Source organism: Streptomyces marokkonensis, from assembly GCF_039539045.1.
GTDB classification, from domain to species: domain Bacteria; phylum Actinomycetota; class Actinomycetes; order Streptomycetales; family Streptomycetaceae; genus Streptomyces; species Streptomyces marokkonensis.
In genome coordinates this window covers 1-53,061 of sequence record NZ_BAABCQ010000035.1, presented here as the reverse complement: position 1 = coordinate 53,061, position 53,061 = coordinate 1, and the positions used below count along the sequence as shown (strand labels likewise).

At 72.3% G+C, this 53,061-nt stretch carries 50 protein-coding genes; 21 read left to right on the top strand and 29 right to left on the bottom strand.

The window, feature by feature from the left end; genetic code table 11:
- Positions 1 to 195: 195 nt before the first annotated feature.
- Together ABEA26_RS11870 and ABEA26_RS11865 are read left to right on the top strand one after the other, a co-directional pair.
- A complete protein-coding gene (locus tag ABEA26_RS11870) occupies positions 196 to 786 on the top strand; it encodes a sigma-70 family RNA polymerase sigma factor (RefSeq protein WP_345591756.1) in 591 nt (196 codons plus the stop codon).
- A 44-nt stretch (positions 787 to 830) separates the two neighbouring features.
- Positions 831 to 2,069: a maleylpyruvate isomerase N-terminal domain-containing protein gene (locus tag ABEA26_RS11865; RefSeq protein ID WP_345591761.1), complete on the top strand. Its 1,239-nt coding sequence runs from the start codon at positions 831 to 833 to the stop codon at positions 2,067 to 2,069.
- A 139-nt stretch (positions 2,070 to 2,208) separates the two neighbouring features.
- On the opposite strand, the gene purU is transcribed toward ABEA26_RS11865, so the two are convergent.
- On the bottom strand, positions 2,209 to 3,102 hold the full coding sequence (purU, locus tag ABEA26_RS11860) for a formyltetrahydrofolate deformylase (protein ID WP_345591755.1): 894 nt from the start codon (positions 3,100 to 3,102) through the stop codon (positions 2,209 to 2,211).
- A 46-nt stretch (positions 3,103 to 3,148) separates the two neighbouring features.
- Positions 3,149 to 3,649: an SCO4402 family protein gene (locus tag ABEA26_RS11855; RefSeq protein ID WP_345591754.1), complete on the bottom strand. Its 501-nt coding sequence runs from the start codon at positions 3,647 to 3,649 to the stop codon at positions 3,149 to 3,151.
- A 117-nt stretch (positions 3,650 to 3,766) separates the two neighbouring features.
- Here ABEA26_RS11855 and ABEA26_RS11850 point away from each other — a divergent pair, with 117 nt between their 5' ends.
- Entirely contained in the window at positions 3,767 to 5,089 is a 1,323-nt protein-coding gene (locus ABEA26_RS11850) for an ABC transporter substrate-binding protein (protein ID WP_345591753.1), read from the top strand.
- A 41-nt stretch (positions 5,090 to 5,130) separates the two neighbouring features.
- Here the strand turns inward: ABEA26_RS11850 and ABEA26_RS11845 are convergent, their stop codons facing one another.
- Both ABEA26_RS11845 and ABEA26_RS11840 read right to left on the bottom strand, forming a co-directional pair.
- Complete coding sequence (locus ABEA26_RS11845) at positions 5,131 to 6,936, bottom strand: hypothetical protein (RefSeq protein WP_345591752.1); 1,806 nt, start codon at positions 6,934 to 6,936, stop codon at positions 5,131 to 5,133.
- Between the two features lie 201 nt (positions 6,937 to 7,137).
- Entirely contained in the window at positions 7,138 to 8,523 is a 1,386-nt protein-coding gene (locus ABEA26_RS11840; RefSeq protein WP_345591750.1) for an NsdA family TPR-like regulatory protein, read from the bottom strand.
- Between the two features lie 363 nt (positions 8,524 to 8,886).
- Between ABEA26_RS11840 and ABEA26_RS11835 the strand changes: the two genes are divergently transcribed.
- A complete protein-coding gene (locus ABEA26_RS11835) occupies positions 8,887 to 9,540 on the top strand; it encodes a bifunctional DNA primase/polymerase (protein ID WP_345591748.1) in 654 nt (217 codons plus the stop codon).
- Between the two features lie 43 nt (positions 9,541 to 9,583).
- Here the strand turns inward: ABEA26_RS11835 and ABEA26_RS11830 are convergent, their stop codons facing one another.
- Together ABEA26_RS11830 and ABEA26_RS11825 are read right to left on the bottom strand one after the other, a co-directional pair.
- Complete coding sequence (locus tag ABEA26_RS11830; protein WP_345591747.1) at positions 9,584 to 10,531, bottom strand: alpha/beta fold hydrolase; 948 nt, start codon at positions 10,529 to 10,531, stop codon at positions 9,584 to 9,586.
- Between the two features lie 629 nt (positions 10,532 to 11,160).
- Entirely contained in the window at positions 11,161 to 11,853 is a 693-nt protein-coding gene (locus tag ABEA26_RS11825; protein WP_345591745.1) for an iron-dependent transcriptional repressor DtxR, read from the bottom strand.
- A gap of 211 nt (positions 11,854 to 12,064) precedes the next feature.
- Between ABEA26_RS11825 and ABEA26_RS11820 the strand changes: the two genes are divergently transcribed.
- On the top strand, positions 12,065 to 12,820 hold the full coding sequence (locus ABEA26_RS11820) for an SIS domain-containing protein (RefSeq protein ID WP_345591743.1): 756 nt from the start codon (positions 12,065 to 12,067) through the stop codon (positions 12,818 to 12,820).
- Between the two features lie 17 nt (positions 12,821 to 12,837).
- On the opposite strand, the gene ABEA26_RS11815 is transcribed toward ABEA26_RS11820, so the two are convergent.
- Positions 12,838 to 14,301 carry a PAS domain-containing protein gene (locus ABEA26_RS11815; RefSeq protein ID WP_345591741.1) on the bottom strand — a complete coding sequence of 488 codons (1,464 nt, stop codon included), beginning with the start codon at positions 14,299 to 14,301 and terminating at the stop codon, positions 12,838 to 12,840.
- A 424-nt stretch (positions 14,302 to 14,725) separates the two neighbouring features.
- Entirely contained in the window at positions 14,726 to 15,826 is a 1,101-nt protein-coding gene (locus ABEA26_RS11810) for a citrate synthase 2 (RefSeq protein ID WP_345591739.1), read from the bottom strand.
- Positions 15,827 to 16,113: 287 nt separating this feature from the next.
- On the opposite strand from ABEA26_RS11810, the gene pdxH reads away from it, so the two are divergent.
- The gene (pdxH, locus tag ABEA26_RS11805) at positions 16,114 to 16,806 is read left to right on the top strand and encodes a pyridoxamine 5'-phosphate oxidase (RefSeq protein ID WP_345591737.1); all 693 of its coding nucleotides are present in this window, start codon (positions 16,114 to 16,116) and stop codon (positions 16,804 to 16,806) included.
- On the opposite strand, the gene ABEA26_RS11800 is transcribed toward pdxH, so the two are convergent.
- The 8 genes from ABEA26_RS11800 to ABEA26_RS11765 all read right to left on the bottom strand — a co-directional run bounded on the left by ABEA26_RS11800 (position 16,796) and on the right by ABEA26_RS11765 (position 26,648).
- Positions 16,796 to 17,503, bottom strand: a complete 708-nt coding sequence (locus ABEA26_RS11800; RefSeq protein WP_345591736.1) for a TetR/AcrR family transcriptional regulator — start codon at positions 17,501 to 17,503, stop codon at positions 16,796 to 16,798. The two genes, pdxH and ABEA26_RS11800, sit on opposite strands and share 11 nt — an antisense overlap.
- On the bottom strand, positions 17,491 to 18,237 hold the full coding sequence (locus ABEA26_RS11795; RefSeq protein ID WP_345591735.1) for an enoyl-CoA hydratase family protein: 747 nt from the start codon (positions 18,235 to 18,237) through the stop codon (positions 17,491 to 17,493). Before ABEA26_RS11795 ends, ABEA26_RS11800 begins: the two co-directional genes overlap by 13 nt.
- A 301-nt stretch (positions 18,238 to 18,538) precedes the next feature.
- Positions 18,539 to 19,723 (bottom strand): acyl-CoA dehydrogenase family protein, encoded by a 1,185-nt coding sequence (locus ABEA26_RS11790; RefSeq protein WP_345591734.1) that lies wholly within the window; start codon positions 19,721 to 19,723, stop codon positions 18,539 to 18,541.
- Between the two features lie 96 nt (positions 19,724 to 19,819).
- Entirely contained in the window at positions 19,820 to 21,670 is a 1,851-nt protein-coding gene (locus ABEA26_RS11785; RefSeq protein WP_345591759.1) for an acetyl/propionyl/methylcrotonyl-CoA carboxylase subunit alpha, read from the bottom strand.
- 114 nt (positions 21,671 to 21,784) lie between these two features.
- Positions 21,785 to 23,383: an acyl-CoA carboxylase subunit beta gene (locus ABEA26_RS11780; RefSeq protein ID WP_345591732.1), complete on the bottom strand. Its 1,599-nt coding sequence runs from the start codon at positions 23,381 to 23,383 to the stop codon at positions 21,785 to 21,787.
- Entirely contained in the window at positions 23,380 to 25,083 is a 1,704-nt protein-coding gene (locus ABEA26_RS11775; RefSeq protein WP_345591731.1) for an acyclic terpene utilization AtuA family protein, read from the bottom strand. Before ABEA26_RS11775 ends, ABEA26_RS11780 begins: the two co-directional genes overlap by 4 nt.
- Positions 25,080 to 25,874, bottom strand: a complete 795-nt coding sequence (locus tag ABEA26_RS11770; RefSeq protein ID WP_345591730.1) for a TIGR03084 family metal-binding protein — start codon at positions 25,872 to 25,874, stop codon at positions 25,080 to 25,082. Before ABEA26_RS11770 ends, ABEA26_RS11775 begins: the two co-directional genes overlap by 4 nt.
- 264 nt (positions 25,875 to 26,138) lie before the next feature.
- Positions 26,139 to 26,648, bottom strand: a complete 510-nt coding sequence (locus tag ABEA26_RS11765; protein ID WP_345591729.1) for a hypothetical protein — start codon at positions 26,646 to 26,648, stop codon at positions 26,139 to 26,141.
- 289 nt (positions 26,649 to 26,937) lie between these two features.
- On the opposite strand from ABEA26_RS11765, the gene ABEA26_RS11760 reads away from it, so the two are divergent.
- Entirely contained in the window at positions 26,938 to 30,408 is a 3,471-nt protein-coding gene (locus ABEA26_RS11760; RefSeq protein ID WP_345591727.1) for an ALF repeat-containing protein, read from the top strand.
- A gap of 10 nt (positions 30,409 to 30,418) precedes the next feature.
- Positions 30,419 to 30,751 (top strand): hypothetical protein, encoded by a 333-nt coding sequence (locus tag ABEA26_RS11755; RefSeq protein WP_345591725.1) that lies wholly within the window; start codon positions 30,419 to 30,421, stop codon positions 30,749 to 30,751.
- 105 nt (positions 30,752 to 30,856) lie between these two features.
- Here ABEA26_RS11755 and ABEA26_RS11750 read toward each other — a convergent pair whose 3' ends face one another.
- Together ABEA26_RS11750 and ABEA26_RS11745 are read right to left on the bottom strand one after the other, a co-directional pair.
- Positions 30,857 to 31,843: an EamA family transporter gene (locus tag ABEA26_RS11750; RefSeq protein WP_345591723.1), complete on the bottom strand. Its 987-nt coding sequence runs from the start codon at positions 31,841 to 31,843 to the stop codon at positions 30,857 to 30,859.
- A 298-nt stretch (positions 31,844 to 32,141) separates the two neighbouring features.
- Positions 32,142 to 32,648 (bottom strand): zinc-binding dehydrogenase, encoded by a 507-nt coding sequence (locus ABEA26_RS11745; protein WP_345591722.1) that lies wholly within the window; start codon positions 32,646 to 32,648, stop codon positions 32,142 to 32,144.
- Between ABEA26_RS11745 and ABEA26_RS11740 the strand changes: the two genes are divergently transcribed.
- The 3 genes from ABEA26_RS11740 to ABEA26_RS11730 all read left to right on the top strand — a co-directional run bounded on the left by ABEA26_RS11740 (position 32,611) and on the right by ABEA26_RS11730 (position 34,455).
- On the top strand, positions 32,611 to 33,174 hold the full coding sequence (locus ABEA26_RS11740) for a TetR/AcrR family transcriptional regulator (RefSeq protein ID WP_345591720.1): 564 nt from the start codon (positions 32,611 to 32,613) through the stop codon (positions 33,172 to 33,174). The two genes, ABEA26_RS11745 and ABEA26_RS11740, sit on opposite strands and share 38 nt — an antisense overlap.
- 99 nt (positions 33,175 to 33,273) lie before the next feature.
- Positions 33,274 to 33,726 carry an NUDIX hydrolase gene (locus tag ABEA26_RS11735; protein ID WP_345591718.1) on the top strand — a complete coding sequence of 151 codons (453 nt, stop codon included), beginning with the start codon at positions 33,274 to 33,276 and terminating at the stop codon, positions 33,724 to 33,726.
- Between the two features lie 153 nt (positions 33,727 to 33,879).
- A complete protein-coding gene (locus ABEA26_RS11730) occupies positions 33,880 to 34,455 on the top strand; it encodes a dihydrofolate reductase family protein (RefSeq protein ID WP_345591716.1) in 576 nt (191 codons plus the stop codon).
- 222 nt (positions 34,456 to 34,677) lie between these two features.
- Here the strand turns inward: ABEA26_RS11730 and ABEA26_RS11725 are convergent, their stop codons facing one another.
- From ABEA26_RS11725 to ABEA26_RS11715, 3 genes are all read right to left on the bottom strand, one after another.
- Positions 34,678 to 34,947, bottom strand: a complete 270-nt coding sequence (locus tag ABEA26_RS11725; RefSeq protein ID WP_345591714.1) for a GntR family transcriptional regulator — start codon at positions 34,945 to 34,947, stop codon at positions 34,678 to 34,680.
- Between the two features lie 165 nt (positions 34,948 to 35,112).
- Positions 35,113 to 35,928 (bottom strand): class I SAM-dependent methyltransferase, encoded by an 816-nt coding sequence (locus tag ABEA26_RS11720; protein ID WP_345591711.1) that lies wholly within the window; start codon positions 35,926 to 35,928, stop codon positions 35,113 to 35,115.
- 54 nt (positions 35,929 to 35,982) lie between these two features.
- The gene (locus ABEA26_RS11715) at positions 35,983 to 36,234 is read right to left on the bottom strand and encodes a GntR family transcriptional regulator (RefSeq protein ID WP_345591710.1); all 252 of its coding nucleotides are present in this window, start codon (positions 36,232 to 36,234) and stop codon (positions 35,983 to 35,985) included.
- A gap of 157 nt (positions 36,235 to 36,391) precedes the next feature.
- Here ABEA26_RS11715 and ABEA26_RS11710 point away from each other — a divergent pair, with 157 nt between their 5' ends.
- From ABEA26_RS11710 to ABEA26_RS11700, 3 genes are all read left to right on the top strand, one after another.
- Entirely contained in the window at positions 36,392 to 36,643 is a 252-nt protein-coding gene (locus ABEA26_RS11710; protein WP_345591708.1) for a hypothetical protein, read from the top strand.
- Complete coding sequence (locus ABEA26_RS11705; RefSeq protein WP_345591706.1) at positions 36,640 to 36,933, top strand: hypothetical protein; 294 nt, start codon at positions 36,640 to 36,642, stop codon at positions 36,931 to 36,933. Before ABEA26_RS11710 ends, ABEA26_RS11705 begins: the two co-directional genes overlap by 4 nt.
- A gap of 136 nt (positions 36,934 to 37,069) precedes the next feature.
- The gene (locus ABEA26_RS11700; protein ID WP_345591704.1) at positions 37,070 to 37,441 is read left to right on the top strand and encodes a VOC family protein; all 372 of its coding nucleotides are present in this window, start codon (positions 37,070 to 37,072) and stop codon (positions 37,439 to 37,441) included.
- Positions 37,442 to 37,491: 50 nt separating this feature from the next.
- On the opposite strand, the gene ABEA26_RS11695 is transcribed toward ABEA26_RS11700, so the two are convergent.
- On the bottom strand, positions 37,492 to 40,356 hold the full coding sequence (locus ABEA26_RS11695) for an FAD-linked oxidase C-terminal domain-containing protein (protein ID WP_345591703.1): 2,865 nt from the start codon (positions 40,354 to 40,356) through the stop codon (positions 37,492 to 37,494).
- Positions 40,357 to 40,467: 111 nt separating this feature from the next.
- Here ABEA26_RS11695 and serC point away from each other — a divergent pair, with 111 nt between their 5' ends.
- Positions 40,468 to 41,586 carry a phosphoserine transaminase gene (gene serC, locus ABEA26_RS11690; protein WP_345591702.1) on the top strand — a complete coding sequence of 373 codons (1,119 nt, stop codon included), beginning with the start codon at positions 40,468 to 40,470 and terminating at the stop codon, positions 41,584 to 41,586.
- A gap of 71 nt (positions 41,587 to 41,657) precedes the next feature.
- On the opposite strand, the gene ABEA26_RS11685 is transcribed toward serC, so the two are convergent.
- Complete coding sequence (locus ABEA26_RS11685; protein WP_345591701.1) at positions 41,658 to 42,596, bottom strand: RpnC/YadD family protein; 939 nt, start codon at positions 42,594 to 42,596, stop codon at positions 41,658 to 41,660.
- A 267-nt stretch (positions 42,597 to 42,863) separates the two neighbouring features.
- Between ABEA26_RS11685 and ABEA26_RS11680 the strand changes: the two genes are divergently transcribed.
- Complete coding sequence (locus ABEA26_RS11680) at positions 42,864 to 43,439, top strand: GNAT family N-acetyltransferase (RefSeq protein WP_345591700.1); 576 nt, start codon at positions 42,864 to 42,866, stop codon at positions 43,437 to 43,439.
- Positions 43,440 to 43,548: 109 nt separating this feature from the next.
- Here ABEA26_RS11680 and ABEA26_RS11675 read toward each other — a convergent pair whose 3' ends face one another.
- Both ABEA26_RS11675 and ABEA26_RS11670 read right to left on the bottom strand, forming a co-directional pair.
- Entirely contained in the window at positions 43,549 to 44,382 is an 834-nt protein-coding gene (locus ABEA26_RS11675; protein ID WP_345591699.1) for an ABC transporter permease, read from the bottom strand.
- On the bottom strand, positions 44,379 to 45,350 hold the full coding sequence (locus tag ABEA26_RS11670; RefSeq protein ID WP_345591698.1) for an ATP-binding cassette domain-containing protein: 972 nt from the start codon (positions 45,348 to 45,350) through the stop codon (positions 44,379 to 44,381). Before ABEA26_RS11670 ends, ABEA26_RS11675 begins: the two co-directional genes overlap by 4 nt.
- 89 nt (positions 45,351 to 45,439) lie before the next feature.
- Between ABEA26_RS11670 and ABEA26_RS11665 the strand changes: the two genes are divergently transcribed.
- Complete coding sequence (locus tag ABEA26_RS11665) at positions 45,440 to 46,234, top strand: TetR/AcrR family transcriptional regulator (protein ID WP_345591696.1); 795 nt, start codon at positions 45,440 to 45,442, stop codon at positions 46,232 to 46,234.
- On the opposite strand, the gene ABEA26_RS11660 is transcribed toward ABEA26_RS11665, so the two are convergent.
- Complete coding sequence (locus tag ABEA26_RS11660) at positions 46,202 to 47,185, bottom strand: WD40 repeat domain-containing protein (protein WP_345591694.1); 984 nt, start codon at positions 47,183 to 47,185, stop codon at positions 46,202 to 46,204. The two genes, ABEA26_RS11665 and ABEA26_RS11660, sit on opposite strands and share 33 nt — an antisense overlap.
- A gap of 98 nt (positions 47,186 to 47,283) precedes the next feature.
- On the opposite strand from ABEA26_RS11660, the gene ABEA26_RS11655 reads away from it, so the two are divergent.
- From ABEA26_RS11655 to ABEA26_RS11645, 3 genes are all read left to right on the top strand, one after another.
- Positions 47,284 to 47,964: an SGNH/GDSL hydrolase family protein gene (locus ABEA26_RS11655; RefSeq protein ID WP_345591692.1), complete on the top strand. Its 681-nt coding sequence runs from the start codon at positions 47,284 to 47,286 to the stop codon at positions 47,962 to 47,964.
- Positions 47,965 to 48,104: 140 nt separating this feature from the next.
- The gene (locus tag ABEA26_RS11650; protein WP_345591690.1) at positions 48,105 to 48,692 is read left to right on the top strand and encodes a Uma2 family endonuclease; all 588 of its coding nucleotides are present in this window, start codon (positions 48,105 to 48,107) and stop codon (positions 48,690 to 48,692) included.
- A gap of 51 nt (positions 48,693 to 48,743) precedes the next feature.
- Positions 48,744 to 49,736, top strand: a complete 993-nt coding sequence (locus ABEA26_RS11645) for an aldo/keto reductase (protein ID WP_345591688.1) — start codon at positions 48,744 to 48,746, stop codon at positions 49,734 to 49,736.
- Between the two features lie 132 nt (positions 49,737 to 49,868).
- Here the strand turns inward: ABEA26_RS11645 and thpR are convergent, their stop codons facing one another.
- Entirely contained in the window at positions 49,869 to 50,441 is a 573-nt protein-coding gene (gene thpR, locus ABEA26_RS11640; protein ID WP_345591686.1) for an RNA 2',3'-cyclic phosphodiesterase, read from the bottom strand.
- 116 nt (positions 50,442 to 50,557) lie between these two features.
- Between thpR and ABEA26_RS11635 the strand changes: the two genes are divergently transcribed.
- A complete protein-coding gene (locus ABEA26_RS11635; RefSeq protein WP_345591685.1) occupies positions 50,558 to 51,145 on the top strand; it encodes a Uma2 family endonuclease in 588 nt (195 codons plus the stop codon).
- Positions 51,146 to 51,222: 77 nt separating this feature from the next.
- On the opposite strand, the gene ABEA26_RS11630 is transcribed toward ABEA26_RS11635, so the two are convergent.
- Together ABEA26_RS11630 and ABEA26_RS11625 are read right to left on the bottom strand one after the other, a co-directional pair.
- On the bottom strand, positions 51,223 to 52,584 hold the full coding sequence (locus ABEA26_RS11630) for an MFS transporter (RefSeq protein WP_345591682.1): 1,362 nt from the start codon (positions 52,582 to 52,584) through the stop codon (positions 51,223 to 51,225).
- Between the two features lie 26 nt (positions 52,585 to 52,610).
- Positions 52,611 to 53,048 (bottom strand): MarR family winged helix-turn-helix transcriptional regulator, encoded by a 438-nt coding sequence (locus ABEA26_RS11625; RefSeq protein ID WP_345591757.1) that lies wholly within the window; start codon positions 53,046 to 53,048, stop codon positions 52,611 to 52,613.
- Between the last annotated feature and the right edge of the window lie 13 nt (positions 53,049 to 53,061).

Genomic DNA, 53,061 nt, shown 5'->3' with positions numbered 1-53,061 from the left:
GGGGAAGCGGATCGGGGGCGTTTACCACCTACGGGCCCTCCAGGGCGCGCATTGGCACAAAGGGGCGTGCGGTGTCGGACGTGCCGACTACATTCAGGGACACGGTGGCCGCACGCCGGAGACCGGCCCGGACGCGGCACGAACACGAAATGATCGGAAAACGATCAGAGCACCGGACAGGAGGTGAAGGGCCGCATGGCGAAGAGAGAAGTGCCACTGCGCTGGGACCGCAAGATGCAGCAGCGGCTCGCGCGGGGCGAGGCCGCCGCCCTGGGGGAGCTCTACGACCGGTTCGCCTCGCTCGTGCACGGCCTCGCGCACCGTGTGCTCGATGACGAGCGGGCCGCCGACCGCATCACGCGTGACGTCTTCGCACACGTCTGGGAGCACCCGGACGCCTACGATCCCCGACAGGGCCCGCTGCGTACGTGGGTGGCCACGCTGACCCACCGCCTGGCCGTGCAGCGGCTGCGCGCCACCGAGACGGCCGCCCTCGCCCGCGGCGGTCCCGGCACCACGGAGGAGCTGGAGAGCAAGGTGCGCCACGCCTCGGTCGCCGCCCGCGCCGACTACATCGTCCAGTCCATGCCGGTCCCGCTGCGCGCCGCCCTGGAGCTGGCCTACTTCCAGCGCCGCGACTACCGACAGACCGCCGCCGACCTCGGCGTCACGGAGGACGAGGCCCGCCGCCGCCTCCGCCTGGGCCTCCAGCTCCTGTCCACCGCCCGCGAAGCCACCTCCCGGGACACGCCCGGGGCCCCGCCGGGATACGGGGGTGCGGCGTGAAGGGGGCGCACGACGAGGACGGGCCACCGCACCGTAACGGCCCCATCGGCTCCGCCGGGGCCGGTGGACCCGGCGGAGCCGATGGGTCCGGGCGCGCGCCGCGCATACCGATCCCTCGTGCGTCCGTCGGGGACGGTGGGCGACCCCTGCCCGACGTGGCGCCGGGCGGGGCCGTCGCGTGGGAGCACCAGGTGCTGACGTCGCTGCTCGGGGCCTGGGCGCTCGCCGCCTGCTCGGCCCAGGAGGCCGCGGCCGTGGAGGAGCACCTCGGCGAGTGCGACGCCTGCGCCGACGAGGCGCTGCGGCTGCGGGAGGCCGTCGGGCTCCTCCAGCGACCCGAGAGCCTCGACCTGGACCCCGCCCTGCGCACCCGCGTCCTGGACGGCTGTCTGGAGCGGCGCCCGCCGCGCATCCCGGTACCCGAGTGGGCCAGGCCGTACGACGCCGAGGCCGCGCGGCTGGACGCACTGCTGCAGGACATCGGCGACGCCGAGTGGCACGCGCCGGTGCGGCTGCGCTGGTTCGAGGCCGACGACGCCGCCAGCCGCCGTACCACCGTCGCCGGGGTCATCGCGCACCTGCTGACGGTCGACGGACTCGTCGCGGTCGCCCTGGGCCTCGCCGACCCGCTGGGCGACATCACCGCGCCCGCCCCGGCGCCCGCGAGCCGTACCGAGGCGTACTGGCGGGCCTCGCACTACCCGCCCACCCGCGCGGTGCGGGCGCCCTGGCGCGAGCAGAGCCACAGCATCGTCCGGACAGTGTCCTTCACCGGCGACGCGGGCCGGATGCCGGTCTCGTACGGCGACTTCGAACTACCGCTGCACGACGCGATGCTGGACCGGGCGTTCGAGTGCTGGGTGCACGCGGAGGACATCGCCGACGCGGTGCACTACCCCTACCAGCCGCCCTCCGCGCGCCATCTGAACAGCATGATCGACCTTGCCGCCCGGATGCTGCCGGGCATCCTGGCGGCCCGCCGCCGGGTTGGTCCGGCCACGCCCGGCACCCGCCCGCACCTGGTCACGGCGGGCGAGCCGGGGCGCAGCCTGCGGCTGGAGATCGAGGGTTCGGGCGGCGGCGAGTGGCTCATCCCGCTCGACTCCCCGGGCGCGGTGGGCTCCGCCGAGCACGAGGTGGCCCATGTCGCCCTGGACGGCGTGGAGTTCTGCCGGCTGGCCGCAGGACATGTGCCTCCGGCGGAGGCGGCGGCCGGTCAGGCGGGTGACCGGGAGGCGATCCGGGACGTGCTGTTCGCGGCGGCGAGCCTGAGCCGGATGTAGACGGAGGGTCGGGTTGCGGGTTCGCGTGCGGCCCGCAGCCACCCGTAAACGAGAAACCGAAGGCCGGGGACCAGGACCGAAGGCCGGGGACCAGGGGCCGGGACCAGGGGCCGGGACCAGGGCCGGGAAGCCCGAGCCGCTAGGCGAAGACGACCGTCCGCCGCCCGTTCAGCAGGATCCTCCGCTCGGCGTGCCACTTCACGGCCCGCGCCAGCGCCTGGCACTCCACGTCCCGCCCCACGGCGACCAGCTGGTCCGGGGTGACGTCGTGGCCGACCCGCTCGACCTCCTGCTCGATGATCGGCCCCTCGTCGAGGTCGGCCGTCACGTAGTGGGCGGTCGCGCCGATCAGCTTCACACCGCGCGCGTGCGCCTGGTGGTACGGCTTCGCGCCCTTGAAACTCGGCAGGAAGGAGTGGTGGATGTTGATGATCCGGCCGCTGAGCTGCTTGCACAGGTCGTCCGAGAGGACCTGCATGTAGCGGGCCAGCACGACGAGCTCGACGTCCTCCTCGCGCACGATCTCCAGCACCCGCGCCTCGGCCTGGGCCTTGGTGTCCCTCGTCACCGGGATGTGGTGGAAGGGGATGCCGTACGACCCCACCAGCTCGGCGAAGTCCGTGTGGTTGGACACCACGGCCGCGATCTCCACCGGCAGCGCACCGATCCGGGCCCGGAAGAGCAGGTCGTTCAGGCAGTGCCCGAACTTGCTCACCATGAGCACGATGCGCATCTTCTCGTCGGCCCGGTTGATCTGCCAGTCCATGTGGAAGGCGTCACCGATCGCGGCGAAACTGGCTCGCAGCTTGTCCACCGTCACCGGAGCGTCGCCCGAGAAGTGGACGCGCATGAAGAACAGTCCCGTGTCGTGGTCGCCGAACTGCTGGCTGTCCTCGATGTTGCAGCCGGTCATGAACAGGTAGCTCGACACGGCGTGCACGATGCCCTGCTTGTCGGGGCAGGACAGGGTGAGGACGTACTGGTCGGCCGGGGCGGCGGCCCGGGGGACGGCCGCGGAGGACTGCTCGTTCATGCAGGACAGGGTCCCATATCCCTACGCGCTCCCGGCGGGCGTCCCGTCAGGCGGACCGGGTCAGCACCCGCAGCACCTCGAGCGTGCGCGGCTCCGCCTCCGGGTCGTCCCCGTCACCGGTGGCCAGCCGCACATGCGCCTCCCGCGCCGCCTGGACCGCCTCCGGCCAGTCCGGGTGGTTCAGGTACGCGTGCACCGGCGCGTCGGGTCCCACCTGGTGCATGATCCGCAGTACGCGCAGCACGGCACCGTCGACGAGCGCCGCCTCCTGGGCGTCGCGGAAGACCGTGCCCACGTATTTCTCGGCGGACCAGTGGTCCAGCCAGGTGTCCTCCACCAGCCGGTAGACCGCGTCGGTCACGTCGCCGTAGCCGTCCACGCCGGCCAGCCAGACGTCCTGCTGGAAGGCGGGAGCGGAGAGCATGTGCAGCGCGGAGCGCACCTGACTGCGCCAGCGCCACCACGGCATGTCGTTGAGTGGCATACCGCCCATGGTGGAGGAGCGACGGCCGCGACGAGAAGAGTTCTCCGAATCCTGCACGGTCATCGATCGTACGTTCCCCTCCACTCGCGCATCACCGGCCCCCGCAATTCACCTCCGTGTCACCACGCGTTGACCGCAGGTCACTTCCAGGTTAGCCGCGTGACGGAATCGTGCGGGTACATGACCGGCAGGCGACCCACCCGCAGCAGCTTCCTCCGCGGCCTCCGCGGCCGCTCACGGGCCCCCCGCACCGGCGCGCTGTCGACGGGGGCGCTGGTGGTGTGCGCGTCGCTCGCCGCCGGCTGCGGGGTCGTCCCCGGGACCACGGGGGGCTCCGGGGACGACCCGATCACCGTCATGACCTGGGCACCGCAGGACACGGCCGCGACCAACAGACCCGGAATGCCCGCCTTCGCGCAGGCCTACGCCCGCTGGATCAACACCCAGGGCGGCCTCGGCGGTCGCGAACTCAACGTCCTGACCTGCAACGACCACAACGACAGCGTGGCCGCCGCGAAGTGCGCCCGCCGCGCGGTCCAGGAGGACGTGGTCGCCGTCGTCGGCTCCTACAGCCAGCACGCCGACTCCTTCCTCCCCGTGCTGGAGGGCGCCGGCATCCCGTACATCGGCGGCTACGGCATCACCAACACGGAGTTCACCAGCCCGCTGTCCTACCCGGTCAACGGCGGTCAGCCCGCGCTGCTGGCCGGCCTCGGCAGCACCCTCGCCGACGCCTGCGGGCCCGTCACACTGATCCGCCCCGACACCATCGCGGGTGACCAGCTGCCGGTGCTGCTCGACTCGGGACTGGCCTCGGGCGGGCACGAGCGGGCGCACGACCAGCGCGCGGCGGAGGACGCCACCGAGTACGACGGCCAGTCCGAGCAGGCGCTGGAGCGGACGACCACCGACCCGGCGGCGCCGGGGTGCGTGGTGCCCGTCCTCGGGGACCGCACCGGCACCTTCATGGACTCCTTCCGGCGCGCCCGCGAGGACTACCCCGACGTGCGGACCGCGACGGTGCTCGGCAGCGTCGACCAGACCACGATCAACGCGACCGGCGGCGCGTCCGGGCCCTACGAGGGGGCGTACGTCACCGGCTGGTACCCGGCGGCGAGCGACCCGGCCTGGAACGGGATGAAGAAGGTGATCAAGAAGGAGGCGTTCGGCGACAACAGCGTCGACGCGGCGGACGCCGGGGTGCAGACCACCTGGATCGCCTACACCGTTCTCAAGGAGATCGTCGAGACGCTCGGCGACGGCGAGGTCAGCGCCCACACCGTCACCCGCGCCCTCGACGACGGACTGAAGGTCGGCACGGGCGGGCTCACGCCGCCGCTCCAGTGGAAGTTCCAGGGCAAGCTGGCCTCGGTCGGCTTCCCGCGCCTGGTCAACACCGAGGTCACCCTGCAGGTCGTACGACAGGGCCGCCTGGTCTCGGCCCGCGAGGGCGCCGACGCCCTGGACACCACGCGCACCCTGCGGAACACCGACCTGTCCTGAGCGACCCCCCGGCCCCGACAGGGGACCGCCCGCAGGCCGGATCACAGCTGGGTCGGCTGGCGTACCGTCAGACCGTACTGCTTGGCGATGGCGTTCCAGAGCTTGGCTGCCACGGCCTTCTCCTTGCTCGCCGTGCCACTCGCCTTGTTGCCGGCCTGGGTCTCGCTGGTGCCGCGTGCCTTCCCCTTCTTGCAGCCCTTCTTGCCGGCCGCCTGGTCGGCCCAGGCCGCGTAGTGGTTGTCGGCCGACGCCGAGGCCTGCCACGCCTTGGTGAGGGCGGCGGTCAGCTCCGTGTGCTGGGGCAGCTTGTCCACGGACAGCTGGGAGAGGCTGGTGACCAGCCCGGTGCGCTGCTTGGCGGCCTCACGCAGGTCCTTGGCAGCCTCCGGCAGCTTCTTGCAGGACTTCACGTCGGCCACGGCGTTCATCACCGTGGCCCGTCCGGTGCCGCTGTGGGCCAGCAGCTTGTCCAGCTCCACGGCCTGCTGCCGGACCGGGTCGACGGACGGCGAGGGCGAGGGCGAGGGCGGGGGCGACGCGGACTCGGAGGCCTGAGTCGTGGCGGACACCGTCTGGTTGCCGGCCTTGTCCTCCTCGCCACCGCCGCCGGCCATCATCGCGCCCGCGCCGACACCGACGACGGCTATGCCGACGCCCACGGCCGCGAGGAGCGGCAGACGCGAACCGGTCCGACCACCGCCGCGGCCACCCTGGCCGCCACCGCTGTCGTGCCCGCGCCGTCGACCGCCGCCACCGCCGCCGGGGTCCTGCGGGGCGTACCGGGAGGGGGCGCCGGGGGGCGGGGGCTGCGACTCGTCGAAACGGGGCATCTGCTGGGTGGCCGAGGCCGGACCGTCGGCGCCCGGCGCGCCGCGGAAGAGGTTGTCGAACTCGGCGGGCGGCTGCCGCCCCTCGTCACCGCCGGGCGCGGCACCGTACGGGACCGGGGCGGGGCCACCGGGCACGGGCGCGATGAACTGCGTGGCCTCGGCGTCGGGGTTGGGGGCGGGGGCGGCGGGAGCGGCCTGGTGACCGGCTGCGGACTGGGCGGGGTACTGCGGAGCCCGGCCGAGGAACTGTGTCGACTCGGCGTGTGCCTGGGCGGGTCTCTCAGGAGGCAGCGCGCCCGGACCCACGGGAGGTATGTACTGCGTCACACCCTCGTCCGCGGGTATCCCGACCGGCGGCAGGTACTGGGTGGCGCCCTCACCGACGGGCGGCAGAGCCGCGGACGGCTGGGACTCGGACACCTGGCCGTGCGGCCGGTACTGTCCGTGCCCGCCCTGCTGCCCGTACCCGCCCTGCAGCTCGAACCCGCCCCGCTGCGCGTGCTCCCCCTGCTGCTGCCCGTACGACGGCTGCGACCCGTACGTCTGACCCCCGGCCGGTGCGTCGTACGTCTGACCCCCGGCCGGTCCGCCGTATGTCCGGCCACCGGCCTGTCCGCCGTACGTCGGGGCCTGCGCGCCCTCCGGCGGCAGCGGGCCCGGGCCGGCCTGCGGCGGCAGGGCGCCGGGGGCCTGAGCCGGGCCGCTCTGCGCGGGCCAGGCGTGCTGAGGGGGCGCGGCGGGCGGCTGGGCGGTCTCCGGGGAGCCCCAGGGCTGGGCTTCGGGTTGCGTGGACCAGCCCTGGTCAGGGGACGGGCTCTGCTGCTGCCCCGGGCCCCACGGCTGGTCCCAGGCCTGGCCACCGGGCGGCGCCGAGGCCGGCACGGGCCGGCCGGACTGCGGGCCGACGGGTCCGCCTGCCGGGCCCGGCAGCAAGGGCTCGCCACCGTCCGAGGGCAGCACGATGCCTTCGTGCGCTTGCCGCGCCGAGGGCTCCTCGCCCTGTCCACTCTGCGTCACCGGGACTCCTACGAATGGGGGACCTTCGGAATCGTCGGCTCACGCTACCGGGTCCCCGGAGCCCACTGCCACGCAGCACCGGACGTCAACTCCTTCCCTGTGACCGCAGTAACAAAACCGGGCCGCGGCACGCTGTTGATGCCCTTTTCCGCTCACCACGCCGGAGTTCACCGCGCGTTCGAGCAACCGCGGCCCCTTCGTTCACGCGGCGGCCTGCAGCTCGAGCCGCGCCCCGAACTCCCTCACCACCGCCTCCTGCCCGTACGGTTCCAGCCTCGCCTGGAAGTCCTCCAGGTACTCGGCGCCCCGGTTCGAGCGCAGCGTTTCGAGGAGTTCCACGGCCTTCGTCGCGGTGTTGCAGGCCTGTTCGACCTCGCGCTGCTGCACCTGGGCGGTGGCCAGCAGCACATGGCCGATGGCCCGCCTGCGCGCCCGTTTCTCCGGATGCCCGTCCAGGGACTGCCGCGCGTACCGCGCCGCCGCGTCGGCCTGCCCGAGGTCCCGGTGGCAGTGCGCCAACTCGTCGGCCAGGTAGGCCTCGTCGAAGTGTGCGATCCACACCGGGTCGTCCCCTGCCGCCGGATCGGCCGTCTCCATCGCGCCGACCGCCCGCCCGGCCGCCGTGTGGGCCGCCCGTACGTCGCCGAGCAGCGCGTGGCCGCGGGCCTCGGCCGCGTGGAACATCGCCTCCGCGCGCGGCGTCACCCGTCCGCGCGCCCCCTCCTGCGCCGCACGCGCCAACTGCGCGATCTCGCGGGGGTTTCCGAGCTGCGCGGCCAGGTGGCTCATGGACGCGGCGAGGACGTATCCGCCGTAGCCGCGGTCCCCTGCCGCCTGCGCGAGCCGCAGCGACTGGATGTAGTACCGCTGGGCCAGCCCCGGTTGCCCGGTGTCGACAGCCATGTACCCGGCCAGTTCCGTCAGTCGGGCCACTGTGGCGAACAACTCCCGCCCGACCGCCTCCCGGTAGGAGCCCGCGAGCAGCCCGGAGACGACGCTGTTCAGGTAGTGCACGACCACCGGGCGCACGTGCCCGCTGCCGTGCTGGTGGTCGAGGTCGACCAGCGCCTGCGTCATCGCCCGCACCGCCGCCACGTCGGACCGGCCCACCCGCGGCCCGGCCGAGCGCGACACCTGCGAGTCGGGGGCGGAAATCAGCCAGTCGCGGCTCGGTTCGACGAGCGCGGACGCGGCGACGGAGGAGCCGGACAGGAAGTCCCGGCGCCCCACGTCGCTGCGCCACAGCTCGCAGACCTGCTCGATGGCTCCCAATACCGTCGGCGAGAACTGGAGGCCGACGCCCGACGCGAGGTTCTTGCCGTTGGACATGCCGATCTCGTCGATCGTGACCGTGCGGCCGAGCTTGCGTCCCAGCGCCTCGGCGATGATCGCCGGTGCCCGGCCGCGCGGTTGCTGTCCGCGCAGCCAGCGGGCGACGGACGTCTTGTCGTACCGAAGGTCGAGACCGTGCTCGACCCCGCACATGTTGACCCGGCGGGCGAGGCCCGCGTTCGAGCAGCCCGCTTCCTGAATGAGCGCCTGCAGTCGTTCGTTCGGCTGCCGCGCGACGAGAGGCCTTGCGGCCATGGCGTAACCCCCATGCGGTCTCATGCGGTTCGATGCGGTCCCGGCGGACGGGAAGATCCGACTGTGAAGATCAATGCCCCGTCGATGTGCCGACAATGCGAGACTTACGGACCTTGCGAGACTTACGGACCTTGCGAGACTTGCGTGGCTTGCGAGACTTACGGAGCTTGCAGGACTTACGAAGCTTGCGAAGGCTGCCGGGGCGGGGCCGATGTCGGCCCCAGACGTGCTACCCAGCTCCCGAGGCGAATCCTCCTGCGCGCCCCCGCCCATGCACCCATGCGCCCCGGGTGGGGAATCGATGCTCCTCCCCGCGCGCGCAACCCCCCGTAACCCCCGGTGACCACGGGAGTTGAGTTCCACGTGGAAGAGACCATCCCCGGCACCGAAGCCGCACAGATCCCCCAGCAGCGCGGCGCATCGCTGCTGGAGACCGCCGTACGCTATGCCGAGGAGCGCCACTGGGACGTGTTTCCCGGTACCTGGCTGGAAGCCGCCGACGGGGTGCAGCGATGTTCCTGCGCGGACCCGGCGTGCGCCGCCCCGGGCGCGCACCCGGCGCTCGACGACTGGGCGACGCGGGCGACGGGCAGCGCGACCGTCGCCCGCCGGATGTGGCAGAAGCAGCCGACGGCGTCGATCCTGCTGCCCACGGGTCGGACGTTCGACGCGATCGACGTGCCCGAGACCGCGGGGTTCCTGGCGCTGGCCCGGATGGAGCGGATGGGGCTGACGCTCGGGCCGGTGACGCTGACGCCGGACCGGCGGATGCGGTTCTTCGTCCTGCCGGGGGCCACGGTGAAGGTGCCGGATCTCGTGCGGCGGTTGGGATGGTCGCCGTTGTCCCTCGACCTGACCGCGCTGGGGGAGGGCACGTACGTGGCCGCGCCGCCCACCCGGTACGGGACACGGGGGGCGGTGCAGTGGGCGTGCCGGCCCACGGCGGCGAACCGGTGGCTGCCGGACGTGGAGGAGTTGATCTCGGCGTTGGCCTATGCCTGCGGTCGGGATCGCTAGACGGCACTCGGCCGGTGCGCGAGCGCGGTCCGTCGCGGTGGGGTCAGCCTTCGCGGAGGCTGTCCAGGAAGGGCTCGATGGCCGCCCGCCACGCCTCCGGCTGGTCGTAGTGGACGAGGTGGCCGGCGTCGGCGACCTCTGCGTACTGGCCGCGCGGCAGCACGCGGACCATCTCCTGCGCCTCGGCCCGGCCCAGCTCGCCGTCGAGGCCGCGGACGACCAGGGTGGGGCAGCGCACCTGTGCCAGGTCCTCCCAATGGGCGTCGTGGACCCAGGTCTCGCGGGACCTGAGCATCTGCGCCGGCTCGAAGACCGGCCGCCAACCGTCCGGGGACTCGGCCATCACCTCGGCGTAGAACTCTCCCCGGGCCGGGTTCGGGCGCTCCACCCACGGATCGTCCTCACCGAACCACTTGCGGACGTCGGCGAGGGTGGCGAAGGGGACCGGCCAGGCACGGAACCACTCGGCCCAGGTGTGCTGCGTGGCGCCGCCGAGCGCGGAGGCCCGCATGTCACAGATGATCAGGCCGCGCACCAGGTCGGGGCGTTTGGCGGCGAGCTGCCAGGCGGTCAGCGCGCCCATGGCGTGGCCGATCAGGACGGCCGGGCCGAGGTCGAGCTGCTCCAGTGCGGACTCGACGTCTTCGACGTAGGCCTCACGGGTGCAGTCCGCCCGCGGAGGCTTGTCGCTGCGGCCGTGCCCGCGCTGGTCGAGGGCGACGGCCCGGTGCCGGGCGGAGAGCCAGCGGGCCGTGGGGGCCCAGTGCGAGGCGCGGCCCATCAGGCCGTGCAATAACAGCACGCCCGGCAGGTCACCAGTCCCGTACGAGGGGGCCGCATCCCCCGCGGTCGCTTGCCCCGGAGCCGTGGCGTCCGGGGCCGTGGCGTCCGGGGCCGTCTCGTGCGTCCGGCTGCTCTTGGGAGGGTCGCCGAACTCCCAGGCGGCGAGGCGTACCCCGCCCGCGCCGGTCACGTCGATACGCCGCGCCATAGGTCCTGGCACCCCCCAAGCTTCGCTCGGACCGTCCGTCCCTCCCGGACCGGCCGGTCCTGTGAACCGTGTCCTGCCTGCCGTGCCTGCCGTGCCCGCATGCCTTCCGTGCCCGCATGCCGTGCGGGCACTGCCTTGCCTGGCCTGTCGTCGCGGCCGGCCACCGTGTCCACGGCCGTTCGGCGTCCGCAGACTATCGAATGACTATTCGAAAACGCCGTCCCGCCGGGCAACACCCCTCAATCGAGTGACACCCCGCCAGGATTGATCGCCTCCGGCGAGGGGAGATCTTCATCGGGAGGCGGACCGCTCGGGGAAAACGGTCCGAGGGGATTGACCCTGGGAGCTCGGGGCTCCGGGTCAGTACAGGGGAGGACAGGCCCCGGCGCCACACGGCGCCGGGGCCCTCTCGATCTCTCGGGCACGTCCCTCCCCCTCTCCGACCGGGCGACATCGCTGTCAGGCCACGGCCAAGAGCCCCTTACGTCATATGCCTCACGGCACAGCCTTGCACGCGAAGCGTCCGGGCGCTGCTGTTCGGCTCGGTGAATCCCGGAATCGACGGGATCGGCGCGGTGGCGCGACATCCCCTCGGAGAGGCGTCGGGTGAAGGCCTACTCGACGACCGCTCAGCGCTTGGCGACGAACACGTGGGAGGCGACGTCCGACTCCAGCTCGGCAGCCTCGCCGCCGCTGCCCACCAGCACACCGCCCGCCGACTCCGTCACGCTCACCACCGAGCCGGGCTGCACACCCGCCCGGCGCAGCGAGTACATCAGCTGCGCGTCCGTCTGGATGGGCTCGCCGATACGGCGCACGACGACGGTCTTGCCCTCCGGGCCCGGGTCCAGGTCGGCGAGCGACACCATGCCCTCGTCCAGGAACGGATCCGCACTGTCCGTCTCGCCCAGTTCCTCCAGGCCCGGGATCGGATTGCCGTACGGCGACTCGGTCGGGTGCCGCAGCAGCTCCAGCACGCGACGCTCGACGGCCTCGCTCATCACGTGCTCCCAGCGGCACGCCTCGGCGTGCACCTGCTCCCACTCCAGCCCGATCACGTCGACGAGCAGGCACTCCGCGAGCCGGTGCTTGCGCATCACGCGGGTGGCCAGCCGACGACCCTCCTCGGTCAGCTCCAGATGCCGGTCGGCCGCCACGGACACCAGACCGTCGCGCTCCATCCGCGCCACCGTCTGGCTGACCGTCGGGCCGCTCTGGTCGAGCCGCTCGGCGATCCGGGCGCGCATCGGGACCACACCTTCCTCCTCCAGCTCGAGGATGGTGCGGAGATACATCTCCGTGGTGTCGATCAGTCCGGACATTCGTGCCCCTTGATGAGATTGCCGGAAGGCCGACGGCCCACCGGCGCGTGCGCTGGCCCTGCATTCAATTCTGACGCATACCACCGACAACCGTGCCTCGCCGCCCGGACCCGGGCCGGCGCGGCCCGCGAGGCCGTATTGACACCGCACTGGTCCAGACCGCACCGTGATCCGCGACGCAGCCACAGCCGCCACACCGAAGGGGTCCCGCATGAGCGACCGCAAGCCGGCCGGCCAGTTCATCGACGCGGCGATCGACCTCCTGCGACGCGTCCGCGACGAGGAGGCCCACACCATCGAGGCGGCCGGCACGCTGATCGCCGACACGGTACGGGACGGCGGCCGGCTGTTCGCCTTCGGCGCCGGACACTCCTCCCTCGCCGCCCAGGACGTCGTCTACCGCGCGGGCGGACTCGCCCTGATGAACCTGCTCGCCGTGCCCGGCGTCGTCGGCGTCGACGTGATGCCGGCCACGCTCGGCTCCGCACTGGAGCGCGTCGACGGCCTCGCGAGCGCCGTACTGGACTCCTCGCCGCTCCGCGAGGGCGACACCCTGGTGATCATCTCCCTCTCCGGGCGCAACGCCCTGCCCGTGGAGATGGCCCTGAACGCGCGCGCCCTCGGAGTGCGGGTCATCGGCGTGACCTCGGTGGCGTACGCCACCGAGACCAAGTCGCGGCACGCCTCCGGCACCTTCCTCAAGGACCACTGCGACATCGTGCTGGACTCCAAGATCGACGTCGGGGACGCGGAGCTCACGCTCGACACCGTCCCGGCGCCCTTCGCGCCCGCCTCCACGGTCGTCACCAGCGCCCTCCTCCAGGCCGTGATGGCCACGGCGGCCGCGACCCTCGCCGAACGCGGCATCGAACCGCCGCTGCTGCGCTCGGGCAACGTGGACGGCGGCCACGACTGGAACGGGCGCGTGATGGAGCAGTACGGGGACCGGATCTTCTACCGGCGCTGAGCGGCCCCGGGACCGCACTACCGCTTCCCCACCGCGGCGGCCAGATCCAGCGCCGCCGCGATGTGGGCCGCCACGTCCTCCGCGTACATCGCGTCGGACCGCTCGAACGCGCTGCGCCCCGAGCCCCGCAGGAACGTCACGACGCCCAGCGTCCGGCCCCGGCTGCGCAGTACCGCGCACAGGCCATGCACCGTGTCCGCCGGCCACTGCCGGGCGGCGGCCCAGTCACGCACCTGCTCGGCCGACAGCGCCCGGACACCGGCGCCGGCCCGCACCGAGCCCACCCGCTCCACGCACTGCACCGCCGGATGCGCGTCGCCGTAGCGCACCGGCATCCCGGCCGTCCCGGCCGGCAGGCTCGGCCCCGGCCCGCCGGACGGCGTGGCCGCGACCCGGACCAGCCGGACCGGCTCCGCCGCGTCGGTGTCCGCCGCCGCCCCGCCCACGACCCGGTCGATCAGGGCGTGGTCGGCGAACCCGGCGAGCGCGAAGTCCAGGTGGACGACGGCCGCCTCCGCCGGGTCCTCGCACTCGGCCGCGGCACGCGCCGCCCGGTGCAGCTGGTTGGCCCGGAACCGCAGCAGCGCCGCCTCCTGCTCGCTCTGCTTCGACTCCGTGATGTCCTGGAAGAGCCAGCCGACGCCCAACGGCACCGGCTCCTCCGCGAGCGGCGACGCCAGCCGCACGAACCCGCTGCGCCAGCACCGGCGCCGCTCACCCTCCGGGCCCCGCACACTCACCCACACCTCGGCGGGCGCGGGCGGCGTGCCCTCCGCCAGGACGTGCGTCAGCGCGTTCTCCAGCTCCTCGACGCCCTGGGCGAGCAGATCACCGAGCGGCCGGCCCAGTACGGACGTACGCCCGGCACCCAGCGCACGCGCCGCGTGGGCGTTCACCACGGCGGGCCGCAGATCCGCGTCCACGAGTACGACGCCCCAGCTCGCGTCCTCCAGCAGCGCCTCGCTCAGCGCGATGGACCGCTCCAGGTCGATCTGCGCGTGCACCTCGCTGAACGCGCAGTACACGCCCGCGGGTCTGCCGTCGGGGCCGCGCACGGCCGCGGACTGGGTGCGCACCAGCACCCGCCCGCCGCCCTTGGTCAGCAGCGCGAACTCGTGCACCTGCCGCCCCGGGGCCCGCATCGCGGACAGCAGCCGCTCCTCGACCTCCCCGGCGTCCGCCCGGCGCACGGCCCATCCGGCGAAACCCTGCCGCCCCACGGCCTCGGCCGCGCTCCAGCCCAGGATCCGCTCCGCCTCGCGGTTCCAGTGCGTGACGACACCGTCCCCGTCGAACGCACACAGGGCGGCGTCCATACCGTCGAGGAGCGCGGCCAACAGGTCCGCGCCGTCCCGCTCGGGCTGTTCCGGCTCGTCCGGCCCCAGCTCGTCGGTGGTCCCACTACGCCGGGAAGCACTCACCTGGACCCCCTGCAGGCTGCGTCCGCCGTACGGTACGCCGGTTCGCTCACTGGCCTTCATTCAACTCGAACGTGATGCAGCACACACCGAGTTCCCGCAAGATTGCGAAAATCGTTGTACCGCGGAAACTCGGCATACGCCCCCGTCATGCCGGGTGCCGCCACCCCCTGCCACGGTCTCACGCGGCCGAAGGCCGACCCGAAAAAAAGGGTTGAACGATGCCGGTCGGCTTCCTAGTGTGGTTGTCACTTCAGAAGGGAGGTGGTTCGGCAGATGTATGAATACCGGACGGAAGAGGTGGCTGCGGGCTAGCGGCCCGTCACCACATCCTGTGCGGGTGCCGGACCAGCGCGTGCGAGACGCGTGCAGCCGGCCCAATCCCAGGCAGTCACCCGACCCGCGAGTCGCCGGTACGTCCGGCCGGCTCCTCCACTGGAGGAACCTGACTCGCGGGTCGTCTGCGTTCCGCGACCGCGCGTGACCGTCAGTCGGCGATGTCGGCGTAGCCCTCGATCTCGCGCGGGTCCCGGGAGCCGGGGCCCACGTAGCGGGCGGAGGGGCGGACCAGGCGGCCGGTGCGCTTCTGCTCGAGGATGTGGGCCGACCAGCCGGCCGTGCGGGCGCAGGTGAACATCGAGGTGAACATGTGGGCCGGGACCTCGGCGAAGTCCAGCATGATGGCCGCCCAGAACTCGACGTTGGTGGCCAGGACGCGGTCGGGGCGGCGGGCGTGGAGCTCCGCCAGGGCGGCCTTCTCCAAAGCTTCGGCGACCTCGAAGCGGGGTGCGCCCAGTTCGCGGGCGGTGCGGCGCAGGACGCGGGCCCGGGGGTCCTCCGCGCGGTAGACGCGGTGACCGAAGCCCATGAGGCGCTCGCCTGCGTCGAGGGTCTTCCTGACGTAGGCCTCGGCGTCGCCGGTGCGCTCGATCTCCTCGATCATGTGCAGGACGCGGGAGGGGGCGCCACCGTGCAGCGGGCCGGACATGGCGCCGACGGCGCCGGAGAGGGCCGCGGCCACGTCGGCGCCGGTGGAGGCGATGACGCGGGCGGTGAAGGTGGACGCGTTCATGCCGTGTTCGGCGGCGGAGGTCCAGTAGGCGTCGACCGCGGCGACGTGCTTGGGGTCGGGCTCGCCGCGCCAGCGGATCATGAAGCGTTCGGTGATCGAGTTCGCCTTGTCGATCTCGCGCTGCGGGACCATGGGCCGGCCCTGGCCGCGGGCCGACTGGGCGACGTAGGACAGGGCCATGACGGCGGCGCGGGCGAGGTCGGCGCGGGCCTGCTCGGCGTCGATGTCCAGGAGGGGCTTGAGGCCCCAGACCGGTGCGAGCATGGCGAGCGCCGACTGTACGTCGACACGGATGTCACCGGAGTGGACGGGGATGGGGAAGGGCTCGGCGGGCGGCAGGCCGGGGTTGAAGGCGCCGTCGACGAGCAGTCCCCAGACGTTGCCGAAGGAGACGTGCCCGACGAGGTCCTCGATGTCCACGCCGCGGTAGCGGAGGGCGCCGCCCTCCTTGTCGGGTTCGGCGATCTCCGTTTCGAACGCGACGACTCCCTCGAGCCCGGGTACGAAGTCGGACATCAGGCGGCTCCTCGTGATCGTGATGTGTGGCGACCTGTGCGGAGGCGGTGCGGTCGCCCCGGGACCCCCTTCGAGTCCCTCGGATCCACGGTCGTCTCGTCGACTCGCGGTCCTGGCGGTCCTGGCGGTCACCCCTGTGATGCCCCGTTCGGCCGACGGTCATCCAACCGGATCGGGAGCAAGCACGATATCCCCGAGTGCCACGTTTGGGGAGTGGTTGCGGCACTCAGTGCCACGGGGTGACGAAGGACACGGAGGGATCGGCGCGGATACGGCAGGATGGCCGCGTGACCGACCGTGATGCCGTTCCGTCCGGCCCCGCCGTCCCCCTCGATCTCGCCTCGATGCGCAAGCAGTACCGGGCCGAAGGGCTCCTGGAGGCCGAGCTCGCCGCCACCCCGGTCGAGCAGTTCGCCCGCTGGTTCAAGCAGGCCGCGACGGAGGGCGGGCTGTTCGAGCCGAACGCCGTGGTCGTCTCCACGGCGGACGCACAGGGCCGGCCCAGTTCCCGCACGGTGCTGCTGAAGCACTTCGACGAGCGGGGGTTCGTCTTCTACACCAACTACGACTCCCGCAAGGCGCGCGAGCTGGGCGAGAACCCGCACGTCTCGCTGTTGTTCCCCTGGCATCCGATGGCCCGGCAGGTGATCGTGACGGGCGTCGCGCGGCGTACCGGGCGGGACGAGACCGCCGCGTACTTCCGAACCCGGCCGCACGGCTCCCAGCTGGGCGCCTGGGCCAGCGCCCAGTCCTCGGTGGTGGCCGGCCGGAGCGCCCTGGACGCCGCGTACGCCGAGCTGGCGGCGCGCTATCCGGAGGGCGAGCAGGTGCCGGCGCCGCCGCACTGGGGCGGGTTCCGGGTGGTGCCGCGGGCGGTGGAGTTCTGGCAGGGGCGGGAGAACCGGCTGCACGACCGGCTGCGGTACGTGGCCGACGGGGACGGGGACGGAGGCTGGCGGGTGGAGCGGCTCAGTCCGTGAACGGCGGCTGAGGCGTCGTCGCGGACGCCGGGTCCGTCGCCGAGGCGGTCGACCGGGGCGCTGCCCCGCCTCGGTCCAGCGCCCCGTCCAGCAGCCGCGCCCACTGCTCGACCACCCGTTCCCGGCGGCCCGCGTCGTCCGTGAGGAGGTTGGCGAGGCCCAGGCCGCGGGCCATGTCCAGGAAGCCCTGGACGGTCTCGCGGGTGCCGGGGCGGCTCTCGTCGGCGCCGAGGAGGTCGACGGCGATGCGGTGCGTCTCGCGGCCGACGCGGGCCTCCAGCTCGGTCACCCGGCCGCGCAGCTGTTCCTCGTCGGAGGCCGCCACCCACAGGTGGAGGGCGGCGCGGAACAGCGGGCCGGTGTAGAGATCGACCAGGGCGGACACCACGACCCGGCGGTCCCCGGCCGCCGGTCCCTCGGGGGACAGGGCGCGCAGCGCGACGGACCGTTCCTCCGCCACGTATTCCACGGCCGCAGTGAAGAGGTCCTCGCGGGTCGGGAAGTGGTGCTGGGCGGCGCCTCGGGAGACTCCGGCGTGTTCGGCGACGGCGGAGACCGTGGAGCCGGCCCAGCCGCGTTCGGCGAGGCAGGACACGGCGGCTTCGAGGAGCCGTCGCCGGGTGGCCCGGCTGCGGTCCTGTTTGGGAACGCGCTCCGCGCGGTCGGCCGTGTTCACGGCGCCGCTCACACCACCCATGGAGGATCCCGTCGTTCGAGGAAGGCCGTCATCCCCTCGCGGGCCTGCGGGGAGGCGAACAGCCGGGCCGAAAGCGCTGCCAGGTCGGCCGCGTCCCGGTCGAAGGCCTCCAGCACCCTAGCCGTGAGCAGCCGCTTCGTCTCGGCCAGGCCCTGCGGTGAGGCACGGCGCACACCGTCCAGTACGGGTTCGAGTACGGCGTCCACGTCGTCGCCGGCCACCGTGACCAGGCCGATCCGGGCGGCCTCGGCGGCGCCGAAGCGCTCCCCGGTGAGGTAGTAGCGGGCGAGGGCGCGGGGGTCGGTGCGGGGCAGGAGGGGCAGGGAGATCACGGCGGGGGCCACGCCGACGCGGACCTCGGTGCAGGCGAACGTCGACTCCGTGGACGCCCCCGCGATGTCGCAGGCGGCGAGCAGTCCGAGGCCGCCCGCGCGGACGTGCCCGGCGACGCGGGCGACGACCGGCTTGGGCAGCTCGGTGATCTGCCGGAGCAGGCCGGCCAGGGCGTCCGGCCCGGGCGGGTCGCGCAGGTCGGCGCCGGCGCTGAAGGTGTTGCCGGTGTGGGTGAGGACGACCGCGCGGACGCCGGTGTCCCGGCCGACGTCGGTGAGGGCGTCGGCCAGGTCGCCGACGAGGGCGGCCGAGAGGGCGTTGCGGTGGTGCGGCGAGTCGAGTGTGAGGATCTCGACGCCCCGCGCGCGGGTGCGGCCGACCAGGGGCGCTTTCCGGTTCACGGGTGCTTCCCCGGTCACGGGCGCCGCCCTCCGCCGGTCTCGGCGAGGGCGGCGGCGACGCGGTCGAGCACCGCGTCGTGGAGGGGCGGATCGGCGGGCGGGACGTCTGGGTACTCGCTGCGGAACACGGTTCCTCCAGGGGCGGCCGGGTGGCCGGAGAGGCTGGGGGGTGTCGTTCGGATCAGGTCGGCTCCGGAAACGGTGCCTTGCCGTCGCAGCCGAGCGGGGTCCGGTGCGGGCGGCTGCGAGGCGGAGGAGAGCGACAGGGCGGAGCCCACCGGCAAGATTCCAACGGCACCCCCTAGTACGACTTGGGCAGGCCCAGGGTCTGGTGGGAGACGTAGTTGAGGATCATCTCCCGGCTCACCGGGGCGATACGGGCCACGCGCGACGCCGTGATCAGCGAGGCCAGACCGAACTCACGGGTGAGGCCGTTGCCGCCGAGGGTGTGCACGGCCTGGTCGACGGCCTTCACGCAGGCCTCCCCTGCGGCGTACTTGGCCATGTTGGCGGCCTCCCCGGCGCCGATGTCGTCACCGGCGTCGTAGAGGTGGGCGGCCTTCTGCATCATCAGGCGGGCCAGTTCGAGGTCGATGTGGGCCTGGGCGAGGGGGTGGGCGATGGCCTGGTGGGCGCCGATGGGGGTCTTCCACACGGTGCGCTCGCGGGCGTAGTCGAGAGCGCGGGAGAGCGCGTAGCGGCCCATGCCGATGCCGAAGGCCGCCGTCATGATGCGTTCGGGGTTGAGGCCGGCGAAGAGCTGGAGGAGACCCGCGTCCTCTCCCCCGCTGCCGGAGGCGTGGGAGGAGCCCCCACCGACGAGCGCGTCGGCGGGCAGCCGTACGTCGTCGAGGGTCAGCTCGAACTGCGTCTCGTCGGCGTCCAGTTCCATGTCGATCGCGCGGCGCTCGAAGCCCGGGGTGTCGCGGGGGACGATGAACAGACAGGGCTTGAGCCTGCCGGTGCGGCCCTCTTCGGTGGGCACGGTTTCGGTGCGGCCGACGACGAGGGTGGCGTCGCAGATGTCGACACCGCTGATGAAGACCTTGCGGCCGGTGAGCAGCCAGTCGTCGCCGTCGCGGCGGGCGGTCGTGGTGATGCGGTGGCTGTTGGAGCCGGCGTCGGGTTCGGTGATGCCGAAGGCCATCATGCGGGTGCCGTCGGCGAGGGCGGGGAGCCAGTCCTGTTTCTGGGCCTCGGTGCCGAAGCGGGAGATGACGGTGCCGCAGATCGCCGGGGAGACGATCATCATCAGCAGGGGGTTGCCGGCGGCGCCCATCTCCTCCAGGACGATGGAGAGTTCGGCGATGCCACCGCCACCGCCGCCGTACTCTTCCGGCAGGTTGACGCCGATGTAGCCCAGTTTGGCCGCCGCCTGCCAGAAGTGCCTGCTGTCGGCGCCGGGGGGACGGACGTAGTTCCTGGTGAAGTCCGCTACCGCTTCGCGAAGGTACGTGTGCTCTTCGGGTTCGATGAGGGTGGTCACTGTGCTCCTTCAGATCCGGGAGGTGTGTGGCTGGTCGCTCTCACGCGGCGGAGCCGTGCGTTCCCTGCGGGCCCCGCCCCTGCTCGGCGTCTCCCTCTACTCGGCGTCTTCCACTACTACGGCCAGCAGTGCGCCGACCTCCACCTGCCTGCCGGGCTCGGCGTCGAGGGCCGTGAGCGTGCCCGTGGCCGGGGCGGTGATCCGGTGTTCCATCTTCATCGCCTCCAGCCACAGGAGGGGCTGGCCGGCCTGGACCGTCACCCCCTGGGTGAGCCCTTCCGCGACGCGGACGACGGTGCCCGGCATGGGGGCGAGAAGGGAGCCGGGGGTGTGCTGGGCGGTGGGGTCGGGGAAGCGGGGCAGTGCGGTGAGGCGGGTGGCGTCGACGTGGATCTGGTCGCCGTACGCCGCCACCTCGAACGTGCGCCGTACGCCGTCCGCTTCCAGCAGGACCATGTGCGGGTCGGCGTGGACGACGCGTACGCCGTCGGCGGTGAGGCCGGTGCGGGTGTGGTGGTAGTGGACCTCGTGTTCCTCGCCCGCCGTGGCGTACCGCTTCACCTGGGGCCGCGAGGGCAGGTTGCGCCAGCCGCCGAACCGGCCCGCGCGGGCGCTCGCGTCGGCGAGGGCGGCGGCCAGCGGGGCGAGGGGGTCGGGGGCGGGCCCGGTGAGGGCGGACAGGTGGCGGTCGTAGAAGCCGGTGTCCATGCGGGCGGAGGTGAACTCCTCGTGACGCAGGGAGCGGACGAGGAGGTCGCGGTTGGTGACCGGGCCGTGGATCGCGGCCCGCTCCAGGGCGCCGGCGAGGCGGCGGACGGCCTCGGCGCGGGTGGGTGCGTGGGCGACGGCCTTGGCGAGCATCGGGTCGTAGTGGACGCCGATGTCGTCGCCGTCGGTGCAGCCGGTGTCGAGGCGGATGCCGTCGGGCACGGTGAGGCGGTGCAGGCGGCCGGTCTGCGGGGCCCAGCCGTTCGCCGGGTCCTCGGCGTACAGGCGGGCCTCGACGGCGTGGCCGCGTGCGCGTGGGGGATCGGTTCCGAGGGCGTGGCCTTCGGCGATACGGAGCTGGAGGGCGACGAGGTCGAGGCCGAAGACCGCCTCCGTCACCGGGTGTTCGACCTGCAGGCGGGTGTTCATCTCCAGGAAGTGTGCCCCGCCGTCCGCGATGAGGAACTCGACGGTCCCGGCGCCGGTGTAGTCGACGGCGCGGGCGGCGCGCACGGCCAGCGTGTGGAGTTCCGCCGTCAGTTCGTCGCTCAGACCCGGGGCGGGGGCTTCCTCGATCACCTTCTGGTGGCGGCGCTGGAGGGAGCAGTCCCGGGTGCCGAGTGCCCATACCGTGCCGTGGGTGTCGGCGAGGATCTGCACCTCGACGTGGCGGCCGTTCTCGACGTAGGGCTCCACGAACACCGAGCCGTCTCCGAAGGTGCTCGCCGCCTCCGCGCGGGCGGCGGTCAGTTCGGCGTCGAGGTCGGCGAGGCGCCGTACGACGCGCATGCCGCGTCCGCCGCCGCCCGCCGTGGCCTTCACCAGCACCGGCAGGTCCGACTCGGTGACCGGGCCGAGGGGCGTGACGCCCAGCAGTTCCTTGGCGCGTGTCTTGGACGCCATCGCCTCGATGGCCTCGGGGGGTGGTCCGATCCAGGTCAGGCCGGCGTCGGTGACGGCACGGGCGAAGCCGGCGTTCTCGGAGAGGAAGCCGTAGCCGGGGTGGACGGCGTCGGCGCCGGCGGCGATCGCGGCCTTCACGATCAGGTCGCCGCGCAGGTAGGTGTCGGCGGAGGCCGCGCCCGGCAGTCGTACCGCCGCGTCGGCGACGCGCGCGTGGAGGGCGTTCTCGTCGGCGTCCGAGTACACGGCGACCGTCCGGATCCCCGACGCACGGCAGGTGCGGAAGACCCGGCAGGCGATCTCGCCCCGGTTGGCGACGAGGACGGTGTTGATCACGGTGTTCCGCTCGCCGGTCACCGGGCTTTCCTCACCGGTCACAGGGTTTCCCTCGCTGGTCACAGGGTTTCCCTCGCTGGTCACAGTGTGTTCCCCTCACATCGCTCACATCGCTCACATCCGAAAGACGCCGAAGCCGCCGCGCACGCCCTCGTAGGGCGCGGTGTGGATGGCGGACAGGCACAGGCCGAGCACGGTGCGGGTGTCGCGCGGGTCGATGACGCCGTCGTCGTAGAGCCGCCCGGACAGGAACATGGGCAGCGACTCGGACTCGATCTGCCGCTCCACCATGGCGCGCAGCGCCGCGTCGCCCTCGTCGTCGTACGGCACTCCCTTCGCGGCGGCCGACTGGCGGGCGACGATGGAGAGCACTCCGGCGAGCTGCTGCGGGCCCATGACGGCGGACTTGGCGCTGGGCCAGGCGAAGAGAAAGCGGGGGTCGTAGGCGCGGCCGCACATGCCGTAGTGGCCGGCTCCGTAGGAGGCGCCGAGGAGGACGGACAGGTGGGGCACGCGGCTGTTGGCGACCGCGTTGATCATCATCGCGCCGTGCTTGATGATGCCGCCCTGCTCGTACTCCTTGCCGACCATGTAGCCGGTGGTGTTGTGCAGGAAGAGGAGTGGGATGTCGCGCTGGTTGGCGAGCTGGATGAACTGGGCGGCCTTCTGCGACTCCTCGCTGAACAGGACGCCCCGGGCGTTGGCGAGGATGCCGACCGGGTAGCCGTGCAGGGCCGCCCATCCGGTCGTCAGGCTCGTCCCGTACAGGGGCTTGAACTCGTCGAAGTCGGAGGCGTCGACGATGCGGGCGATGACCTCGCGCGGGTCGAAGGGGGCCCTGAGGTCGGCGGGGACGATGCCGAGCAGGTCCTCCGGGTCGTACTTCGGGGGCTCGGCGGGGGCCGGGTCGGCGTACGCCTTGCGGTGATTGAGGCGGGCGACGACGCGGCGGGCCTGCCGCAGCGCGTCCGGTTCGTCCACGGCGAAGTGGTCGGCGAGACCCGAGGTGCGGGCGTGCATCCCGGCGCCGCCCAGCGACTCGTCGTCGCTCTCCTCGCCGGTGGCCATCCTGACCAGCGGTGGCCCGCCGAGGAACACCTTGGCACGCTCCTTGACCATGATCACGTGGTCGGACATGCCGGGGATGTAGGCGCCCCCGGCGGTCGAGTTGCCGAAGACGACGGCGACGGTGGGGATGCCGGCCGCCGACAGCCGGGTGAGGTCCCGGAAGATCGCGCCGCCGGGGATGAAGATCTCCTTCTGCGACGGCAGGTCGGCGCCCCCGGACTCGACCAGGCTGACGCAGGGCAGCCGGTTGGCGAGCGCGATGTCGTTGGCGCGCAGGGCCTTCTTCAGCGACCAGGGGTTGCTGGCGCCGCCGCGCACGGTCGGGTCGTTGGCGGTGATCAGGCACTCGACGCCCTCGACGACGCCGATGCCGGTGACGAGGGAGCCGCCCACGGTGTACTCACTCCCCCAGGCCGCCAGCGGCGACAGTTCCAGGAAGGGCGTGTCGGGGTCGAGGAGCAGTTCGACGCGCTCGCGGGCGAGGAGCTTGCCGCGTTTCCGGTGCCGGGCGACGTACTTCTCGCCGCCGCCCGCCAGTGCCTTGGCGTGTTCGGCGTCGAGGTCTGCGAGACCGGCGAGCATGGTCGCGCGGTTCGCCCGGTGGTCGGGGGCGGTGGGGTCGAGGGCTGAGGCGAGGACGGTCACAGGAGGACCTCCGGGATGTCCACGTGCCGGGCGCGCAGCCATTCGCCGAGCGCCTTGGCCTGGGGGTCGAAGCGGTGCTGGGCGGCGACGCCCTCGCCGAGGATGCCCTCGACGACGAAGTTGACGGCGCGCAGGTTGGGGAGCGGGTGCCGGGTGACGGGCAGGTCTCGGGCCTCGGGGATCAACTCCCGGAACCGGTCTGTGGTCAGTTCGTGCGCGAGCCAGCGCCAGGCGTCGTCGGTCCGGACCCAGACGCCGACGTTTGCGTCCCCGCCCTTGTCGCCGCTGCGGGCGCCGGCGACGAGACCGAGGGGGGCGCGGCGGACGGGGCCGGGCGGGAGGGGCTCCGGCAGGGGCGGTTCCGGTACGTCCGCCAGTACGGCGGTGTCCCGGGCGGCCGGTACCGGGACCCGGCGCCCGTCGTGGAGGACGGCGACGTGGTCCACGGCGTCCCGCGGCACGCGGGCGGCCTCGAACACGCCGTACGGGGCGCCCTTGCCCGGAGGCGCCGGCAGGTGGAAGCCGGGGTAGCTGGACAGCGCCAGTTCGACGGCGGCCGCGCTCAGTACCCGGCCGACCTTCTCCTGCTCGGGGTCGCGCACGACGAGCCGCAGCAGGGCGCTCGCCGTCTCCTCGGTGGGGGCGTCGGGCCGGTCGGTCCGGGCCAGATCCCAGCTCACCTCGGCCGGACGTGACCCGGACGCGGCGAAGAAGTCGCGCATCTGCTGTCGTACCAGCGCCGCCTTGGACGGGATCTCCAGGCCGGTGAGGACGAAGACGACCTCGTTGCGGAAGCCGCCGAGGCGGTTGACCCCGACCTTGAGCTCCGGGGGCGGGGCCTCGCCCCGGACGCCGTCGATCCGCACCCGGTCGGGGCCGTCCCGCGTGAGCCGTACGGTGTCCAGGCGGGCCGTGGTCTCCGGCCCCGCGTACCGTGCCCCGGCCGTCTCGTACAGGAGCTGCGCGGTCACGGTGCCGACATCGACGAGGCCGCCGGTGCCGGGGTGCTTGGTGACGACGCTGCTGCCGTCCTCGTGCAGTTCGGCGAGGGGGAAGCCGGGCCGCAGGGCGCCGCCCTCGCCGAAGAACGCGTAGTTCCCGCCGGTCGCCTGTGCCCCGCACTCCAGCACGTGTCCGGCGACGACCGCGCCCGCCAGCCGGTCGTACTGGGTCGGCGCCCAGCCGAAGTGCGCGGCGGCGGGCCCGGTGACCAGGGCGGCGTCGGTGACCCGCCCGGTGACGACCACGTCGGCGCCCGCGCGCAGGCACTCGGCGATGCCGAACCCGCCGAGGTAGGCGTGCGCGGCCAGTGCTCCCGGGTGGGCGGCGGTGAGGTCGTCGCCCTCGACGTGCGCGACCCGTACGGGGATGCCGAGGCGGTCGGCGAGGGTGCGTACGGCGTCGGCGAGTCCGGCGGGGTTGAGTCCGCCGGCGTTGCTGACGATCTTCACGCCCCGGTCGTGGGCGAGGCCGAGGCACTCCTCCAGCTGCCGCAGGAAGGTGCGGGCGTACCCGGCGCCGGGGTCCTTCAGCCGGTCGCGGCCCAGGATCAGCATGGTCAGCTCGGCGAGGTAGTCGCCGGTGAGGACGTCCAGCGGGCCGCCGGTGAGCATCTCGCGCATGGCGTCGAAGCGGTCGCCGTGGAAGCCGGAGGCGTTGCCGATGCGGAGCGGCTCCTTCGCCCCCTTCACCCCCTTCATCGCCGGTCCTCCCCCGGCTTCCGTCCCGCTCCCGGCGGCCCTGCGAAGGCCTGGGCGATGTCCAGCCAGCGGTCGGCGTCCGGGCCCTCGGCGGTGAGGGCGAGGCCGGTGCGGTGGGCGCGCCGGGTGGCGAGGAGGCAGAAGTCGAGGGCGGGGCCGGTGACGCGTTGCGCCGCGTCACCGGGGCCGTACGCCCACACGTCGCCGCCGGGGCCGGTGAGCTCCACGCGGAACGGCTCGGCGGGCGGGGTGAGGCCATGGGTGGCGTAGGCGAAGTCCCGGGCGCGCACGCCGATGCGGGCGACGTGCCTCAGACGGTCGGTGGGTGGGCGCGTCACACCGAGGGTGTCGGCGATGTCGAGGCCGTGGGCCCAGGTCTCCATCAGGCGGCCGGTGGCCATGGAGGCGGCGGCCATGGGCGGGCCGTACCAGGGGAAGCGGGCGCCGGGGGCCGACTCGCGCAGCGCCTTGTCCAGGGCGGCGCGGCCCTCCCGCCAGGCGGCCAGCAGCTCGGCGGGGGCTCGCCGGGCACCTTCGTCGGCGCCGTCGTCGACGTACCGGCCGGGTGCGGCGAGGGCCTGCTCCGCCAGGACGCGGAAGCCGTCCTCGTCGGTGACGGCCAGCAGGGCCGACCGGTCGGTCCAGGCCAGGTGCGCGATCTGGTGGGCGACCGTCCAGCGGGGCGCGGGGGTGGCGAGGCACCACTCCCCGGGGCTCAACCGGGCGACCAGCGCGTCGACTTCCTCGCTCTCCTCGCGCAGGTCGTCGATCACGGGCGTCGGGTCGGACACGGGCGCTCCCCTCGGGCACGGCGGCGTGCGGCGCGGTGTGGTGGGGAGCATGGCAGCGGGGCAGGAAACAATCAAGCACGCTTGCATGAATTCGGCCGCCGACACTACGGCGGTCTCCGCCGCCGGCCGACGCGGCTCCGGCTCCGGCTCCGGCCGGCCCGGGACGGGACGGTCTGCCAGGTCGCTGCGGCCGTCACCGGTGCAGTCGTGGCGGACGACGGTGCCGGCCCTCGCGGGCCGGCCCGCAGGATGGCCGACCGGTTCTCAGCCGGTGACGCGGAGTTCGACCAGAACGGAACGCAGCCCGGTGTCGCCGGACTCGCCGACCGGCTGGTACTCGTTGCTGGGCACCTTGACGACCGTTTCCCTGCCCTCGGCGGTCAACGTCGCCTCGACCGGGCGGTCCTCGGTCCACACTCCGTACGCGTCGGGCAGCTCCAACGACAGATAGCCCGACCCGGTGGTGGCACGGAAGCAGTAACCACCGTTGTCCAGGCGTGACTCGATCTTGATGTTCCACGTATCGGTGCACGGCACCAACGTGATGTGGCCGTCACCCCGCTTGAGGGTGATGCCCCGCTCTTCGAGGATCCGGTCCGCCCCGGGATAGTTGAAGTCCTCGACCGCGTAGGGGATCCCGGCCACGTCCGCCGCCTGGTCTGCGGCCCGGGGGGTCGCCTGCGCACCAGTGGTCATGGTCACAACCCCCAGGCCCAGCGCGAGAACACCGGACACCCCCAGGACGACTCCCCTGCGGTCACGCGGTATCAGCATGTGCTTCCTTCCTCGATGAGCACCCGTCAGCCGAGAGTCTTCCCCCTCCGCATCGCGAAAGTAAAGCACATGTAAGAATCCCGCGAGCATGCCGTGAAGTGCTGTTTCTCGTCGCAGAGATGGCGATGGGGCACATCAACTCGGCCTTCCGCTTTGCCGACTTCCGCTCGGGCTGACCCGAGGTGGAGGCAGAGCGTGGTCCTTACGAACCGAGAAGAGTCAAGTGAAGATACTGAGACGTCCTGTACGGAACGGCCGAAGGCCGAGAGGCGCACCGCCCCGGCAGGGCATGCTCCACAGAACCTGTGCGGTCCTGCTCGCCGGCGCGGTCGGAGCCGGGCTGCTGGCGGCGTCGCCCGCGACCGCGGCGGACGGGACCGAACCGGTGGCTTCCAGCCGCGCGCTGACCGTTCACGCCTGGACGTTCGGCGGCGCGGGCGTCAGGGAGGCGGCCGAACGGGCACTCGTCGGGTCCGCGGAGGACATCGAGCAGTTCCTCGCCGCCAAGGACTCCCTCCAGCTGGCCGACGACAAGGTGGACACGAGCCGCATCCTCAACGCGGGCGGCCCTGCGGTGCGTGAGGCGGCCAAGAGCGCTTTGGCCGGCGCACCGGAGGACCTGCACGCTTTCTTGAAGGGCGGCTGGAAGGCACCGCACCGGCAGGACCGGCGCGTCGAGGTCTCACGCGTGGTCAACCTGGGTGGTCCCGGCGTGCAGGACGCCGGCGAGGCGGCGCTGAAGGGCACGCCCGAGGACGTCGAGAAGTTCCTCGAACAGACCCAGTTCACGGCGCGGCAGGCCGATGACCGGGTACAGGTCTCGAAGCTGTACAACAGCGGCGGACCGAACGTGAAGGCAGCCGCGAAGCTGGCGCTGCAGGGCACCTACGCGGACATCATCGAGTTCCTCGAAGTAGGGCAGTTCGTCGCGCGCAACCGCGACCAGGAACACGCCACCATCGCCCAGCTGACCGAGCAGGCCAAGCAGTCGGGCAAGCAGGCGGAGGACGCGACGAAGGCCGCCCAGGAGTCGGCCGCCAAGGCCGAGGCCGCGTCCGATCTGGCCAAGCAGGCCGCACAAAAGGCGGCCGCGGAAACCGCTGCGGCCAAGGACGACGCGGGCCGCGCCGCGGTGAAGGCCAAGCAGGCCGCCGACGCCGCCCGCGCAGCCGCGGCCGCCGCCCAGACGGCGATCGACTCGGCCAATGCCGCCACCCGGTCCGCGCGCATCGCGGCGCTGGCCGCCGCGCAGACCGCCAGCGCCGCGGCTGCCGCCGCCGACGCGGCGGCCCGTGCCTACAACGCGGCGATCGCCGCGGGCAAGGACAAGAACCAGGCACAGCATGCCTCCGACATGGCCAAGGCCGCGAAGGCGGCGGCGAACCTGGCCATCGAATCGGGCAAGGCAGCCGAGCAGGCCGGCAGGGCGTCCCTGGCCGCCGCCAACGCGGTGGCCGCGGCGAAGAACGCGGGCGGCAACGCCGACGCCGCCGCCGACGCCGCCGACGAGGCGGCCGATCACGCCGCCGCAGCCGGCGCCTCCTCGGCCCAGGCGAGGGCCGCGGCGGCGGAGACGCGCCGCCACGCGGCGGAGGCCAACCGTGCCGCCACCGCGGCGGAGACCCTCGCACGCAAGTCGGCCACCGCCGCGGCCGAGGCGCGGGACGCGGCGAACTCGGCCGCCACGCACGCCAACAACGCGGCCGTCGCCGCGGAGGAGGCGGCACAGCACGCCGGCGAGGCACAGGACGCCGCCGCCGAGGCGACCAAGCTGGCCAACGCCGCGAAGGTCGCGGCCGACGCGGCCACCACCGCGGTGGCCACCGCCCGCGAGACCTTCGCCCTCGCCCGCGAGGTCGAGGCCGAGGACCTCGCCACACGCACCACCGCGGCGATCGAGAGGGCGAAGACCGGGAAGGCGACCACCGACGAATTCACCGTCGAGGCGTCCGCCAGCGTGGTCGAGGGCCATGCCATCGCGGAGGACACCGCCGCCCTGGCTGCCGAGGCGGCCCGTCCCGACGCCGACACCGCCGCACTGGCCCGGCAGGGCCGCGCCGTGGCGCTGCGGGCCATGAAGTACTTCGGCACCTGGCGTCAGGACGCCGCGGCCGAGGCACTCTCCGGCACCGACGGCGATGTGCTGGAGTACCTGCGTACCGGCTGGAAGGAAGCAGACCGGAACGAGGTGCGCCAGCAGGTTTCCCACCTGGCGTCCGACAGCCCCTATTCCTCGGTGCGTACGGCCGCCACCGAGGCGCTCGCGGGCACCGATCAGGAGATCCGCGACTTCTACACCACCGGCCAGTACGAGGCCGGGTTCGCGGACTACCGGGTCAAGGTCTCCCAGATCCACAACACCGGCGGTCCGGGTGTCAGGGAAGCCGCCGAGAAGGCGCTGGCCGACGGTAGCGCCCGGGCTCTGCTCGACTTCGTCAACAGCGGGCAGTACACGGCGCTCAACGCGGACGAACGCGTGACCGCGAGCCGACTGGTCAACACCGGCGGCGCCGAAGTCCGGTCGGCGGCGAAGGTCGCCATGTCAGGGCCGGCGAACCAGCTGCACGACTTCGTCGAGGTCGGCCAGTACATGGCCGACCGCAAGGACCAGCTCGCGAGTACCCACGTCGCACAGGTCCAGCGGCTCCTCGCCGAAGGCGGCGTCATCGCCGCCAAGGCCCAGGAGAACCGTTGGCTCGCCGCCGAGGCCGCGGCCCGGGCCAACCAGTCGTCCGCCGAGGCGGACCTGGCCGCGGCCCAGGCACAGGACAGCGCCGACAAGGCCGCCGAGTACGCCGTGGACGCCGATGCGGCGGCCGACGCGGCCGCGAGCAGCGCCGCCAGTGCCAGGCAGTCGGCCACCACCGCCCGCGCGGCGGCCGACCGGGCCGAACAGGACGCCGTCGCCGCCGCGGAGTCCGCTGCCCAGGCGGAGTTCTCCGCCCGTTACGCCCGGTCCTCCGCCGCCATGGCCGACGAGGCGGCGGACGAGGCACGCACCTCCGCGCTCGCTGCCGGCAAGAGCGCCGACGAGGCGGAGGCGGCGGCGGCCGGCGCCTGGAGCCGTGTGGTCGAGCTGCGTGAGGCCGAGGAGGCCCGAGCCCGGCAGCAGGCCGAGGAGCGGCGCAAGGCGGAACGGGAGAAGGAGCCGGAGCCGGAGAGCACCTGCTACCTCTACCCCACCCGGGACAGCCTCCCGCCCTGCGCGTACGGGGCCGCTTCCCGCGGCGAGCCCGTCCAGCTCCCTCCCGTCGATCCCACGCTCAAGGAGATCGTCTGGAGCGTCACCCCACTCAATGACGCGAAGGACTGCGCGAAGGATCCCACGCTCGGCAAGTGCGCCATGTTCGCGATGGGGTTCCTGCCCATTCCCGCGGTGAAGGGCGGAAAACTCCTCAAGGAGGGTCTGGAGGAAGTCCAGGATGCCGTCACCGTTTCGCGGCTGGGCAAGCTCGGCAAGGCGAAGAACGCGGCACTGAAGGACGGAAAGCCCCTCGGTGTGGAGGATTCCCCCGGCGTCTACATGATCACCCCGGACGAGCTCAAGGCGGTGGCGGCCAGACTCCGCGACGAGCTGGGTGAGCCGGACCTCATGAAGCCCGTGGCCGGGAAGGGCACGGTACAGGTGTGGAAACTCGACCAGGGAAACGTCAATTACCGCAACTTCAGTTCCAGTTCCGGATCCGGAGACTGGACGATCGATTTCACCAAGGAGCTGGAAAGGGAACTCGGACTCAAGAGGTACCATGCCAAACACTGAGGAGGCTACTGTGCCGGAACGCACTCTCTACGAAAAAGAACTCGATTACCTCGTGCGCTACGCACACATGGCGCCGATGTACTTCGTTCCGCTCCGCGACGCAGCGGAAAAGGCAGCGGGCCGGGGAAGCGGCGAGGACGAGATTCAGCGGGTCACTCTCCGGCTGATCGGCGACATGCTCGATCAGGGAGTACGGATCGGTGACATGAGCTCTCGGGAAGGAGAGGACGTCATCCCCTGGGACGTCCCCAGACAGGAGGCGCTGGACCGCGTCGCCCGTGAGATGAAGAGCTACGACGACCCGATCGACTTCATCGACATCTGTTGGTTCACGGCCGGCTGAGTTCCGTCACGGTCCCGGTGGTGGTGTGGGGCTACTGCCGCTCCCCGCCCCGTCGCGGCGGCTCGTCACCCGCACGCAGGTCTTCCGCGACGCGCTTCGGCAGCGCTACCGTCCCTCTTCCCCCGGCCCCGGCACCTGTCGCTTCGCGCGGCTGCCCCGCCCCACCTGGGACCGCACCGCCCCCATGCTGGCCGCGATGACCAGGGCGATGGCGGCGGACTGGGTGGCGGACAGGGCCTGGTCGAGGATGAGGAAACCGGCCGCCGCGGCGATGGCGGGTTCCAGGCTCATGAGGATGGCGAAGGTGGGCGCGGGCAGGCGGCGCAGGGCGAGGAGTTCGAGGGTGTAGGGCAGGACGGAGGAGAGCAGGGCGACCCCGGCACCCAGCGCGAGCGTGGACGGTTCGATGAGCTTGCCGCCCGACTCGGCGATGCCCAGCGGCAGGAACAGCACCGCGCCGACCGCCATCGCGAGGGCCAGCCCGTCGGCCTGCGGGAAGCGGCGCCCCGTGCGCGCGCTGAAGACGATGTACGCCGCCCACATCACGCCCGCCGCCAGCGCGAAGGCGGCACCGGCCGGGTCGAGGCTCTCGAAGCCGCCGCCCCCGAGGAGGAAGACGCCGGCCAGGGCGAGCGCGGCCCAGACCAGGTTGACCGCGCGGCGGGAGGCGAAGACGGACAGGGCGAGCGGGCCGAGCACCTCCAGGGTGACGGCGGGGCCGAGGGGGATGCGGTCGACGGCCTGGTAGAAGAGGCCGTTCATGCCGGCCATGGCGATACCGAAGACGACGACCGTGCCCCAGTCGGCCCGGGAGTGCCCGCGCAGCCGGGGACGGCAGACCAGAAGCATGACGACGGCGGCCACGGCCAGCCGCAGCGTCACCACGCCGAGCGCACCGGCCCGGGGCATGAGACTCACGGCCAGCGCCGCGCCGAACTGCACGGAGAGGCCACCGGCGAGGACCAGCCCGACCGGCCCGAGGGAGCCCCGGCCGCTCGGGGTGTCCGGCGGGGCGGACGTGGCCCCCGGGCCGCCCGCGGGTGCGGCGGCAGCGGCCGGGGTGGACGGGGTGGCGGCGCTGGGGCTGGTCACGGGGCCTTCCTGGGACGTGGTGCGGAGAACGAAACCTCTGCCGGGCATCGCGCAGCGCGAATCGCGCGCCGCACTCGCACGTCGCGAATGGCACGTCGCACGTCGCACTGCCCCGACCGGTCCAGAGTAATGACCTCCGGACAGGACCATGCAATGATTACGCACCTGACGATGAATCCCCCTCCCCACCCGGGTCAACTCCGTCCGCCATTCCGTCCGCCATACGGACCGAGCCCCACGGGCCCCGGAAGGCGGTCGCGGCAGGGGCGGGAGGCGGGGGCCGGAGGCCAGCGGACCGCTACGGACGTCCCATGTCCACGACGTACTTCCCGCGCACGCCTCCCGCTTCGAGCCTGCGGTGCGCCTCGGCGACGTCGTCCATCGGCAGGACGGCATGGATCACGGGACGGATGTCCCCCCTCTCGACGCAGCGGGTCAGCTCCGCCATGCGCTCCGCCGAGGGGTTGTTGCTGAAGAGCTTGCTCCGCCGGGGTCGCAGGGCCGCCCGCAACCCCGTACCGACCATGGACATGACGATACGGTCCGGGTCGAAGGCGAGAGCGACCATGCGCCCCCGCCGGTCGAGCCGGGCCCGGTAGGCGCCGAGGTCGGTGCCCACCACGTCGACGACGACATCGAAGCGCCCGAGGTCCTCCGGCCGGGTCGTGCGGTAGTCCAGGGCCGCGTCGCCGAACTGCACGGCGACACTGCCGACACCCCCGGTGGCACCGCGGACCAGCAGCCGCTCCCCGGGGGCGAGGCGCGCCTTGTCCGTTATCGTCGCCGCCGCCGAGGAAGCGTTCACCAACCACGGCACCAACGCCTCCCTCGAAGAGATCGCCCGCCGGGCGGGGGTGGGCTCGGCGACCCTGCACCGGTACTTCCCCTCACGGCGCTCGCTGCTGGAGGTCGTCTTCCGCGAGCGCGTCGAAGCGCTGTGCTCCCGGGCCGGTGAGCACGCCCGGGGCAGCGATCCGGGCACCGCGCTCTTCTCCTGGCTACGCGACTTCAACGCGTACGCGGCCGCCGGCCACGGCCTCGTCGGGTCGTTGCTGCGCGACAGCCCGGACGCCGGCCTGCTGACGGACGACGACGGCTGCGCGGCGATGATCACCGCCGCGGCGGACGAACTGCTCCGGCGGGCCCGGCGGGCGGGCACGGTGCGCGCCGGCATCCGCGCCGAGGACCTGCTCGCCCTCGTCAGCGCCATCAACCTCGTCACGGAGGAGGACGACGACGGGACGCAGGCGGACCGGCTGCTGGACATCACGCTCACGGGCGTGCGCTCCCACGCCTGCGAACGCGGGGCCACATCCCCGGAAGGCTCCTGACAGCCACCGGGGGACGGTCGGCCGGCCGGGCACCACGGCGGGTACCGTCCCCTTGGCGAATGCCGATGCCCGCCGCCCCCACCACACTCCCGAGGTCACGTGCGACGACTCCTTGCCCGCCTCTGGCGGCTGCTGCGTCCCTTCCAGAGCCGCGTCATGTGGTTCCTCAACGCCAAGTTCGTCGTCGGCGTGACCGGCGTCGTGCGCGACGACGAGGGGCGGGTACTGATGCTGAAGCACCGGATGTGGCCGCCGGGCCGCCAGTGGGGCCTGCCGAGCGGCTTCGCGCACAAGGGCGAGGACTTCCGGGAGACCGTGGTCCGCGAGGTCGGGGAGGAGACCGGCCTCGACGTGGAGGTGGGCCGCCTGGTCATGATGAACAGCGGCTTCCGCACCCGCCTGGAGGTGGCCTACGAGGCCCGCCTGCTGGGCGGCGAGCTGCGCGTCGACCCCTTCGAGATCCTGGAGGCCCGCTGGTGCCGCCCGGACGACCTCCCCGAGGGCGTGCAGCCGGCGTGCGGTCCGCTGGTACGGGGCGAGACTGCGGTCTGAACCACCTCCGCCGTGCCGATCTCCGACCGAACCCACCCGGGTGGTCCACACGCCCACGGCCACGCACCTGAAGTACCGCTTCGAGAAGTGGCCCCGGCGGGACCGGCGTACGGTCGAAGCCGACGGCCGAAGCCGTACCGAGGAGGTCTTCCGATGCGCAGCGTGACCTGTTCGATGGGCGTCTCGCTCGACGGCTACATCGTCGGGCCGGACGGCGACTTCGACTGGACGGCGCCCGGCGACGACGTCTTCCGCCACTGGATCGACGAGATCCGGCAGGTCGACGTCCATCTGCTGGGACGACGGCTGTACGAGACGATGCTGTACTGGGAGACCGCCGACCAGGACTTGTCGCTCGACGACTCCGAGCGCGAATGGGCCGCGCTCTGGAATCCGCTCCCCAAGGTGGTGTTCTCCACCACGCTGTCGGAGGTGCGGGGCCATGCCCGCCTGGCCTCCGGGAACCTGGCGGAGGAGATCGAGCGGCTGCGGGCCGAACCCGGGGAGGGCGAGATCGCGATCGGCGGCGCGACACTCGCCGCCGGGGCGGCCGCGTCGGGCCTGATCGACGAGTACCGGATCATGGTCTACCCGGTACTGGTCGGCGGCGGCATCCCGTTCTTTCCCAGGGACGAGCGCCGGGTGGACCTCGAACTCGTCGAGACCCGCACCTTCAGCTCACGGGTCGTCCACCTGCGCTACCGCGTGGCGGGGCGGGCGGCGTCCTGAGGCCCCGGCCGGAACCTATGGGCTCTCCGGCCCGCTCGGCGGGCCCGGCGGGCCCGGGCCCGCCGGAGCCCCTTTGACCCCTGGGTCCTAATGGGCAATCCCCCCGCCCCCCCCATCAACAAACGCAGCCCCTCGGTGTCGTCGAAGCTGTCCCCGTACAGCCTCGGTCATCCGAACCACCCATACGAATGATCACGCGACGAGGCCGTCACGCGGTTCCGGTCAAGCACACGGGCCAATGTCACCATCCTGCGCAGCCGACCGCTCGGCGACGAAGGAGCCGAGACCGACCTCGGCTCGGATCAGGCCCTCCGTTTTGAGATGGGCCAGCGCCTTCTGAGCGGTCGACGCGGCGATACCGAACTCGGCCGCCGACGCGACCACCGAAGGAACCCGCGCGCCCACGGGACAGGTGCCGTCCGCGATGCGCACCTCTATGGCAGCGGCGACCTGCCGCCAGACGGGACGAGTGCGGTCAAGCTCGGGAGTCATGCGATGGATACTCACGTCGGCCAACTTCCTTGCCTGTGAAAGTCTTTCGCTTTTCGCATGCACTTGCCAAAACCTGACCGTCCTCCGGCAGATCGCGGACGGAGGCCCGGTGAAGTGACACCGGGGCGGCCGTTCAGCGCAGTTGGACACAGCAGGCCCCACCCTTCACTCCTGTCGGCGCCCCAAGGCCAGCAGATGCGAACTCGCCGCCAGCAACTCCGGGTAAGGCTCGGCCATACGGGCAGCGGTGAGGACCGACTCGAACAGGCTCGACTCGCGGAACGACTGGCCGGTGTTCCGCTCCGCCGCTGCCAGCAGGGACCATGCGGGTCCCTCGATCCCGAAGACGTCCGCGCCGACGAAGCCTGCCGCCGCCACCTCGTCCCGCAACTGCTCCCCGCTGTGGAAGTACGCCGTCGTGAACGCCCTTTTCCCGTCATGGACCTGGGTGGCGAGGATGTTGCCGATGCTGTCCTTCATCTGCTCCTTGTGCAGGTGTGCGTACGCCGCGTGCTCGAACAGCGACGCGTACCGGTTGATACCGGCGACCGCCAGCAGCCCGCCGGGCTTGAGCACACGGCGGGCCTCTGCCAGTGCGCGGTCCCGGTCCGCCCGCTCCGGTAGGTGGTACATCGGGCCCAGCATGAGCACGACGTCGTAGGAGTCGGTGTCGGCCGTGAGGCTTCTGGCGTCACCGAGTTCGGCGCTCGCGCCCGTGACCCTGGCCTGCTCCACGTGACGGGGAATGGGGTCCACCAAGCAAACCGCGTACCCGTCTTCGACGAGCCAGCGCGCGTGTGTGCCAGGACCACCGCCGACGTCGAGCACCCGAGCCGGAGCCTGGGGGAGGTGGCGGCGCAGCAACTCCTGCGTACGTACCATCTCCAGACGCCCGTCGGCAGTAGTGACCAACCGGTCCGCCTCGTCGACGCTCTCGCTGTAGAATCTCAGGATCTCCGGCGTTACCTCAAGGCTTGTCATCCGTGCATTCTGGTGGCCGCCGGGCGGAGCGGTCCATACAGCACGAACCTCGTACTACGCCTCGCCACTACCCCCAGGCCGGTGGGCAACGAACGAGCCGAGGCCCGGCTCCGTGTATGTCAGCCCCTCCTCGCGCAACGCACGTAGGACCTTGTGTGCCGTCGCGTTGGCGATCCCGAACTCCGCGGTGAGTTGCACGACGGAAGGGACGCGCGTGCGAGGTGGGTAGGTGCCGTCGACTATGCGGCCACGCACCACCTCGGCGACCTGCCGCCAGCGGGGGATGTCGGGAACAAACTCGATCACTAAATCAGCATGAGCATTCTTAGCGCGATACGCGATACGTAGGACACCTAGCATGCCTAGAATGCTTCGCATATCGTGGATCACCGTCAGACCCCCGCGACGGGTGGAGCCGTCCGGGGGCGTGGCCACCAGCCGAATCCTGATCGGAGCTGATGACATGACCGAGCCTATCGGCCGCCTCGTCACGTGGTTGAGCCTGCTGCTCAAACCCCGAGGCACTCACCGCCGCACCGGCCCGCACCCGGCGGCACACACCGCCCCGGACCACCCGGCCACCGATGGCATGGCCCCTCTTCCCCCCCACCGCAGCCCCTACGGCCTCCCCTCCGTCCTCGACGGAGTCGAGACCGTGGCCGTACGCCCGTACGTCCTCGTGGACGCGCCGTACGAGCTGGAGGTGGCGGCATGACCCAGCCACCCGAGCCCCGCCTGCTCCCCTGGTCCGGCCCCGAGGGCAAGCCCTGTTACCTGATCACCGACAACGACGGCGGCCCGGTCTCACGGCTGGCCGACACCACGGAGTCGACCCAGCTCGGGATGGGTTTCGAACTCCTGGACCACGCCCGCTGTCTCCTCCCGGACGCTCCGAACGGCGAGCTTCGCTACCTCGCCGAGCGACTGGCGGAGTGCCTCGCCGACGTCCTGCGGGTGGCCGAGAGCCGCGGCCGACGGCTGGAAACCTGCGGCTCGGCGAACTGAGAGACAGACGCCCGGTTGGCGGCCCCGACTCCTCCTGCGGGGCCTTCCTGACCCGGGCGTCTGTGAGCAGAGCGAGGCCACGCCCGCTGCCTCTAGGGTGTCCACCCGAAGGTTCACCGATCGGCTCGGAGACGCCATGACGCCGCAGATGAGGTTGGCCGCGATAACCCTCGACTGTCCCGACCCGCCGGCTCTGGCGGCGTTCTATCAGCAGGCCACCGGTCTCGAGCCGCACCCGAAGTCGAATGCCGGCTTCGCGGGGCTCAACCGTGAGGACGGCCTCTTCATCGGATTTCAGCGGGTCGACGACTACCGGGCTCCGGTCTGGCCCGGGCAGGACGTTCCCCAGCAGCTGCACCTCTGCTTCTACGTCGCGGACCTGGACGAGGCCGAGGCCCGGCTGCTGGAGCTGGGCGCGGGGAAGCCGGATCACCAGCCTCACGAGGCTGCCAGGGCGCGGGTACTCACCGATCCGGCCGGTCACCCCTTCTGCATCTGCCGAGGCTGATCAGCGACCTTCCCCGGCGGTGGGACTGCCGCCACCCGCCCGTCACCCCGTCACTCCCCCTCCAGCACCTCCGCCAGCACCTCCGCCAGATGTCGCCCCCGCACCCCGCCCAGCTGCTCCAGCTGCGTCCGGCAGGAGAAGCCGTCCGCCAGGACCACCGCCCCGTCCGGGGCCTCGCGCACCGCCGGGAGCAGCTGGTCCTCCGCGCAGGCGGCCGACACCTCGTAGTGGCCCTTCTCGAAGCCGAAGTTGCCCGCGAGGCCGCAGCAGCCGCCGCTCAGCTCGCCGGTCAGGCCGGCCGCCTCGCGCAGGCGGCGGTCGGCCGCGTCGCCCAGGACCGCGTGCTGGTGGCAGTGGGTCTGGCCGGTGGCCGGGCGGTCCACGGCGGGCGGGGCCCAGCCGGGGGCGTGGCGCTCCAGGGCCTCCGCGAAGGTCAGGACACGGGCGGCGAGCCGAGCCGCTCGCGGGTCGTCGTGCAGCAGCTCGGGCAGGTCGGTGCGCAGGGCGGCGGCGCAGCTCGGTTCCAGGACGACGACCGGCGCGGACGTCTCCAGCACCGGGGCCATCAGGTCCAGGGTGCGGCGCAGCACCGCTCGGGCGCGGTCCAGCTGGCCCGTGGAGACGTACGTCAGGCCGCAGCAGACCCGGCCCCGGCGGGCGGTCAGGAGCGAGGCCGCCGACTTCGTCGTACCGTCGCCGATCACGGCGCGTCCCCGCAGCGTCGGCGGCAGCACCACCCGCAGTCCCGCCGCCTCCAGCACCCGTACGGCCGCCCGGCCCACGGAGGGTGAGAGGTGCTCGGTGAAGGTGTCGGGCCACAGGACCACCAGCTCGCCGGAGCCCCCGGCGACGGGCCGCCGCCCGCGCCACCACCGGCTGAACGTCTCCCCCGCCAGCCTCGGCACGTCCCGCTCGCCCGCGATCCCGCCCAGCCGTTTCACCACCGCGGCCAGCGGCCTCACGCCCGCCAGTGCGTTGACGACCGGCGCCGCACGCGCCCGCGCCGCCCAGCGCAGCCACACCGGCAGCCACCCCATCGCGTAGTGGGCGGCCGGGCGGCGGCGGCCGGCGTAGTGGTGGTGCAGGAACTCCGCCTTGTACGTGGCCATGTCGACCTCGACCGGGCAGTCGGAGCGGCAGCCCTTGCAGGACAGGCACAGGTCGAGGGCGTCCCGGACCTCCGTGGAGCGCCAGCCGTCGGTCACCAGCTCTCCGGCGAGCATCTCGTGAAGCAGGCGGGCCCGTCCGCGCGTGGAGTGCGCCTCGTCCCCCGTCGCCCGGAACGACGGGCACATCACCCCGGACCCGGACACCGACGTCGTACGGCACTTGGCGACGCCGACGCAGCGCCGTACCGCCGCCGAGAAGTCGCCCCCGTCCGACGGGTAGCCGAAGGCCACGTCCACCGGCTCGCGCGGCAGGACGGAGAAGCGGAGGTTCGCGTCGAGCGGGGCCGGGCGGACCAGCATGCCCGGGTTGAGGAGGTCGTCCGGGTCCCAGACGGCCTTCGCGCGCTCGAAGAGGGCGACGGTCTCCTGCCCGTACATCCTCGGCAGCAGTTCCGCCCGCGCCTGCCCGTCCCCGTGCTCGCCGGACAGCGAGCCGCCGTGCGCCACGACGAGGTCGGCCAGTTCCTCGGAGAAGCGGCGGAAGCGGGCGATCCCGGCGGCCGTCAGCAGGTCGAAGTCGACGCGTACGTGGATGCAGCCGTCGCCGAAGTGCCCGTACGGCGTGCCGCGCAGGTCGTGGGCGGACAGCAGACCCCGGAAGTCCCGCAGGTAGGCGCCCAGACGGGCCGGCGGCACCGCGCAGTCCTCCCAGCCCGGCCACGCCTCCGAGCCGTCCGGCATCCGCGTCGCCGTGCCGCTCGCGTCCTCCCGGATCCGCCACAGCGTCCGCTGCCCGGCCGGTTCGGTCACCACCAGCGCGTCCACCACGTCGGCCGCACGCACGACCGCCTCCGCACGCGCGCGTGCCTGTGCCGCCGACTCGCCGCCCGTCTCCACGAACAGCCACGCCCCGCCCCGGGGCAGCAGGGCCGCGGCCGAATCCGGCACCAGGTCCGCCGCCATGCCCTCCACTGTCAGCGGGCCCAGCGGCAGCAGCCCGGCCGCCGCCTCGGCCGCCCCGGCCTCATCGGCGTATCCGAGCACCGCCAGCGCCCGCGCGCGCGGCGCCTCGACCAGCCGGACCACCGCCTCGGTCAGCACGCCCAGCGTGCCCTCCGAACCGCAGAAGGAGCGGGCGACGTCCGCGCCCCGCTCCGGCAGCAGCGCGTCCAGCGCGTAGCCGGAGATACGGCGGGGCAGGTCGGGGAAGCCGGTGCGCAGGCGTGCCAGGTCGCCGTCGACCAGCTCGCGCAGGCCCTCCGGCGCCCCTGCCCACTCCTGCCCGAGCCGCAGCCGCTCACCGCGCGCGGTGAGCACCGTCAGCTCGTGCGCGCTGTCCGCCGTCGTGCCCCACGCCACCGAGTGGGAGCCGCACGAGTTGTTGCCGATCATTCCGCCGAGCGTGCAGCGGCTGTGGGTGGACGGGTCGGGGCCGAAGCGCAGGCCGTGCGGGGCGGCGGCGTCCTGGAGGCGGTCGAGGACCAGGCCGGGCTGGACGACCGCCGTGCGGGCATCGGGGTCGAGGGAGACCAGCCGGTCCATGTGGCGGGTGAAGTCCAGGACGACACCCGTGCCGGTCGCCTGCCCCGCGATCGACGTGCCGCCGCCCCGCGCCACGACCGGTACCGCGTGCGTCCGGCACACCTCCAGTACGGCTGCCACGTCGTCGGTGTCCCTCGGCGCCACCACGCCGAGCGGGACCCGTCGGTAGTTGGACGCGTCCATGGTCGTCAGGGCCCGGGAGGTGACGTCGAACCCGACCTCGCCCCGGACGGCCCCGCGCAGTGCTGCCTCCAGATCGGTCATGCGTCCAGGATGGGGTCTTGTAGCTCGGCACAGGTCCGCGAGACGGAGAATCTCGTCTCATCGGACGGACATCTCCCCGTTCGGTTTCGCCCAGGGGCTACGCTCCCGCTCGTGGCTGAGATCCAGATTCCTGCTGACATCAAGCCCGCGGACGGTCGATTCGGCGCGGGTCCCTCCAAGGTGCGGGTTCAGGCGCTGGACGCCCTGGCCGCCACCGGTACGTCCCTCCTCGGTACCTCCCACCGCCAGGCCCCGGTCAAGAACCTGGTCGGCAAGGTCCGTGAGGGCATCCGCGAGCTGTTCCGGCTCCCCGACGGTTACGAGGTGATCCTCGGCAACGGCGGCTCCACCGCGTTCTGGGACGTCGCGACCCACGGCCTGATCGAGAACAGGTCGCAGCACCTGAGCTTCGGCGAGTTCTCCTCCAAGTTCGCCAAGGCCGCGAAGCTCGCCCCGTGGCTGGCCGAGCCGACCGTCGTCTCCTCCGACCCGGGCACGCACCCCGAGGCGCGGGCCGAGGCCGGCGTGGACGTGTACGCGTTCACCCACAACGAGACCTCGACCGGCGTCGCCATGCCCATCAAGCGGGTCGCCGGCGCCGACGAGGGCTCCCTCGTGCTGGTCGACGCGACGTCCGGTGCGGGCGGCCTGCCCGTGGACATCGCCGAGACCGACGTCTACTACTTCGCCCCGCAGAAGTCCTTCGCCTCCGACGGCGGCCTGTGGATCGGCGTCTTCTCCCCGGCCGCGATCGAGCGCGCCGAGCGGATCCACGCGAGCGGCCGGCACGTCCCGGAGTTCTTCTCGCTGCCGACCGCGATCGACAACTCCCGCAAGAACCAGACGTACAACACCCCGGGGCTCGCCACCCTGTTCCTCCTGGGTGAGCAGCTGGACTGGATGAACGGCCAGGGCGGCCTGGACTTCACCACCGGCCGCACCAAGGACTCCTCGACCCGCCTGTACTCCTGGGCGGAGGGGGCCAAGTACGCCGACCCGTTCGTCTCGGACCCGGCCAAGCGCTCGCAGGTCATCGGCACCATCGACTTCTCCGACGACATCGACGCCGCCGCCGTCGCCAAGGTGCTGCGCGCCAACGGCATCGTCGACACCGAGCCGTACCGCAAGCTCGGCCGCAACCAGCTGCGCGTCGCGATGTTCCCGGCGATCGACCCGGCGGACGTCGAGGCGCTGACGAAGTGCGTGGACTACGTGATCGAGAAGCTCTAGCCGTCACCGGCATGACAACGGAGGGCGCCCGGCGGATCATCCGCCGGGCGCCCTCCGCGCATCCGTACGCTCTACTCCTCGACGAACAGTTCCTCGGCGTGCGCCACGCTCAGGGAGCGGTCGAGCCAGGCCCCCAGCACGTCGAGATCGGTGCAGTCCGTGACCCGCTCTCGGACACTGTCGGGGATCTCGACACCCCGCACCTCAAGGATGTGCAGAATGTCCTCGGCCTTGCCTTCAGCCTTGCCCTCAGCCTTGCCCTCGGTCTGGCCCTTGGCGCGTCCTTCGAGCCAGGACTCCTCGACGATCGTGTTGCTGCCCGGGAAATTCGGGGTGTAAGTGGCCATCAGATGCCTCCAGTAGTCACGACCCGGGCCCTCACCCAGACCGATTTCGACGATCTCCGCCCAGTCCACCCGGTCCACGGTGCCGCCTTCGTCCGTCTTGCTGTTGCCCCTGGACCCGGACTTTTCGGCGTCGTCCGCCACTCCTGACGCCAGCGCGTCCAGTATCGCAGTCAGCCCCGGGTCCTTGGCGTAGGCGAGCGCGGAGAAGACGGCGACTCCAAGGTCCCGGGCCGCCTCGTCCGCCTCGGTGATCACGGGAAGAGTTCCAGGTCCCAGAACCAGCGGGAAGACGACCATGCTCGTGTGGAAGCCGCGACCGACACGGATCGGTTCCGCCGCCCACGACGCGGTCGCCTTGTCCTTGCACACCACCACAAGAAACGGCGGCAACCGATACTTGGCATACATGTGGGCCAAGTAGTACGTCCAGCTGTTGTGCTTGTCCGGATCCGGCTTGCCCTGCGACTCGACGGCGAGCACGAAACCGCCCTCCTCACCGGCCACATGCACCCGGAACACACTGTCCACTCGACGCTCAAGTGGCCTGATCTCGGTGAGATCGGTATCCAGGGGCTCGATCGCGGTGTGCTCCGGGAAACCAATGCCCGCCCGCGGCAGAAGCCGGCCGAACAGCCCCGGATCCGCCCTGAAGACCCGGTGCAACGCTTCGTGCGGTGAACTGACCATGCGACGGAACGTAATCGCATGGGAACACTAAGCGTGGCCGAACCAGTCGGGCTCAGCCGTACGAGTGAACATGCCGGAGGACTATGCCACTCCCATTGACCGAGAGGCCGCAGCCGACGCCGGCGCACGCGTAGGGCGCGCGATGCCTACGCGAACTCGGCGGACCGAGAACCGCGTGGTGCGGCCGTACGTCGTCGGGAATTCGGTGTCCTGCCCGCCGCGGGAGACCCCAGGATGGTGCCCATGACTCTGGCCACTCCCGTACTGCACACCGCCCGACTGCGCCTGCGGCCCTTCACCGCCGTCGACGCGGACCCCCTCTTCGCGCTGCACAGCAGCCCTCACGTGATGCGCTACTGGGACTCCGCGCCGTGGAACGAACGGGCTCGCGCGGAGCTCTTCATCGCGAGGTGCGGGAAGATGGCGGACGAAGGCACCGGCGCACGGGTGGCCATCGACCGGTCCTCCGACGGGTCCTTCGTCGGCTGGTGCGGTCTGAGCGACTGGAACCCTGACTACCGCAGCGCGTCACTGGGCTACTGCCTCGACGCCACGACGTGGGGCCACGGCTACGCGACGGAGGCCGCGCACGCCGTGTTGCGGTGGGCGTTCGACACACTGGACCTGAACCGGGTTCAGGCCGAGGCCGACACACGCAACGGGGCGTCCGCCCGGGTCCTGGAGAAGATCGGCTTCGTGCGTGAGGGAACGCTGCGAGAAGAGTGCGTCGTGAACGGCGAGGTGTCCGACACGTGGGTGTACGGACTGATCAGGCGGGAGTGGCGGCCGACAGCCCTGCCGGCTCCGGCCCGCCACTGACCCGACAGGTGCCACCAGTCCGCCGGTCCACCTGAACGGACTTGACGCCCGCCGCGGACCTCGCCCGGCCGTGCCCCCGTGTTCTCGCCCTCCCGTGCCCGAGCGGGGCCTACCGGCTGAGCCGCTGGAAGCGCCGCACCGACAGCGGCAGGAAGATCGCCGTCAGGACCACCGGCCACACGCCCGCCATCAGCAGCGAGTGCTGCTCGACCCACGAGTCGCCGCCGCCCACCGGCGTGCCGAACAGCTCGCGGGCCGCCGCCGCCGTGGAGGAGATGGGGTTCCAGGCGGCCACCCAGCCCAGCCAGTCCGGCATGAGCTGCGGGGCGACGAAGATGCTGGAGATCATCGTCAGCGGGAACGCCACCGCGAACAGGCCGCCCGCCGCCTCCGGGTTGGGGACCAGCAGGCCCAGCCACACCCCGATCCAGATCAGCGCGAACCGGAGCCACAGCAGCAGCCCGAACGCGGCCAGGAAGTTCCAGCCCCCGTCCGGCCGCCAGCCCATGGCGAGCGCCGTCAGCACCAGGATGGTGAGCTCGGCGCAGGCGACGACCAGGTCGGTCACGCCGCGCCCCGCCACCACCGCGGAGGAGGACATCGGCATGGAGCGGAAGCGGTCGATGACGCCCTTGGTGGAGTCGTGGACGACGAGCGTCGCGGTGTTGATGAAGCCGAACGCCATGGTCATCACGAACATGCCCGGCATCAGGAAGTCCTTGTAGTCCCCGCCGCCCGGCACGGTCATCGCGCTGCCGAAAACGTAGCCGTAGAGGAGGACGGACAGGATCGGGAAGCCGAGCTGCCAGGCGATGTTGACGGGCTGGCGCTTGTAGTGGGTCAGGCCGCGGCGGACGATGTTGCCGCAGTCGGCGATCGCCCAGTACAGCCGCCCTCGGTCGCCGCCGCTGCCGGGCCCGGTCGTCAGGTCGAGGGCGCTCACGCCGCCACCTCCTGCTTCTGAGCACTCGTACGGTGTCCGGTCAGGCTCAGGAACACGTCGTCGAGGCTCGGCCTGCGCAGCCCGATGTCCTCCACCCCGACTCCCTCGTCCTGGAGGGTGCGCGCCACCTCGGTCAGCGCGGACACCCGGTCGGTGACCGGGGCGTGCACCCGCAGCGCCACCTCGTCGGTCTCGGGTTCGCCGTCGCAGACGCGGGCGACCACCTTCACCGCCCTCGGTATCTCGGCCCGCTCGGCGACCACGACCTCGACGCGGTCGCCGCCGACCAGGTCCTTCAGGCCGTCCGGGGTGTCGTCGGCGATGGACCGGCCCTGGTCGATGACGGTGATCCGGGAGGCCAGCTTGTCGGCCTCCTCCAGGTACTGCGTGGTCAGCAGCACGGTCGTGCCGCTCGCCACCAGCGCGCGGACGGACTCCCAGACCTCGCCGCGGCTGCGGGGGTCGAGGCCCGTCGTCGGCTCGTCCAGGAACAGCACGGACGGGGCGAGGATCATCGACGCGGCGAGGTCGAGGCGGCGGCGCATGCCGCCGCTGTACTTGCCGACGCCCAGGTCGGCGGCGTCGGTCAGGTCGAACTGCGCCAGCAGCTCGACGGCCCGGGCACGGGCCCGCCTGCCGCCCAGGTGGAACAGGCGCCCGAACATCTCCAGGTTCTGCCGGCCGGTGAGCACCTCGTCCACGGCCGCGTACTGGCCGGTCAGGCCGATCCGCGCCCGTACCTCTCGCGCCTGCCGGGCGACGTCCAGGCCGGCCACCTCGGCCCGTCCCCCGTCCAGCCTCAGCAGCGTGGACAGGATGCGCACGGCGGTGGTCTTGCCGGCGCCGTTCGGCCCGAGCAGGCCGTGCACGGTGCCCTCGCGGACGGTCAGGTCGAAGCCGTCGAGGGCGCGCTTCTCGCCGTACCGCTTCTCCAGCCCCTCGGCCCGTACCGCGTATGCGTCGCTCATGGGTCCCCCTTCACTCCCTAACTGAGTACACCGTACTCGATTGCGCGTACACCGTACCCAGTTTTTGGCGCGGTCCTAGAATGACCCTCATGGCAAGCGGTACGGAGACCAGCGGCAGCGGTGACATCGGCCGCACCCTCGACCTGTTGTGGGACACCGGCAGGCGGCCCAGCCGGGGGCCCAAGCCGGGCCTGACCCTCGAGCGGATCGTGGAGGTCGCCGTCGAGGTCGCGGACCGGGACGGGCTCGGCGCGGTCTCGATGCGCCGGATCGCCACCGAGCTGGGCACCGGGGCCATGTCCCTGTACCGCTACGTCCCCGGCAAGGGCGAGCTGATCGACCTGATGCTGGACCGCGTGCAGCGCCCGTCCGAGGACCCCGGCGACTTCGGCGACGGCGACTGGCGTACGGCACTGGAGGCGCTCGGCCGCGCCACCCTCGCCCTCTACCGTCGCCACACCTGGCTGCTGGAGGTCAACCAGTCCCGCCCGGTCCTCGGCCCGAGTGCCCTGGACGGCATGGAGAAGGTGCTCGCCCGGATCAAGCCGATGGGCCTGACCGACCCCGAGCTGGTGTCGGCGATCGTCATGATCGACGGGTACGTCGTCGGCGCCGCCCGCACGCAGGTGCACGGGGAGGAGGCCGAGCGCAGCTCCGGACTGACGGACGCGCAGTTCTGGCAGGCCCAGGAGCCGGCGCTGGTGAAGGCCATGACCAGCGGCCGTTACCCCGTCCTGGCCTCCCTCACCGAGGACACCTTCGGTGCGGGCTTCGACCACTTCGAGTTCGGGCTGCAGCGCATCCTGGACGGGCTGGAGGTACTGGTGACCGCGCGCGGCGCGGCCGGCGGCTCAGCGCCCGCGGGACCGCCGTCGCAGCCGTAGCGCGAACACTGCGGCGCAGGCGGCGACCAGGACGGCCACGCCGACCTTGGGCGTGCCCCAGTCGGAGCCGTCACCGGAGGCGGGCGACGCGCCTCCCGAAGCGGAAGGGGCGTCACCGGCCCCGCCGCTCCCGGGCGCGTCCTCGGCCTTCACGGGGCTGCTCTCGCCCTCCATCCCGAGCAGCAGCTTCTCGCCGTCGGTGGTGTACGTGGCGGACTCGCCCTGCCCGAGCGGCACGCTGATCCGCCCCTTGCGCTGGATCTTCCCGCCGTTCCAGTCGTACCAGATGCCCCCCATGTAGCCGCGCACGGCGAGCCGCTCGCCGTCCGGGGAGAAGGCGGCGTCGGTGGCCCAGAGCTCGACGGGGGCGGCGCGCCGGAAGACGTTGGTGCCGGAGGCGGACAGCTCCTCGGGCCCCTCGTACAGGTGCCCGCCGTCCTCCTTCTTGTCGATGATGTAGACGCGCCCGGTCTTCGGGTGGACGACCATCGACTCGGCGTCGCGGGCACCGTCCGCGTACTTCACGACGTACTGCGTCGCCTCGACCGTCTGGTCCTTGAGTTCCTTCGGCTCGGGCAGCTCGTAGATCCACACGTGCGGCCAGGTGCCGCCGAGGTTGTCGCCGATGTCGCCGACGAAGATCCGGTTGCCCGGTCCGACGGAGATCGCCTCGACGTCCCGGGGCGTGCCGACGCCGGAGAGCGCGACGCGGGCGACGGTCTCGCCGGTGGAGCCGTCCACGGCGTAGAGGTACGGCCCGTTGTCCTGGTCGTTGTGGGTCCAGTAGACGCCGGGGTGCAGCCGCGAGGCGGCGAGGCCGCTGGACTCGGTGATGCGCGGGTCCTTGATCGTGAAGCCGTCGCTCCCGGCGACCCCGTCGGCGGCGGAGGCGGGCACGGCGAACGCGCCCACGAGAAGGGCCGAGGCAAGGAGGGCGAAAGAACGGCGCATGCGCCAAGACTGCCATCCCGCACGGGCGTTCACGGCGCGGGCCTCCCCGTGGTCGGGCTCACATCGCGTCGGCCGGGCCGATCGTCCATGATGAGCGGATGCTCAGGTTCATGTTTGTCGGTGACTCCATGACGATCGGGAGCGCGGGCGAACACACGTGGCGCTACCGGATGTGGCAGCACCTGCGCGACTCCTACGGCCGCCCCTTCGCGATCGTCGGCCCCCGCGAGACGCTGCACGACCGGTCGACGGACGCCCCCACCTCGTACGCCTACGCCGACCCCGACTTCCCGCGCGCCCACCTGGCCGGCTGGGGCGAGGGCTGGCACCACATGGCCCCGCTGATCGGCGAGACGGTACGGGCCTGCCGCGCGGACGTGCTCCTGGTCTCCCTGGGCCTGATCGACCTCGGCTTCTACACCAACGCGGAGCAGACGGCCGACAACGTCCGGGCCTTCGTCGCCGAGGCGCGCTCGGCCGACCCGCGCGTGCGCATGGCCGTGATGCCGGTGATCCCCAACATCCGGGTGGAGGCCGACGCGTCCTTCGCCGAGCAGGTCACCCGCTTCAACGAACTCCTCGTGAAGACCACCGCCGACCTCGACGAACGCCGCTCCTCACTGCTCCTGGTCCCGCCGCCGGTGTCGTACGACTTCCACACGGACACGTACGACGGCACGCATCCCAACGAGAGCGGCGAGCACAAGATCGCGGAGGCCTTCGCGGAGGCGATGGACGAGGAGTGGGGGCTGGGCGGGCCCTACTCCCCCGCCCCGTAGGCCGCCCGGACCGCCCGGGCCGAGTGGTCGGTACTGTCCCGCTCTGGCATATGCGCGTCCTCCCGTGTCCTGGTCGCCGTGCGTATCGTTGTACCGCGCGGCTGTACTCGTCGTTGGGGCAGCGGGGGAGGAGCGCCACGATGACCGTCCTTGAAGACAGGATCGCCATGGCCGACGCCAACACGGAACGCTTGGATGAATGGTTCGAGCGCCTGGAGCGGATGCCCGTCCCCGAAGGATTCAGGGTCGAGATCGTCGGGGGCAACGTCCACATGACACCGCAGCGCGACACGCATTGGGCAATCATCCGCCGGATCGTACGGCCCATTGAGGACCGGTTCGGCATGGACGTACTGGTCCTCTCGGACGTCCGCATCGACTTCCCCGGCCACGAGAACGGCTTCTGCCCGGACGTGGCCAAACTTCGCGACGGAGCGAAGCAGGACGACACTGGCCACTGGCGCCACGAGGACGTCGAGTTCGTCGCCGAGGTCATCTCCCAGGGAACCGCCGCCAACGACTACGGCCCCAAGAAGCTCGCGTACGCCGCCGCCGAGGTCCCCCTCTACCTCGTCGCCGACCCGTACCAGGGCCGCTGCCACATCTTCACGCAGCCCAAGGACGGCGACTACACGACCGAGACCCGGGTCGCCTTCGGGCAGGAGCTGGACCTCACGGACACCGTTCTCGGCCTCACCCTCAGGACCGACGCCTTCCCCCGCGACTGATCGCACGGACCGCTTGCCTGGAGTGCACTCCAAGTCGTTGGCTTGGGGACCATGAAGTACACGCAGCTCGGACGCACAGGACTCAAGGTCGGCCGACTCATCCTCGGGACCATGAACTTCGGCCCGCAGACCGACGAGGCCGACAGCCACGCGATCATGGACGCGGCGCTGGACGCCGGCATCAACTTCTTCGACACCGCCAACGTGTACGGCTGGGGCGAGAACAAGGGCCGTACCGAGGAGATCATCGGCAACTGGTTCGCCAAGGGCGGCGACCGGCGGGACAGGACCGTCCTGGCCACCAAGGTCTACGGCAACATGGGCGCCGACGGCGAGGCATGGCCCAACCACGACAAGCTCTCCGCCGTGAACATCCGGCGGGCGGTCGACGCCAGCCTGAAGCGGCTCAGGACCGACCACATCGACCTGTACCAGTTCCACCACATCGACCGCGCCACCGGATTCGACGAGATCTGGCAGGCCGTCGACGTACTGGTCCAGCAGGGCAAGATCCTCTACGCCGGGTCCTCGAACTTCCCCGGCTACAAGATCGCCCAGGCCAACGAGGCCGCCGCCCGGCGCGGCGGCACCATCGGGTTGGTCAGCGAGCAGTGCCTGTACAACCTGGCCGAGCGCCGCGCCGAGATGGAGGTCATCCCTGCCGCGCAGGACTACGGCCTCGGAGTCATCCCCTGGTCGCCGCTGCACGGCGGGCTGCTCGGCGGAGTCCTGAAGAAGGAGGTGCAGGGCGGACGCCGCGCCTCCGGGCGGGCGGCCGACACCCTGGCCGATCCCGCCGGCCGCGCGCAGATCCAGGCCTACGAGGACCTGCTCGACAAACACGGCGTCGAGCCCGGCGAGGCCGCGCTGGCCTGGCTGCTGACGCGGCCCGGCGTGACCGGTCCGATCGTCGGTCCGCGCACCGCGGAGCAGCTCGCGTCGGCGCTGCGGGCCGTGGAGCTGGAGCTGTCGGACGAGCTGCTGACCGGGCTGGACGAGATCTTCCCGGGGCCGGGTCCGTCGCCGGAGGCGTTCGCCTGGTGACGGCATGGCCGTGGCGGCGGCCGCCTGACAGCTGCTCAGCCGATCGCCGCCGCCACCGCCACCACGAGCATCATCAGTACGAGCACACCGGCCATGATCCGGTTACGGGTCTTCGGGTCCACGCCCCCGAGCCTAACCGGAGGCGCCGAGCGGATTGCGGGCGACCGTCTCGTAACGGGGCTGCTCGCCCGGCACCCCGGACGTCGGCAGGCAGCTGCGCACCAGCGCGAGGTCGGTCACGGTCCAGGCGGGGCTCGTGAAGTGGTCCAGTGCCTCGACGTAGGGGCGTGCGTCGAACGCCTCCCGGCTGCGGGCCACCGTCAGGTGGGGCTTGTAGCGGCGGTGCTCCCCCATCGGGACGCCCGCCTTGCGCGCCGCCGACTCCGCACGGTCGGCCAGCAATCGCAGGGTGGCGACATCGCCCTCCGCGCCCGCCCACAGGGCCCGCCCGTGCCCGAACTGCCCGCCCCCGCGCAGCGCCAGCGTGAAGGACGCGGTGCGGTGGGCGGCACGCTCCAGGCGGGCCGACAGGTCCGGTACGAGGTCGTCGTCGACCTCGCCGTAGAAGGCCAGCGTGAGGTGCCACCCCGGGCGGCCGGTCCAGCGCAGCCCGTCCGCGCCGGGCAGCATCCGCAGCGCGGCGACCTCGGCGGCGAGGGCGGCGGTGACGTCGTCCGGGGGCAGTACGGCGGCGAACAGTCTCATGCCGGCCAGTCTCCCCCGGGGAACACGCGTACGTCCGCGCGTGTCCTGGTCACCGTGCGTATCGTTGTACCGCGCGGCCGCACTCGCGTCGGGGGCGGCCGGGGAGGAACGCCACGATGACCGTCCTTGACGACAGGATCGAGATGGCCGAAGAGAGCACCGGGCTGACTCTGGACGTCATGTTCGAGTGGCTCGAGAAGATGCCCGTCCCCGAGGGATACAAGACCGAGATCGTCGGGGGTCACATCTTCATGACGCCACAGCGGGACACCCACTGGGACATCGTCCTGGACATCGTCGAGCAACTGCGCGCCAGGTACCCGCGCAAGCGCGTCAAGTCCGACGTCCGTATGGACTACCCGGGGCATCTCAACGGCTTCGCCTCCGACGTCGTCGCCCTGGCCGAGGGTGCCCGGAGGGACGACAGGGGCCACTGGCTCCCCGAGGACGTGGAGTTCGTCGCCGAGGTCGTCTCCCGGAGCACGGCCGGCAACGACCACGGCCCCAAGAAGGACGCCTACGCCGCCGCCGGCGTCCCGGTGTACCTGATCGTCGACCCGTACGCCGGCGAGTGGCACCTGCACACCCTGCCGCAGGACGGCAAGTACCACGGCTCCGTCAGCTTCGGCTTCGGCGAGGACGTCGACCTGACCGGCACCGCCGTCGGCCTCGCCCTCAGGACCGACGACTTCCCCCGCGACTGACCCGGGGACCGGAACGGACCGGCCGACTGACCCGGGGACCGGAACGGACCGGCCGCGAGCACCCGGAACCGGACCGGTTACGCCGCCGGCGCCAGCTCCTCCCGCCGCTCGCGCGGCACGAACCGCACCCGCGGGTGCCCCCGGTGCCAGCCCACCGACAGGCGCAGGTTGCCGACGCGGGCCAGGACCAGGCCGATGACGAGCGCGGCGGCCGCCGCCACCGCGCCGCCCGCGGCGAAGCCCGCCCGGGCGCCGTAGGTGTCCGTGACCCAGCCGACGATCGGGGCGCCGATCGGTGAGCCGCCGAGGAAGACCATCATGTAGAGGGCCATCACACGGCCCCGCATGGCCGGGTCGGTGGACATCTGGATGCTGGTGTTGGCGGTGACGTTGACGGTCATGCTGAAGACGCCGATCGGGACCATCAGCAGCGCGAACAGCCACAGCCGCGGTGCCGTCGCCGCCACGATCTCCAGGGCGCCGAAGGCGAGCGCCGCCGCGATCAGGACGCGCAGCCGCGCCGTGCCGCGCCGGGCGGCGAGCAGGGCGCCGGCCAGCGAGCCGACGGCCATCAGGGTGTTGAAGAGGCTGTAGGCGCCTGCGCCGGCGTCGAAGACGTCGTCGGCGAAGGCGGACAGGAAGACCGGGAAGTTGAAGCCGAAGGTGCCGATGAACCCGACCAGGGTGATGGTCCAGATCAGCTCGGGGCGGCCGGCGACGTAGTGCAGGCCCTCGCGCAGCTGTCCCTTGCCGCGCGGGGTGCGCTCGACGGCGCGCAGCTCGCGGGCGCGCATCAGCAGCAGGCAGCTGAGCGGCGCGACGAAGGACAGGCCGTTGGCGAGGAACGCCCAGCCGGTGCCCACACCGGTGATCATCAGGCCCGCGACGGCGGGACCGACGAGACGGGCGGACTGGAAGTTGGCCGAATTGAGACTGACGGCGTTCTGGAGCTGGTCACGGCCGACGAGCTCGGCGACGAAGGACTGTCGGGCCGGGTTGTCGACGACGGTGGCCAGGCCCATCGCGAACGCGGCGACGTAGACGTGCCAGACGTCGACGTGGCCGGTCAGGGTGAGGACGGCGAGGAAGAGCGCGGTCAGGGCCATCGCGGACTGGGTGACCAGCAGCGTGGGCCGCTTGCGCAGGCGGTCGACGAGGACACCGCCGTAGAGGCCGAAGAGCAGCATCGGCAGGAACTGCAGGGCGGTGGTGATACCGACGGCGGCCGAGGAGCCGGTGAGGCTGAGCACCAGCCAGTCCTGGGCGATGCGCTGCATCCAGGTGCCCACGTTGGAGACGACCTGGCCCAGGAAGAACAGGCGGTAGTTCCTGACCTTCAGGGAGGCGAACATCGACGTCCGGCGGGGGGCGTCGGGGGTGGTCCGGTCGTCGTGGCCGTCGGGTGCGGGGGCGGAAGCTGCTCCGGATCCCGTACTCAAAAGGTTCGCCTCCTCGCGAATGCCGCTTACACGTGTGCCAGCTTCTCGAGCACGGGGGCGGCGGCGCGCAGTTTCGCCCACTCGTCCTCGTCGAGTCCCTCGGCCAGCGTGGCCAGAAACGCGTTCCGCTTGCGGCGGCTCTCCTCGAGCATCACCACGGCCTGCTCGGTCTGCGTCACGACCTTCTGGCGCCGGTCCTCGGGGTGCGGGTCCAGTCGGACCAGTCCCTTGGCCTCCAGGAGCGCCACGATGCGGGTCATCGAGGGCGGCTGGACGTGTTCCTTGCGGGCGAGCTCGCCCGGGGTCGCGCTCCCGCAGTTGGACAGGGTGCCCAGCACCGACATCTCGGTCGGACTGAGCGACTCGTCGACGCGCTGGTGCTTGAGCCGACGGGACAGCCGCATCACGGCGGAGCGCAGGGAGTTCACGGCGGCGGCGTCGTCGCCATGCTTGAGGTCCGGCATGTTCCTTAGCTTA

Bases quoted from the DNA above. Each gene is read 5' to 3' on its own strand.
- ABEA26_RS11840 (WP_345591750.1), bottom strand. From the start codon at position 8,523: ATGGCCGCAAGGCCTCTCGTCGCGCGGCAGCCGAACGAACGACTGCAG.
- ABEA26_RS11850 (WP_345591753.1), top strand. From the start codon at position 3,767: ATGACCGGCAGGCGACCCACCCGCAGCAGCTTCCTCCGCGGCCTCCGC.
- ABEA26_RS11700 (WP_345591704.1), top strand. From the start codon at position 37,070: ATGACGCCGCAGATGAGGTTGGCCGCGATAACCCTCGACTGTCCCGAC.
- ABEA26_RS11720 (WP_345591711.1), bottom strand. From the start codon at position 35,928: ATGACAAGCCTTGAGGTAACGCCGGAGATCCTGAGATTCTACAGCGAG.
- ABEA26_RS11760 (WP_345591727.1), top strand. From the start codon at position 26,938: ATGCTCCACAGAACCTGTGCGGTCCTGCTCGCCGGCGCGGTCGGAGCC.
- ABEA26_RS11705 (WP_345591706.1), top strand. From the start codon at position 36,640: ATGACCCAGCCACCCGAGCCCCGCCTGCTCCCCTGGTCCGGCCCCGAG.
- ABEA26_RS11625 (WP_345591757.1), bottom strand. From the start codon at position 53,048: ATGCCGGACCTCAAGCATGGCGACGACGCCGCCGCCGTGAACTCCCTG.
- ABEA26_RS11655 (WP_345591692.1), top strand. From the start codon at position 47,284: ATGCTCAGGTTCATGTTTGTCGGTGACTCCATGACGATCGGGAGCGCG.
- ABEA26_RS11820 (WP_345591743.1), top strand. From the start codon at position 12,065: ATGAGCGACCGCAAGCCGGCCGGCCAGTTCATCGACGCGGCGATCGAC.
- ABEA26_RS11855 (WP_345591754.1), bottom strand. From the start codon at position 3,649: ATGACCGTGCAGGATTCGGAGAACTCTTCTCGTCGCGGCCGTCGCTCC.
- ABEA26_RS11765 (WP_345591729.1), bottom strand. From the start codon at position 26,648: ATGCTGATACCGCGTGACCGCAGGGGAGTCGTCCTGGGGGTGTCCGGT.
- ABEA26_RS11670 (WP_345591698.1), bottom strand. From the start codon at position 45,350: ATGAGCGACGCATACGCGGTACGGGCCGAGGGGCTGGAGAAGCGGTAC.
- ABEA26_RS11815 (WP_345591741.1), bottom strand. From the start codon at position 14,301: ATGAAGGCCAGTGAGCGAACCGGCGTACCGTACGGCGGACGCAGCCTG.
- ABEA26_RS11695 (WP_345591703.1), bottom strand. From the start codon at position 40,356: ATGACCGATCTGGAGGCAGCACTGCGCGGGGCCGTCCGGGGCGAGGTC.
- ABEA26_RS11645 (WP_345591688.1), top strand. From the start codon at position 48,744: ATGAAGTACACGCAGCTCGGACGCACAGGACTCAAGGTCGGCCGACTC.
- purU (WP_345591755.1), bottom strand. From the start codon at position 3,102: ATGAACGAGCAGTCCTCCGCGGCCGTCCCCCGGGCCGCCGCCCCGGCC.
- ABEA26_RS11870 (WP_345591756.1), top strand. From the start codon at position 196: ATGGCGAAGAGAGAAGTGCCACTGCGCTGGGACCGCAAGATGCAGCAG.
- ABEA26_RS11660 (WP_345591694.1), bottom strand. From the start codon at position 47,185: ATGCGCCGTTCTTTCGCCCTCCTTGCCTCGGCCCTTCTCGTGGGCGCG.
- ABEA26_RS11830 (WP_345591747.1), bottom strand. From the start codon at position 10,531: ATGGCGCGGCGTATCGACGTGACCGGCGCGGGCGGGGTACGCCTCGCC.
- ABEA26_RS11725 (WP_345591714.1), bottom strand. From the start codon at position 34,947: ATGACTCCCGAGCTTGACCGCACTCGTCCCGTCTGGCGGCAGGTCGCC.
- ABEA26_RS11775 (WP_345591731.1), bottom strand. From the start codon at position 25,083: ATGAAGGGGGTGAAGGGGGCGAAGGAGCCGCTCCGCATCGGCAACGCC.
- ABEA26_RS11680 (WP_345591700.1), top strand. From the start codon at position 42,864: ATGACTCTGGCCACTCCCGTACTGCACACCGCCCGACTGCGCCTGCGG.
- ABEA26_RS11710 (WP_345591708.1), top strand. From the start codon at position 36,392: ATGACCGAGCCTATCGGCCGCCTCGTCACGTGGTTGAGCCTGCTGCTC.
- ABEA26_RS11800 (WP_345591736.1), bottom strand. From the start codon at position 17,503: ATGGGTGGTGTGAGCGGCGCCGTGAACACGGCCGACCGCGCGGAGCGC.
- ABEA26_RS11650 (WP_345591690.1), top strand. From the start codon at position 48,105: ATGACCGTCCTTGAAGACAGGATCGCCATGGCCGACGCCAACACGGAA.
- ABEA26_RS11635 (WP_345591685.1), top strand. From the start codon at position 50,558: ATGACCGTCCTTGACGACAGGATCGAGATGGCCGAAGAGAGCACCGGG.
- ABEA26_RS11810 (WP_345591739.1), bottom strand. From the start codon at position 15,826: ATGTCCGACTTCGTACCCGGGCTCGAGGGAGTCGTCGCGTTCGAAACG.
- thpR (WP_345591686.1), bottom strand. From the start codon at position 50,441: ATGAGACTGTTCGCCGCCGTACTGCCCCCGGACGACGTCACCGCCGCC.
- ABEA26_RS11730 (WP_345591716.1), top strand. From the start codon at position 33,880: ATGCGCAGCGTGACCTGTTCGATGGGCGTCTCGCTCGACGGCTACATC.
- ABEA26_RS11665 (WP_345591696.1), top strand. From the start codon at position 45,440: ATGGCAAGCGGTACGGAGACCAGCGGCAGCGGTGACATCGGCCGCACC.
- ABEA26_RS11825 (WP_345591745.1), bottom strand. From the start codon at position 11,853: ATGTCCGGACTGATCGACACCACGGAGATGTATCTCCGCACCATCCTC.